Annotated in this window: 55 protein-coding genes, 2 tRNA genes, 1 pseudogene and 1 riboswitch (2 of these 59 cut by a window edge); of the genes and pseudogenes, 14 read left to right on the top strand and 44 right to left on the bottom strand. The window is 68.0% G+C overall.

All coding sequences use genetic code 11. The annotated features are described in order from the left end of the window. Positions 1-8: the beginning of a hypothetical protein gene (locus BLT43_RS19195; RefSeq protein WP_165612629.1), read on the bottom strand. It extends 169 nt beyond the left edge of the window; the window shows 8 of its 177 coding nt (coding positions 1-8); it begins with the start codon at positions 6-8; its stop codon lies beyond the left edge, outside the window. 41 nt (positions 9-49) lie between these two features. Next, entirely contained in the window at positions 50-334 is a 285-nt protein-coding gene (locus BLT43_RS14760; protein ID WP_090114054.1) for a hypothetical protein, read from the bottom strand. 232 nt (positions 335-566) lie between these two features. Here BLT43_RS14760 and BLT43_RS14755 point away from each other — a divergent pair, with 232 nt between their 5' ends. Further along, entirely contained in the window at positions 567-1,022 is a 456-nt protein-coding gene (locus BLT43_RS14755; RefSeq protein WP_090114053.1) for a hypothetical protein, read from the top strand. 1,281 nt (positions 1,023-2,303) lie between these two features. Here BLT43_RS14755 and BLT43_RS14750 read toward each other — a convergent pair. From BLT43_RS14750 to BLT43_RS19190, 4 genes are all read right to left on the bottom strand, one after another. Next, positions 2,304-2,864: a c-type cytochrome gene (locus tag BLT43_RS14750; RefSeq protein ID WP_207497580.1), complete on the bottom strand. Its 561-nt coding sequence runs from the start codon at positions 2,862-2,864 to the stop codon at positions 2,304-2,306. Then, positions 2,861-3,955 carry a hypothetical protein gene (locus tag BLT43_RS14745; protein ID WP_090114052.1) on the bottom strand — a complete coding sequence of 365 codons (1,095 nt, stop codon included), beginning with the start codon at positions 3,953-3,955 and terminating at the stop codon, positions 2,861-2,863. Before BLT43_RS14745 ends, BLT43_RS14750 begins: the two co-directional genes overlap by 4 nt. A 134-nt stretch (positions 3,956-4,089) precedes the next feature. Then, the gene (locus BLT43_RS14740) at positions 4,090-5,409 is read right to left on the bottom strand and encodes a GAF domain-containing protein (RefSeq protein ID WP_090114051.1); all 1,320 of its coding nucleotides are present in this window, start codon (positions 5,407-5,409) and stop codon (positions 4,090-4,092) included. Next, positions 5,406-5,939 carry a hypothetical protein gene (locus tag BLT43_RS19190; protein ID WP_090114050.1) on the bottom strand — a complete coding sequence of 178 codons (534 nt, stop codon included), beginning with the start codon at positions 5,937-5,939 and terminating at the stop codon, positions 5,406-5,408. The genes BLT43_RS14740 and BLT43_RS19190 overlap by 4 nt, the downstream gene beginning before the upstream one ends. Before the next feature lie 277 nt (positions 5,940-6,216). Here BLT43_RS19190 and BLT43_RS14730 point away from each other — a divergent pair, with 277 nt between their 5' ends. From BLT43_RS14730 to BLT43_RS14720, 3 genes are all read left to right on the top strand, one after another. Beyond that, a complete protein-coding gene (locus tag BLT43_RS14730; RefSeq protein ID WP_090114048.1) occupies positions 6,217-7,593 on the top strand; it encodes a sulfotransferase domain-containing protein in 1,377 nt (458 codons plus the stop codon). Between the two features lie 13 nt (positions 7,594-7,606). Continuing rightward, positions 7,607-7,831: a hypothetical protein gene (locus BLT43_RS14725; protein WP_090114046.1), complete on the top strand. Its 225-nt coding sequence runs from the start codon at positions 7,607-7,609 to the stop codon at positions 7,829-7,831. 876 nt (positions 7,832-8,707) lie between these two features. After that, on the top strand, positions 8,708-9,673 hold the full coding sequence (locus BLT43_RS14720) for a hypothetical protein (RefSeq protein ID WP_131802662.1): 966 nt from the start codon (positions 8,708-8,710) through the stop codon (positions 9,671-9,673). Positions 9,674-10,481: 808 nt separating this feature from the next. On the opposite strand, the gene BLT43_RS14715 is transcribed toward BLT43_RS14720, so the two are convergent. The 3 genes from BLT43_RS14715 to BLT43_RS14700 all read right to left on the bottom strand — a co-directional run bounded on the left by BLT43_RS14715 (position 10,482) and on the right by BLT43_RS14700 (position 16,158). Then, positions 10,482-11,294, bottom strand: coding sequence for a hypothetical protein (locus tag BLT43_RS14715; RefSeq protein WP_131802661.1), 813 nt, complete (start codon positions 11,292-11,294; stop codon positions 10,482-10,484). A 521-nt stretch (positions 11,295-11,815) separates the two neighbouring features. Further along, positions 11,816-12,853 (bottom strand): hypothetical protein, encoded by a 1,038-nt coding sequence (locus BLT43_RS14710; RefSeq protein WP_090114041.1) that lies wholly within the window; start codon positions 12,851-12,853, stop codon positions 11,816-11,818. Positions 12,854-13,392: 539 nt separating this feature from the next. Beyond that, on the bottom strand, positions 13,393-16,158 hold the full coding sequence (locus BLT43_RS14700; protein WP_165612628.1) for a DUF4214 domain-containing protein: 2,766 nt from the start codon (positions 16,156-16,158) through the stop codon (positions 13,393-13,395). 768 nt (positions 16,159-16,926) lie between these two features. Between BLT43_RS14700 and BLT43_RS14695 the strand changes: the two are divergent. Both BLT43_RS14695 and BLT43_RS14690 read left to right on the top strand, forming a co-directional pair. After that, positions 16,927-17,895, top strand: a pseudogene (locus tag BLT43_RS14695) (IS5 family transposase). Between the two features lie 393 nt (positions 17,896-18,288). Next, the gene (locus BLT43_RS14690; RefSeq protein ID WP_090114035.1) at positions 18,289-18,666 is read left to right on the top strand and encodes a hypothetical protein; all 378 of its coding nucleotides are present in this window, start codon (positions 18,289-18,291) and stop codon (positions 18,664-18,666) included. A gap of 47 nt (positions 18,667-18,713) precedes the next feature. Here the strand turns inward: BLT43_RS14690 and BLT43_RS14685 are convergent, their stop codons facing one another. The 6 genes from BLT43_RS14685 to infA all read right to left on the bottom strand — a co-directional run bounded on the left by BLT43_RS14685 (position 18,714) and on the right by infA (position 21,638). Further along, positions 18,714-19,046, bottom strand: coding sequence for a hypothetical protein (locus tag BLT43_RS14685; protein WP_090114033.1), 333 nt, complete (start codon positions 19,044-19,046; stop codon positions 18,714-18,716). Between the two features lie 362 nt (positions 19,047-19,408). Then, a tRNA-Phe gene (locus BLT43_RS14680) sits at positions 19,409-19,483 on the bottom strand. Between the two features lie 98 nt (positions 19,484-19,581). Beyond that, positions 19,582-19,776: a DNA gyrase inhibitor YacG gene (locus BLT43_RS14675; protein WP_090114031.1), complete on the bottom strand. Its 195-nt coding sequence runs from the start codon at positions 19,774-19,776 to the stop codon at positions 19,582-19,584. Further along, the gene (locus BLT43_RS14670; protein ID WP_090114029.1) at positions 19,776-20,810 is read right to left on the bottom strand and encodes a ribonuclease E/G; all 1,035 of its coding nucleotides are present in this window, start codon (positions 20,808-20,810) and stop codon (positions 19,776-19,778) included. Before BLT43_RS14670 ends, BLT43_RS14675 begins: the two co-directional genes overlap by 1 nt. Continuing rightward, a complete protein-coding gene (locus BLT43_RS14665; RefSeq protein ID WP_090114027.1) occupies positions 20,807-21,412 on the bottom strand; it encodes a Maf family protein in 606 nt (201 codons plus the stop codon). The genes BLT43_RS14670 and BLT43_RS14665 overlap by 4 nt, the downstream gene beginning before the upstream one ends. A 7-nt stretch (positions 21,413-21,419) precedes the next feature. Further along, entirely contained in the window at positions 21,420-21,638 is a 219-nt protein-coding gene (infA, locus tag BLT43_RS14660) for a translation initiation factor IF-1 (RefSeq protein WP_018300988.1), read from the bottom strand. Positions 21,639-21,899: 261 nt separating this feature from the next. On the opposite strand from infA, the gene BLT43_RS14655 reads away from it, so the two are divergent. Then, complete coding sequence (locus tag BLT43_RS14655; RefSeq protein ID WP_131802660.1) at positions 21,900-23,480, top strand: PRC-barrel domain-containing protein; 1,581 nt, start codon at positions 21,900-21,902, stop codon at positions 23,478-23,480. Positions 23,481-23,537: 57 nt separating this feature from the next. Here the strand turns inward: BLT43_RS14655 and BLT43_RS14650 are convergent, their stop codons facing one another. Genes BLT43_RS14650 through BLT43_RS19185 form a run of 7 tightly spaced genes read right to left on the bottom strand, consistent with a single transcriptional unit; the run spans position 23,538 to position 28,231 of the window. Then, positions 23,538-24,008 (bottom strand): arsenate-mycothiol transferase ArsC, encoded by a 471-nt coding sequence (locus tag BLT43_RS14650; protein WP_090114023.1) that lies wholly within the window; start codon positions 24,006-24,008, stop codon positions 23,538-23,540. Between the two features lie 2 nt (positions 24,009-24,010). Beyond that, a complete protein-coding gene (locus BLT43_RS14645) occupies positions 24,011-24,487 on the bottom strand; it encodes a UPF0262 family protein (RefSeq protein ID WP_090114020.1) in 477 nt (158 codons plus the stop codon). Next, on the bottom strand, positions 24,484-25,794 hold the full coding sequence (gene hisD, locus BLT43_RS14640; protein ID WP_090114018.1) for a histidinol dehydrogenase: 1,311 nt from the start codon (positions 25,792-25,794) through the stop codon (positions 24,484-24,486). Before hisD ends, BLT43_RS14645 begins: the two co-directional genes overlap by 4 nt. Positions 25,795-25,840: 46 nt before the next feature. Next, positions 25,841-26,338, bottom strand: coding sequence for a GNAT family N-acetyltransferase (locus tag BLT43_RS14635; RefSeq protein ID WP_090114016.1), 498 nt, complete (start codon positions 26,336-26,338; stop codon positions 25,841-25,843). Further along, entirely contained in the window at positions 26,335-26,808 is a 474-nt protein-coding gene (locus tag BLT43_RS14630; protein ID WP_090114014.1) for a DUF2948 family protein, read from the bottom strand. Before BLT43_RS14630 ends, BLT43_RS14635 begins: the two co-directional genes overlap by 4 nt. Next, on the bottom strand, positions 26,805-28,070 hold the full coding sequence (murA, locus tag BLT43_RS14625; protein ID WP_090114012.1) for a UDP-N-acetylglucosamine 1-carboxyvinyltransferase: 1,266 nt from the start codon (positions 28,068-28,070) through the stop codon (positions 26,805-26,807). The genes BLT43_RS14630 and murA overlap by 4 nt, the downstream gene beginning before the upstream one ends. 5 nt (positions 28,071-28,075) lie before the next feature. Beyond that, positions 28,076-28,231, bottom strand: a complete 156-nt coding sequence (locus BLT43_RS19185; protein ID WP_165612627.1) for a hypothetical protein — start codon at positions 28,229-28,231, stop codon at positions 28,076-28,078. Positions 28,232-28,394: 163 nt separating this feature from the next. Here BLT43_RS19185 and BLT43_RS14620 point away from each other — a divergent pair. Continuing rightward, a tRNA-Thr gene (locus tag BLT43_RS14620) sits at positions 28,395-28,469 on the top strand. 200 nt (positions 28,470-28,669) lie between these two features. Here the strand turns inward: BLT43_RS14620 and BLT43_RS14615 are convergent. The 3 genes from BLT43_RS14615 to BLT43_RS14605 all read right to left on the bottom strand — a co-directional run bounded on the left by BLT43_RS14615 (position 28,670) and on the right by BLT43_RS14605 (position 33,809). Continuing rightward, positions 28,670-30,577: an acyl-CoA synthetase gene (locus BLT43_RS14615; protein WP_090114010.1), complete on the bottom strand. Its 1,908-nt coding sequence runs from the start codon at positions 30,575-30,577 to the stop codon at positions 28,670-28,672. A gap of 193 nt (positions 30,578-30,770) precedes the next feature. Beyond that, complete coding sequence (locus tag BLT43_RS14610) at positions 30,771-32,570, bottom strand: ABC transporter transmembrane domain-containing protein (protein WP_090114008.1); 1,800 nt, start codon at positions 32,568-32,570, stop codon at positions 30,771-30,773. Between the two features lie 84 nt (positions 32,571-32,654). Continuing rightward, the gene (locus tag BLT43_RS14605; protein ID WP_242652306.1) at positions 32,655-33,809 is read right to left on the bottom strand and encodes an MFS transporter; all 1,155 of its coding nucleotides are present in this window, start codon (positions 33,807-33,809) and stop codon (positions 32,655-32,657) included. A gap of 182 nt (positions 33,810-33,991) precedes the next feature. On the opposite strand from BLT43_RS14605, the gene BLT43_RS14600 reads away from it, so the two are divergent. From BLT43_RS14600 to BLT43_RS14585, 4 genes are all read left to right on the top strand, one after another. Continuing rightward, on the top strand, positions 33,992-34,645 hold the full coding sequence (locus BLT43_RS14600) for a 50S ribosomal protein L25/general stress protein Ctc (protein ID WP_090114006.1): 654 nt from the start codon (positions 33,992-33,994) through the stop codon (positions 34,643-34,645). Between the two features lie 101 nt (positions 34,646-34,746). After that, positions 34,747-35,481 carry an aminoacyl-tRNA hydrolase gene (gene pth / locus BLT43_RS14595; RefSeq protein ID WP_090114004.1) on the top strand — a complete coding sequence of 245 codons (735 nt, stop codon included), beginning with the start codon at positions 34,747-34,749 and terminating at the stop codon, positions 35,479-35,481. Then, positions 35,478-36,557, top strand: coding sequence for a DUF2332 domain-containing protein (locus BLT43_RS14590; protein ID WP_090114002.1), 1,080 nt, complete (start codon positions 35,478-35,480; stop codon positions 36,555-36,557). Before pth ends, BLT43_RS14590 begins: the two co-directional genes overlap by 4 nt. Positions 36,558-36,568: 11 nt before the next feature. Beyond that, entirely contained in the window at positions 36,569-36,943 is a 375-nt protein-coding gene (locus BLT43_RS14585) for a DUF2237 family protein (protein WP_090114000.1), read from the top strand. A gap of 60 nt (positions 36,944-37,003) precedes the next feature. Here BLT43_RS14585 and BLT43_RS14580 read toward each other — a convergent pair whose 3' ends face one another. The 8 genes from BLT43_RS14580 to rpsA form a co-directional block, all read right to left on the bottom strand. After that, the gene (locus BLT43_RS14580) at positions 37,004-37,630 is read right to left on the bottom strand and encodes a DUF7282 domain-containing protein (RefSeq protein WP_131802659.1); all 627 of its coding nucleotides are present in this window, start codon (positions 37,628-37,630) and stop codon (positions 37,004-37,006) included. A gap of 168 nt (positions 37,631-37,798) precedes the next feature. Beyond that, on the bottom strand, positions 37,799-38,206 hold the full coding sequence (locus BLT43_RS19180; RefSeq protein ID WP_090113996.1) for a hypothetical protein: 408 nt from the start codon (positions 38,204-38,206) through the stop codon (positions 37,799-37,801). A gap of 99 nt (positions 38,207-38,305) precedes the next feature. Then, positions 38,306-39,532: a tryptophan synthase subunit beta gene (gene trpB / locus BLT43_RS14570; RefSeq protein ID WP_090113994.1), complete on the bottom strand. Its 1,227-nt coding sequence runs from the start codon at positions 39,530-39,532 to the stop codon at positions 38,306-38,308. Between the two features lie 71 nt (positions 39,533-39,603). Continuing rightward, complete coding sequence (locus BLT43_RS14565) at positions 39,604-39,942, bottom strand: tryptophan synthase subunit beta (protein WP_090113991.1); 339 nt, start codon at positions 39,940-39,942, stop codon at positions 39,604-39,606. A 46-nt stretch (positions 39,943-39,988) separates the two neighbouring features. Next, entirely contained in the window at positions 39,989-40,627 is a 639-nt protein-coding gene (locus tag BLT43_RS14560) for a phosphoribosylanthranilate isomerase (RefSeq protein ID WP_090113989.1), read from the bottom strand. A 3-nt stretch (positions 40,628-40,630) separates the two neighbouring features. Next, complete coding sequence (locus BLT43_RS14555; protein WP_090113987.1) at positions 40,631-40,996, bottom strand: lipopolysaccharide assembly protein LapA domain-containing protein; 366 nt, start codon at positions 40,994-40,996, stop codon at positions 40,631-40,633. A 9-nt stretch (positions 40,997-41,005) separates the two neighbouring features. After that, complete coding sequence (gene ihfB, locus BLT43_RS14550) at positions 41,006-41,287, bottom strand: integration host factor subunit beta (protein ID WP_090113985.1); 282 nt, start codon at positions 41,285-41,287, stop codon at positions 41,006-41,008. Positions 41,288-41,507: 220 nt separating this feature from the next. After that, the gene (gene rpsA, locus BLT43_RS14545; RefSeq protein WP_090113983.1) at positions 41,508-43,187 is read right to left on the bottom strand and encodes a 30S ribosomal protein S1; all 1,680 of its coding nucleotides are present in this window, start codon (positions 43,185-43,187) and stop codon (positions 41,508-41,510) included. 292 nt (positions 43,188-43,479) lie between these two features. On the opposite strand from rpsA, the gene BLT43_RS14540 reads away from it, so the two are divergent. After that, on the top strand, positions 43,480-44,175 hold the full coding sequence (locus BLT43_RS14540; RefSeq protein ID WP_090113980.1) for a phosphatase PAP2 family protein: 696 nt from the start codon (positions 43,480-43,482) through the stop codon (positions 44,173-44,175). Here the strand turns inward: BLT43_RS14540 and BLT43_RS14535 are convergent. From BLT43_RS14535 to miaB, 11 genes are all read right to left on the bottom strand, one after another. After that, positions 44,165-44,779, bottom strand: coding sequence for a (d)CMP kinase (locus tag BLT43_RS14535; RefSeq protein ID WP_090113978.1), 615 nt, complete (start codon positions 44,777-44,779; stop codon positions 44,165-44,167). The genes BLT43_RS14540 and BLT43_RS14535 overlap by 11 nt on opposite strands. Next, positions 44,776-46,122, bottom strand: coding sequence for a 3-phosphoshikimate 1-carboxyvinyltransferase (gene aroA, locus BLT43_RS14530; protein ID WP_090113976.1), 1,347 nt, complete (start codon positions 46,120-46,122; stop codon positions 44,776-44,778). Before aroA ends, BLT43_RS14535 begins: the two co-directional genes overlap by 4 nt. 106 nt (positions 46,123-46,228) lie before the next feature. Further along, positions 46,229-46,933: a tRNA (guanosine(46)-N7)-methyltransferase TrmB gene (trmB, locus tag BLT43_RS14525; protein ID WP_090113974.1), complete on the bottom strand. Its 705-nt coding sequence runs from the start codon at positions 46,931-46,933 to the stop codon at positions 46,229-46,231. A gap of 120 nt (positions 46,934-47,053) precedes the next feature. Next, positions 47,054-48,235, bottom strand: coding sequence for a methionine adenosyltransferase (gene metK / locus BLT43_RS14520; protein WP_090113972.1), 1,182 nt, complete (start codon positions 48,233-48,235; stop codon positions 47,054-47,056). A gap of 8 nt (positions 48,236-48,243) precedes the next feature. Next, a riboswitch (SAM-SAH riboswitch) is annotated at positions 48,244-48,292 on the bottom strand. A gap of 13 nt (positions 48,293-48,305) precedes the next feature. Further along, positions 48,306-49,829, bottom strand: a complete 1,524-nt coding sequence (gene lnt, locus BLT43_RS14515) for an apolipoprotein N-acyltransferase (RefSeq protein WP_423222129.1) — start codon at positions 49,827-49,829, stop codon at positions 48,306-48,308. A 5-nt stretch (positions 49,830-49,834) separates the two neighbouring features. Then, the gene (locus tag BLT43_RS14510; RefSeq protein ID WP_090113969.1) at positions 49,835-50,773 is read right to left on the bottom strand and encodes a hemolysin family protein; all 939 of its coding nucleotides are present in this window, start codon (positions 50,771-50,773) and stop codon (positions 49,835-49,837) included. Then, positions 50,757-51,326, bottom strand: a complete 570-nt coding sequence (ybeY, locus tag BLT43_RS14505; protein WP_090113967.1) for an rRNA maturation RNase YbeY — start codon at positions 51,324-51,326, stop codon at positions 50,757-50,759. The genes BLT43_RS14510 and ybeY overlap by 17 nt, the downstream gene beginning before the upstream one ends. Continuing rightward, the gene (locus BLT43_RS14500) at positions 51,313-52,353 is read right to left on the bottom strand and encodes a PhoH family protein (RefSeq protein WP_423222130.1); all 1,041 of its coding nucleotides are present in this window, start codon (positions 52,351-52,353) and stop codon (positions 51,313-51,315) included. The genes ybeY and BLT43_RS14500 overlap by 14 nt, the downstream gene beginning before the upstream one ends. A gap of 149 nt (positions 52,354-52,502) precedes the next feature. Next, a complete protein-coding gene (locus tag BLT43_RS14495) occupies positions 52,503-52,802 on the bottom strand; it encodes a hypothetical protein (RefSeq protein WP_090113963.1) in 300 nt (99 codons plus the stop codon). An 11-nt stretch (positions 52,803-52,813) separates the two neighbouring features. After that, complete coding sequence (locus BLT43_RS14490; RefSeq protein WP_090113961.1) at positions 52,814-53,356, bottom strand: OmpA family protein; 543 nt, start codon at positions 53,354-53,356, stop codon at positions 52,814-52,816. A 263-nt stretch (positions 53,357-53,619) separates the two neighbouring features. Continuing rightward, positions 53,620-54,936: a tRNA (N6-isopentenyl adenosine(37)-C2)-methylthiotransferase MiaB gene (miaB, locus tag BLT43_RS14485; RefSeq protein WP_090113959.1), complete on the bottom strand. Its 1,317-nt coding sequence runs from the start codon at positions 54,934-54,936 to the stop codon at positions 53,620-53,622. 108 nt (positions 54,937-55,044) lie between these two features. Here miaB and BLT43_RS14480 point away from each other — a divergent pair, with 108 nt between their 5' ends. Next, positions 55,045-55,340, top strand: partial view of a hypothetical protein gene (locus BLT43_RS14480; protein ID WP_090113958.1) — the start only. Its footprint extends 559 nt past the window's final position; only the first 296 of its 855 coding nucleotides appear in the window; the start codon lies at positions 55,045-55,047; the stop codon falls past the right edge of the window.

Genomic DNA, 55,340 nt, shown 5'->3' with positions numbered 1-55,340 from the left:
GCGAACACAGAGCCCCCGCCTGCATCACTCACCTCGCGCTGAAGCCCGTCTAGCAACTCGTGGGGACCGCCGGATCGTATGACCAGAGGCGGCGCATGGCGATCGAGAAGAGCCAGCACTTCCTCCCCTTGCGACAATCCTGACGTGCGGCGAAGACTGCCCGAATAGTCGCTGGGATCACGACAGTGAGGTCCAGTTCCACGAGCAGATGCAAGTGTCGGGCGATCCACAGGCTGTGGATGGGCACCGCGTCTAGCACCACCAGCGTGCTACGGCTGCCTTCTCCCCTCTCTATCGCTGCAAGCAAAGCATTCCTCGTGGCGGTCTCGTCCATGACAAGCTCCTCCCATCGAGTTCTCGCTATGCTCGGACCATAGCACAACCATGGCAGGCACGGGAGAGAAGCGACGATCTCGCAAAAGACTGGGCGAAGTGTAGGAAGCGCTCATACCGCCCAAAGGTGAAACTACTGTCCCTGGGGCACCAAATGCACGGTCGCGGCGCCACTGACTAACAAGAGGCATCCCGGCGGCGCCGAAGGCCGCGCAACCAATCGGAGACGCCCCATGACTAAGAGCCCCACCGCAGAATTCCTCAAGCTCGCCCTCGCCAACGGTGACCTGACCCAGCGTAAGATCGCGCAGAAGGCCGGACTACCTAAGCCAAACGTGCTCTCGATGATGAAGACTGGCGAGACCAAGGTCCCGCTAAATCGCATCCCGGCGCGGGCCGAAACCTGTGAGGTCGATGCCGCCACCTTCATCCGCATCGCCATGACCGAATATCACCCTGACATCTGGCGGGTATTGCGGGAGGAGCTTGGAGGGAACCTGACTGAGAGCGAGGTAGAGCTGGTCGAAAGCTGGCGCCACCTGACGGAGCGAACCAGCGGCCCCCGTCCCTTCCACGAGCAGAAGCGGTCGCTTGCGACCATCATCGTGCAGCTGTCGCGGTTGGCCGAACACTTCAGCGCCGAAGAAGAGAAGGAGCAGGACCTTGACCGGCTCTTGGAGGACATCTGAAGCTGAGAGAACAAATAGGTATCAAGGAACAAACAAGCATGAGCTTGAACCACGATACTTGTTCTGAGCTCGCCTTCGGCGAGCGGCGCCCTTCGGGCGCGCGCCGACTTCGTCGGCGGGTTTCACTGTTTGCCAATTAGTTGTTTATTGGTTGTCCACGGCCTCGACGAGGCCTTTGGAACTGCTCTATCCCCCGCCAACTCCAGTAACGCTCGGACAAGAGCTGATCGACGTTCTATATCGACCCTGAAGCTGGCGGGGGATGTTCTGTAGTGCCTTCGTCACTGGCAGCCATAAGAGCCAAGCACCTCAGACCAATTGGTGCAGCGGGCGGCGTCCATGCTCCCGCATTAGCTCCGACATCCTGGCCCCTTCGGGCCAAACGCGGTTGTAGTCTTTCGACTACGCCCCGAGCCACGGCTTATGTGCCGACCGTAGCCCGGGAGGAGGTTGAGCGGCGCTCAGAGCCTCCATCCTTTACGAGCTGTTGCGCATGTCGCGCCGGGGCTCACCCCGTCGGCTTCGGCTGCCTCATAGTGCCGGTCATGTTCCCGGTATCACCGTTAATCGATATAGGGCCGATATGCTCACGCTGCTGGCCGCAGCGCGTCACCAAGTGTCACGCCCAGATATGGGAGGTCCAGCGCGAGCGATCAACAGGCTGATCGCCAAAAAGGTGAGGCCGAAAATGACTGCAACCTAGCACGTTCCGCCTGAAGGCGATTAATGCCTGCACCACGCGAAGTCCTAGAAGATCCGCACTCTCTAAGAGGCCATGCCTCTAGCTAAAAACTCCTTAGAGCTGGCATCCTTGGAACCCCAGCTGTCCGGACCGGCAAGACGCGCACCGTTAGCCTTCACCGACTCCTCCTTGCGGCGCGAAAACCCAGACTAACAAGCTAGTGGTTAATAGGGGTCCTGGCTGTCACGCCACTCACTAGCGCGCTCGCCAAGACCCTCCCCAAGCCTACACACACACGTCCGGTTCGGGTGACCAAAGGGAAATCATGGCCTCGTTTCTCTAGCAACCTGTCTATATGACTGATGCCGGGTCCCCCGCGCGTAAGAAACGAACACTCTAACCGCTGCCGCATGCCCCGCTGCGTTCTACTCAACGGCCCGCTCCAGTCGATCACGGCCAATAACTACTTCACGGATCGCAGCGTGCACACTCACTGAAACTTCGGGACATCATCGATGGTCGGGTTGGAGGATGCCCCGACAAGGAACAGGCCCGGCGCTCGCGCACCGGGCTGTTGTCGGACCCGGGAACCCACTGCCCTACTGGACAGGGGCCAAGGGCTCGGGCACGGCGTTGCGGATCGAGGGTACTTGCTTGAGATAGGCGTAGATGGCGCCCAGATCCTCGTCCGTCATGTTGCGATAGGCCGGCCAGGGCATCGGCGGCAGGATCGGCCGTCCCTGCCCCTTGTGCCGTCCATTGCGGATCGTGTCGACGAACTGCGCCTCGCTCATGTCGCGCAGCACCCCGGTTTCCGGGTCGGGGGTCAGGTTGGCGGTGAAGCTGACACCCCACGGCCCGGCATAGGCGGTGTTGGTCGGGTTACCGGCCCAGACCCAGGCCTCGGACAGCTCGGGCTGCGCGTCGACCTGCAGATCCGCCGGATGCCCCGACAGCGCGCGGCTCATGTCAGGCTCGGGCCCGTTCGCCCCCAAAGCCCAGGGGGTGTGGCAGTCATGGCAGCCCGAGGTGTTCACGAGGTACTCGCCGCGGGCCACCGGGTCGACCTGCTGAGCCACGAGGCCGTTGCTAGTGAGCGCCACAAGCAGGATGAAGCTGAGCCCGAGAAACATTGTGGCGACGGCTTTGAGGAACATCATCTGAGGTCTCCTTCGATGTGCGGCGCGGGGTCCTCCGCGCGGGGTTGGTTGGCGATCCATCGCGCTAGCAGCGCGAGGGCCTCCTCGTCGACGAGAGCGGTGCCGAGCGGCGGCATCTGCAGCAGCCGGTCGCGCGAGCCCGCCCGGTGCAGCAGCGCGCTGGCCTCGGGCGCACCGGGCGCGATGCGCAGCCCGACGCCCTCGGGCAGCCCGGCGGGCGGGTCCTTCAGCGTCACGCCGAATGCGGTGGCGCGCACGGCGGGGGTCGCGTCGTCCAAGCCATGGGCGAGGTCGAAGCCAAGATCGGCGAGCGCGCCGCGATCGTCGTGGCAATGTCCGCAATTTGCGTGCAGATAACCCAGCGCCGCGCGCTCGACCGGGTCCGCGGCCGGGATGCGCGGCGCGAGGCCCGCCGGAACGCCCTCGACCAGCCCGCGCTCCACCAGCGCCGCGAGGTCCACCGCGCCCGCGGGCAACGGCTCGGCATGCGGCGCCGCCGGGTCGCGGTCCGGCGAGAGCTGCAGCGCCGAGAAGCCAAGGACCGGGGCCGGCCCGCTGCCGTGGCAGACCCGGCAGTCCGAGCGGCCCGGGATCGCATGCGCGCGCCCGCCCTGAAGCGGCCAGGCCCCGGCCCGGCCGCGCTCGGGGGCGAGCGGCGCGTCCTGCCCGTCGGCGCTCCATTCATAGGCCGCGAAGACCCAGCGCCCCTCGCCGAGATGCTCCATATAGCGGGTCTCGACCGGCTGGCCGTCGAAGGCGAACTCCTTCCAGAACCGCGTGCCCGCTGGAAACAGCCAGCGGTCGGGGTCGGAGGCGTTGATCCGCGTGCCCGGCGGCAGCGAGATCCAGCGCCGCTTCGCCGCGCCGTCGGTCCAAAGCGGGTATTGCGGCGAGAAGGCCAGATGCGCCGGGTCGACGCTGCGCGTCGCGGGGTCGGCATAGAGCCCGGTCGCGAACAGGTCGGGCGGCACGGCCTCGCCGAAGGAGGGCCGGACCGGCTCGGCCAGCGCGGCGAGCATGGCCGAGAGGGCCAGCGCCGCGCCCAGCGTCGCGCCGCCGCGGCGGGATCCTGCGAGGAATGGAGCGGACATCGGTGCGGGTCTCCGTTCGGCCCGCGCGACGGCTGCGGGCGGTCTCGACCCGAGATACGCCGAAACCCGCATCCGCTCATCGGAAGTGATTGCTCCGGAAATCTGAAATGTTTCTTAACGCTGCCCGACCCCGCTCAGAACTCTTCTAGGGCCAGCGTGCCGGCGACGTCGAAGCGGAAGCGGCCCCGGCCCGACCGCTGGATCTGAATGCAGCCGCCGCGCTCGGCGAGACGCCTCTGCAGCAGCAACAGTCGCGATTCCAGGTTGTCGAAATGCGCCGGCAGTTTCAGCGCGGCGTCGAGCCGCAGCTCGCGGTTGGAGAACTCGGTCCGCCCGGTCGTGGCGTGCTCGGTCGCCAGCTTCCAGAAGATCGCCCCGGCCACGCCCTTGATGAGGTAGGCCCCGTCGACGAAGACCGTGTCATCGAAGCGGTAATGGCGCAGCCGCAGCGGCCCCGTGCATTCCGTGATCTCCGTCGGGCACGGCGCGGCCGCCTCCTGCGCATCATGCCGTTCCAGCAGCAGCCGCATGCCAAGGCTCTGCGCCACCAGTTGTAGCGCGTCCTCGTCGTCATAGCCGAACCGGTTGCGCTGCGGCGACTCAGCGAAGAGCACGCCGACCGTCTCGCCCATCGGCCTGAGAGGCAGCGCGATCTGGCTGAGCGGGGCCTCGAGGCCCGGATAGGGGATCGACGCGAGCGGCACCGCATCCTCGTCAAGCCCAGCGGCCGAGCGCACCGCCTCACCATAGCTGTATTCGGCGGCGAGATGGCCGATGCGGATCGGCACGCCCTCCGCGGCGGCGACCCCGATCACGCCCTGCCCGAGAACGACCTCGAAGCCGATCCCGGTCGTCGGGTAGCCATGCGATGCGACAGTGAAGAGCCGCCCGGCGGAAGGGTCGAGCATCAGCACCATGGAATGGCCGATCCCCATCTGCCGCTCGAGCGCCTTGAGGAACCGGTCGAGCAGCGGCCCGGCCTCGTCCGCCGTCGCGAGCTCCGCCGCGGCCCGCCGCGCGGCGCTGAGCGGATTGCAGGGCCGCACCACCTCGAGCCGGCGCGACGGCAGGGGCTCGATGGCGCGGACCTCGTAGATGTCCGAGCCGAGCAGCCGGAAGACCGCTTCCATGCGGCTGTGCGAGGCGATCCCGGCGAGCTTGGCGCGCATCGCCTCGAACAGCGGGCCGCTGGTCCGGGTCTCCTCGTAGTCGAGGTCGAGCCGGTACTGGGCATTGCTGTCGGGATCGATGACGATCACCGAGGCGGCCCTGGTCGCGAGCACGTTGCGGCGGGTCTTGTTGAAGAACTGGTAGGACAGCGCGACATGGCCGGGATCGACGTAGTGGACCTGTGAGATCTCGGAGACGTTTGGCGTTCCCTCACCGTCGGCGGTGGCGAGGAAGGCGGGAACCACCCCTTCGAGGCAGTTGCGGATCTGGTCGAGCGTGGTCACCGCGCGGCCTCCTCCAGCCGCTCGCCGGCCTTCGGGCCGGGGGTCTGGGTGAAGGCCGCGCAGGGTACGAACTCCACCGCCACCGCCTCGGTCGGGTCGAAGCTGCAATAGGCCGTGGCGAAGGCCTCGCCGTATTCGGCGTCGATCAGTTGGTCGCGAAAGGCGCGGAGCTGGCGCGTGGCGACGCGCAGGTCCTCGGGCTGCGCCGCGAGCAGCACTGCGCCGTCGCCCTTGATCTGGATCGAGCGATGCGTCGGCACCTCGGAAACGGTCAGGGCGATCCGGCTGTCGCGCATTAGCCCGAGTAGCAGTTCCGAGTTCGAGGGCCGCGACAGCAGCACTCGGACCCGCTCCGGCCCGATCACCGTGCAGCCCAGCGCCACGCCGGCGAGCGGGCGGTCCAACAGGCCGGTCACGCCGAGAATGATGCTTGCGCCGTGCTGGCAGAAGGCTTCGACCAAGGCCTGCGCCTCGGGCAGCAGTCCGGGTTCGGCGGCGATGGGGTCTGCGGGGGCTCCGGCGCTCGGCATGACGCGACTCGCGGCAAGACCTCTGGGGGGCAAGACGGTCGCGCAAATCTTACCGGAATCATAACCGCACTGCGAGCCTGCATTTGGCCCTCGGGCGGCCCTCCGAGCATCCGCTTCTGAGCAATCTTTCAAGGTTCTCCGAGCCACCACTGAACTGCCGTGAGCCCGGGTCCGGGCGTAGGACTGAGGCTACTGGTCGGGCGTCGTCCGCCGGTTCCGCTCCCTGCCCCCGCGCCCCGGCTGCCCGGTTGCGCGGGACCTGCCGAAAGGACCGAAGATGGCCGCTCGCTTCGCCTGGCCCCGCAAGACCCGCGACATCCGCAATCACCATTTCGACTCGACCGTCTGGGACGAGTTCACGTTCCGCGAGGGCGATATCGTCATCGCCTCCTACGCCAAGTCGGGCACCACATGGACGCAGCAGATCGTCGGCCAGCTGGTGTTCGGCGGCGACCCCGCGATCCGGGTCGCCGATCTGTCGCCCTGGCTCGACCTGCGCGTGCCCGAGAAGTCGGCCAAGCTCGGCCTGCTGGCGGCACAGACGCATCGCCGCTTCGTCAAGACCCACCTGCCGGTGGACGCGCTCGTCGTCTCGCCCAAGGCTAAATACATCTACATCGCGCGCGACGGCCGCGACGTGGCCTGGTCGCTGCACAACCATCACAGCCGCGCCAACGCGTTGTGGTACCAGCTGCTTAACGACACGCCGGGCCGGTTCGGCCCGCCGATCGGCCTGCCCCGCCCCGATCCGCGCGCCTATTTCCTCGACTGGCTCGACGGTGACGGTCACCCCTTCTGGCCTTACTGGGAGAACATCCGCAGCTGGTGGGCGATCCGCGACCTGCCGAACGTGCTGCTGCTGCACTACGCCGATCTAAAGGCGGACCTGCCCGGCGAGGTCGACCGGATCGCCCGGTTCCTCGACATCCGGGTCGACGACGTGACGATGCAGCGCGTACTGGAGCATTCGAGCTTCGCCTGGATGAAGAGCCATGCCGACCGCGCCGCGCCGCTCAGCGGCATCTGCTGGGACGGCGGGGCCGGCGACTTCATTCACAAGGGCACCAACGGTCGCTGGCACGACGCACTGATCGCCGAGGACTGCGCCCGCTACGAGCGGCGCGCGCTGACCGAACTCGGCCGGAGCTGCGCCCGCTGGCTCGCCCAGGGCGCGCACGGGCTGAACGCCCGCACCGCCCGATCCTCACACCACGAGGGACCACCGGCCATGGCAGGTCACGACGGGATCGAGACGCCCGGTGATGCACTGCCGCGCCTGGCAGGCCTGACACGGAGACCACGATTTGCGGCCCCCCCCTTCGACCGCCGCCCCGCTGCGCGAAACGGCGACGGCTTTGATGGGCAGGGAAATTCACCCGGTGCCCGGGCGGGTGACCGGAGAATGCCCACCCGCTTCGGGACCCCGGCCATGGATGTCCCAGATCAACGGAGCATAACTATGAATTCTCGACGCATCCGCCTTTCACACCTTCGTATCTCGATGGTCGCCCGGTCCGAACGCATCGCGGACCTGCCACCGGAACCGCTCGATCACCCCGCGCTGAAGGATCTAGGACCCCGGGAGCTGGCGGATCTGCCGCTGCCCCGGCCCATCTCGACGGGGCGCGACCACGACTTACCCCCAACCGTTTGAGGAGAGCGTAGCCATGATACTTTTCGCCAAGACCATATCACCCGCTCGGCTCGCATTTGCCCATGTCTTGCAACGGTCGAAATCTCCGATCATGGATCTGCTCCGCATCACGACCGACAGCCACGCGAGGCAAGGCGTCGACGACCTCCCCGGCAGGATTCAGGCTGATATCGGCATGATTTCCAACGCGGGGCCGACAATCCATATCGACCGGCACGGCACTCTCGTCCGGTACTGAAAGGACGGCTTCGCGCTTGGCAAGAGGCGCGAAGCCGCCATTCTTGGAAACACCGGCGATCGAGACAACCGGAGGGGCAGCCCAGCAGAGTTGCCATGCGGCGTTGCGTTCGCCTCTGGTCGATCACCAGGCGCGGCGAGAAATCGAATGAGGCGCGCCGCCACGGTGGAGACGCGACATGTCACGGCGTTCGTATCGAAGAGACAGGCCCTGTTCGGCCGCTCGCCTCGCACAAGACGGGGCGGACGTTTTGGAACGGACAATGTCCGATTCCTTGGCTTAACTCAGCTGCTCATGGCCTGCCGGTTCCGCGCACAAACCGCATTGGGAACTGCAAAGGTGTTAACGCGCTGCCAGCCACATGCACCTCATTCGCCCTGGGGTTGCGCGACAGTCAGGGCATGAAGTCCTAGAAAAATCAAGGGCCTCACATGAGGCCACCCCTACGTGAAAGCGTGCGGAAACGCACAACCTTGTAACCGTCATGAACCGGGGATGTAGCCCCGGACCCGCGCTACTGCGCCGAGAGCACGCCCTGCACGTCACCAGCGCCGCGGAGTCACGTGCCAGCACACCAGTGGCATCGGCCTTATCTTGTCTTTCTGAGCGCCCGCATTACAAGATCTAGGCGCCCACGTAATAAGCGCCACACATGATGGACAGATCGAAGCGGAGTAGCCTGACAAGAGCCCGCCTTTAAGCGCTTGCCATGACGTATAGCAATCCTGTTAAAACCGCCTGAGTTGTATCAGCTCGTGGCCTAGAAGGGGCCTTATGCACTTTTAGGGGACCGCAATATGTGGCGCCCAGCTTTGACCCCGTGATTTGAACGATCTCGAGGGCACGAATGATAGGAAGGCTCCGAAGATAAAAAAAATGCGCCAAAATTACTCCATCGCCCTTATCGCGCTCACCGCACTGGCGGCCTGCGGCGGCAGCTCGGGTCAACCCAACACTTTGCCCGACACGCCCGGTGCTCCCGACGTGCCCAACAACACCTCGATTCCGGGCATGAGCGACCCGCACTATGAGACCACGGTCGGCATGAGCTACAACCAGAGCACCGAGGTCTCGAGCCTCGCCGTGATCTCGGATCGGGATGGCCCGGAACAGCGTACCGGCAGCATCGCTCTGGTTCCGGCCGGCTCTCGCGATCATGGCTACATGTACGACGTCGATGTCGCCGAGCTGGCCGTGGATCCCAAGGACGACTCCTTCATTGACCGTGCCGAGGCCTATCTCCACGCTGCCATCGGGGAAGAGTTCGTCGCGGAAGGCATTACCATCGTCGGTGAAGCCATTCTCGGCGACGGGAAACGGATGCTGATCGCCGAGCACGAGTTCATGGGGCGGCGTTTCTACATCCCCGCCGACGGATCGCCCATGCGGATGGGTGCCTTCTCGACCAGCTACGACGATGACGACATGGTCGCGCATGCCGTATTCGGCATCGAGACCGAGATGGCCGACGTCGCCCGGCAGACCGGCACGGCCAGCTTCAGCGGACTGTCGGAAGCCTCTGTGCTCGGCGGCTCGGTCGAGAGCAACTATCGCGGCACCTCGCAGGGCACGATCGACTTCGAGACCGGCTCCTTCTCGGTGAGTGCCAGCTTGCGCAGCGACGCCGACAACGAGATCAGCGTTACCTCGAACGGCATGATGTCCGATGGCGGCGAGATGGAAGGCCTGATGATCGCAAACGGCCTGCTGGCTGATGGCGGCCGGGTCGATGGAGCATTCGAGGGCCAGCTCTTCGGTTCGAATGCCGACGACATCGGCGGCACCTTCTCCGGCGGCACGGGCTCGACCAACATCGCCGGCCAAATGATTATGTCGCGCTAAGATGTCTTAGCTAGCAGCTGGGTCAGTCGGCACAACTGGCCCAGCAAATAAAGGCGGCACTCCAACTACTACGTAGGAGATGCGAGTAAAAACCGAAAACCAGCTGGTCAAGGAGCTGGACGGCTCGATATTTCTAAGCACCGTTGCCGCCCAACTTAATAAAAGCCCCACCCCTGCTTTAGATCATTGCATGTTCGATCGCTGCAACGGGGTCAATGCAATAGGCGTTGATGATGTGACCGCCCCCCGACGGCATCGGTGCGCAAAGGTGGGTTTGCAACAATCCACATAGGGGGACGACCATGTCGGAAATTGCTACAATCGGTCAGGCTCTGGCGAAGAACAAACTGGGACAAACACTGCGCCTGCATCTGATCGCTCCCCACACCTTCGACTAAAGTGCGGCGCGCGAGACCACCGTCCCGTCTTGGTGATCCCGCCCCTACGCACGTTGCGTGCTGTCGGAATGCCCGGCGGGTGTGAACTCTAGCGCGGGACTTGAGCGCACATAGTGAGCTAGCTGATCGAGGTGGTAGGCATCACTCTATTCGCTTACGACGTGGCCGCGCTTCGGGCCGGGGTGCTCGTGTCATGGCAGGCCGTCTGAAGCGCCAGAAAGGCTCACAGACACCCTTGGCCACGAGTCCACTGTCTGCATCCTTCTTTGGAAGAAGAATGGATACTGGCCTTGCTTTCAACGCATTCTGTTTTGGAGACATTGATGATCTGACACACCCAGACTTGCGCAAGAGCGGCTCCTTAGCGGGCGAGACTCTCATCCCGCCCACCTGATCTTGTCAGGTCAGCGCTAACGCCCGAGCAGCATCTGACCAACGATGCTGGCCGACCCCATTTCATCGTCGATGTTGCCCGAGAAGGTGCCCCCGACATGGGTCGCCTCGGGGCCGTACACCTGGCCGTCGAAGACCCCTTCGAACTGTTCGCCGTCACGGCGGGCGTTGATAAAGGCCGCCTCCGTGTCGATCAGCTCACCATCGGCAGTCACCGTGCCCCACGCCTGCACGCCGAACGACTCCCGGCTCTCCGGGTTTTGCCTCAGCGTCGCGGCAAGGCCGAAGTCCCCGTTGACGAAATCCACATGACCGCCGGAAGCGCCGCGATAGGTACCCGAGCGACCGGGACCTCCATCGGCATCGGTCGCCACGACGGAAGCTTCGGCCCACCCCTGGAAACGGAAGCCGTCCTTCACGTTCGCGATCTCTTCGGCCAGTGTTTCGCGGCCGAATATCGCATGGGTCACGAAATTCTCGTCGTGGTTCGAACTCAGGGCGCCGACGAAAACATCGGAGCCCTCGGGAGGCAGATACAGGCGCCGCCCCATGGACTCGTTCTCGACGATCAGGATGCGGTTGCCGTATTGATCCTGATCTTCCACCACCGTGGTGGATCCATTCTTGAAGAACTCGTCGCCAACCGGCACCTGGATGTAATCCGTGTCATCGGAGCCGTCCCAGGACACGGCGAGTTCGACCGTATCAGTCGCGTATTTCGCGCCATCCCGGTCGGACCCAGTCACTAGGGAAACGCTTCCCACGCGCTGGCTCGCGCCATTGGCATCAATTGCCGATACGCTAGTGACCTGAGCAGGCTGGTCAGCCACCAGACCCAGAGATTCCTGATAGTGCGCAGACCGCAGATCTGGGATCGGCTCATAAGCAGGTTCAGGAGTAGGGTCGACTAGAGACGTGTCCGGCAGGGTGTTTGAACCTCCGCCACTACAGGCGGCAAGGGTCGTCGTAGCCAAAGCAATAAGAACCGCGACCGGGCTAGATCTTCGCATGAAAGTATCTTTCTAACTTTATTTGTATTGCGCAATACCTCAGGGAGGTCAAAATTGCAGTAGCACTAGAACCGCTCGCGGCTTCCCGCTCAAGAGAAAACCTAGAAAACGAATGCATCCTTACGCTTGGTAATGCACGAAAAATCAAACCGACTGCCCAGTTATTTCCCTCAGGAGCTTTCCACGGCGCCACTGTGTAAATATATTGAAAATAGGGGGCCGATCGATTTTACCAGAATCGCAAGCGCCACCCGCAATTCTATATTTAATTTATAGCTTGAAATTTATAAATACATCTGCCAGTCAATTTAAGGAAATAATAGTAATCATTTTTCTTCCTTCTAAAATTTGAAACTAGGGAAAATTAAGCCAATCGAGAAGCTTTCATCATCGTAAAGATCGGCCGTCGAAGCGGTATACTCGTAATCCAGGCTGACGGAGAAGAGATCGGTCAGTTCGGTGGAGAGCGACAGCGTGGTCACGTGATCCTCGCGGTCCTCGCCGAAGAACTGACCGCCCGCCATGTAGCGATGCGAAAGGCCCACCGTGGTGAGGCGATCAAAAGCCGGCCGCGTCAGCGAGACGGAGCCATCGGCCAGCGTGGTGTGCTCGCCCTCGATCTCTTCACCTAGGCGGAAGGACAGGCCGAGAGCGCCCACTTCCTCGATCGCGCTGATCAGCGCCACGCCGGCGGTAAGCTTGTCGTAGTCCTCTCGGAACGCCTGCTGGGCCTCGAGCTTGATCTCGTGCTCCGCGAAGGAGGAGGAGAACATCTGGCTGTAGCCCAGCGAAGCATAGGCTTCCTCCAGCTTCGAGCCCTGATCGAGAACCCGCACGCCGAGGCAGCTGTCGATCCAGTTCCACTGCGAGACATGCGAGGCCAGGCAGTTGTTGGCGCCGGCGTATTTCTTGTCGAGGTCGTGCTCGAAGGAATACTGGTAGGCCAGCTGGCCGCCGAAGGAGAGAACGTGGCCCTTGGCGACGCTGTAGTCGGCGCCAGCTATGAGTTGACCACCGAGAAGAAAGCCCTCCTTCGCCCGGTCGTTCTCGTCGATGATAAACTCCAGACCGCCAAGCGTGATGCTCTCGGCAGGGATGCCGCTGTTAATGTTGCGATCGTGCTCGACAAGCGGCTTGGCGGCTACGAAGCCCCGGATGCGCTGGGCGCCCTGCCCCTTCTTATGCAGTAGGCCATCGCTGCGCATGAAGGAGCCGACGAACTTTTCGCTACCGCGCGGCCGCGCCTGCAGGACGGAGTAGACGGCCAGCCGATTGGAGCCGGAAACCATGGCGCTTTCCCAGCGATGCTTAAGCGCGTCCGCCGCAAGGGCGGAGGGAGCAGCAGCGGCTAGGGCGGCGATTAGGAGGGCGTTCTTCATGTTATGCTTCCTTGTCAGGCGGGGCGAGAAATGCCGCCCCGCCGATCGTTTTGAGTGGTCAGTCGCGCTCGGCGATGAAGATGCCCCTCAGCAGGGTCGACTGGTTCTGGCTGTCGATCAGCTCCACCTCGAGGGCTCCGCTGGCCGCTTGCCTCGTCGAAGTGCCACGCCGACGGGCGCCCGGCCGCGAAGATGTCGGGGTTCGAACCTGGCCGAAACCGGCTCGGCCGCCGCAAACGGCCTCCCGGCCTTCAGCATCCTGACCGCGATGCTAGTCGAGACGCTCAGGCAGACCCGGCTGGGCCAGCGCATTTCGGCTTCGCCGACCCCATCGCGAACTCTGGAGCGGTGAGCATCGCGGCTCCGGGCCGGAGCTCTGTTCAGGAGGTTGGCTGTGATAACGGGCTGATCACCAGCAACCAGCGCAGGCGGGATGCGCCCACCTTGCGCCATAGGCAGGCGACCCGTCCGAACGATCGTCCGTCCAGTTTCTCGAATTTTGGTCAGGGCAATTCCCCCGGAATTGCCCTGACCACGTCTCACACCAGGATGTTCAAATCTTCAAAGAGACCAATCTCCGTCCGCATGAACGTGATCGAGACGTCGTCATGGCTGAACACGGTATCCTGCCCGGTGCTCTGCATGTTGGCCACGGCCTCGGACGCATCACTGTAGCCGAAACCGGTGAAGGACAGCGTATCCCATGCGTCGAGCTGCAGCACACGGTCGCGCCCAGCATCCGCCGCCCCGAAGATGAAAGTATCGGCCCCCAGCCCGCCATAGATCAGGTCGTCTCCGGCGCCCCCGCGGAACGTGTCCCCTTCGACCGCTGCCATATAAGAGCGGAACTCGTCCTCCGTGCCGATGACGAACTCACGGCTCTGCGAGAAGCCGCGCACGACCGCTTCGCGGGTCATTCCATCGTCCAGGCGGGTGGTCCAGTTCTCGAGGCCGGCCGCATCGGCGCTGCGGCCAAGGACGTTGTTGTAGAGCAGGCTGACGAACTCGGCATTGCCGAGATCACCATAGGTGTTCTGGAACTCCCGGGAGTTCACGAAGCCACCGGTCACGGCGAGGAAATCGGTCCCGGCCCCGAGGCGCCCGGCCCAATTTTCAAGACCAGCGAAGTCGGGCTCCCTTCCCAGCGTCGCCCGGTAGAGCCGATAGACGTCATCAGCATGAGGAGCAGCAACACCGCTGTCGGAATAGGCGAAGGCGCCGGCATTGGTCTGGATCTTGAACTCGGCGCTTTCCGAGAAGCCCAGCACGACGCGTTCGCGGCTCATGCCGTCCTCCAGCCGGGCCGTCCAGTTGTTCAAACCCGTCTGGTCGGGCGCCCGATCGAGCACATTGTTATAAAGCAGCGACACGAAGCCCTGGTCGTCGAGCGAACCATAGGTGTTCTGGAACTCGCGGCTGCGCACGAAGCCCGAGACGATCTCGCTCAGCTGCATCTCGCCCGAGGCCAGCCGATCGGTCCAGTTCTCGAAGCCCGCCGTGTCTGGAGCCCGCCCGAGAGTCGCCTCGTAGAGGCGGTAGATCCGCGCATCGTCCTGCGTCGAGACATCCCGCACGGACCCGCCGATCAGAAGGTCATCGCCCTCCTCGCCGAACAGGCGGTCCGCACCATCGTTGCCGATCAGGATGTCGTCGCCAGCCCGGCCGAACACCGCACTGACATCCGCGCCGCCGGTCAGCAGGTCTGCTGCCCCGGTCCCCAAGATCCTTTCCACGCTCTCGTTCTCTTCGGGCGTGTTCAGCGCGGAGACTAGGAACGAGGGATCGTTCGTCAGGGCGAAGTCCAGAACCGCGTTGTCGAAGCTGGCGGTTCCAGGAACCAAGCCAGCGTTCCGTGCCGCCTGCTCGGATGCGGCGCGCACCTCGGCATCGAGCATGTCCAGCGTGACCAGTTCGCCAGGGTAGTCCTCGAGGTAGAATCCCGAAGGGCTTTCACCGTCGTCGTAGGCAAAGAGGGATTCGCTTTCGTCGGCAACCCGCCAATCTGTTCGATACTGGCCATAAAGGTCTTCGAAGGCGAAAGGCCGCGCGAGCGGGGTTCCATCGGCCAGAGCAACATCGTTGGTCTGGTTGCCGTCACCATCCCCGAGCAGTCCCTCCAGCCGGCCGAGCAGCGACGTATTAAGCCGGATATCGATATCGACGCGGCCGTCGAACACCGTCACGCGCAGCTGGCTGTCGCCATTTCCGACCTCGCCATCTTCTCCGGCGTAGACGGCGATATAGGTGTCGCCTTCGCGGTAGACCCGATCATTTCCGACCTGCACAAAGGAGAAGTCGCTCACTTCGACCGGCACGCCATCGATCGAAAGCGGGACCGGATCCGTGCCGTCAATCATCACGGATCTTCCGCTCAGATTGGTCGCTACGGCCGCGTTCACGCTGGCATTCTCGCCCACCGGGGTCATGCGTGCCTGAATGGCGAAATCCCCGCCATCGGCATCTCGCAGCAGGATATACTCACCGGCCGCATGGAAGTCGTAGTTCACGCCATCCAAGGTAGAGAGGTGCGGGTCGCCGGTGGTCCATGCTCCGGTCACGTCATCGGAGAGCAGCGGCACGATGGATTCGACGATTCCGCCATTGCGGACAGGAAACTTCCAACGGCCCGTCAGGCCGGTGTTTCCCTCGGTTTCGTCGAGCGCCAGGATCGCATCCTGATTGCCGGAGGCGGGCAGTTCAAAAAACGTGCCGTCCGCGCCGGTCCCGGCGGTATACCCGGCGCGAGCCACTTCGCCCCCCAGCCCGTCGATCCCGCCGCTTGCCTCACCGGTCGTCCAGTTGATGTCTTCGTAGCGGAACTCGATATCGAAATCGCCGTTGCCCTGATCGGTCAGGATCAACTGGAACGCGTTCAACTTGTCCGTGCGCATCTCATAGTAGCCGACATCGTCCCAGGTGACGATGAACTGATCCGTGACTTCGTTGAAGTCGTAGTAGACTAAGTTGGACCCGGTGGAATTGCCGCCCGCCGTCGCACCGACGGCGTCACCGCGCGTATCAACGTCCCCGAAGAACGGTGTGATCTCGGGGTTGTTGCTGATGCCGGTGATCACGTCGGGCGTGAAGGCGGCGCGTGGCGCATCGAAGGTGATGCTGCCGTTGTTGTTGATCCATACGCCCCGGTAGACGTTCCCGAAGAAATTGATGCCGTCCTCGAAGATGGGGCTCAGGTCGATTTGAGAAGTGGACAGGTCATCATTGGCGGGAAGTATGTTTTCGCCAAACCCGGCGTCGCCGCCTAGTCCGGAAAGAAGCGAGATTGCCCCCGGCTGCACTGTTGACATAATATCGCCCCAACCTTCCCTAGGTGCTGTTATACTTTTCGGCAATAGCATTTATCTCTACAAAACACGCAAGGGTAGATTCGATTTTCTTCTCAAAACCGCCTATTCAAGTGGTATTTTTGCGCAAGAGTAGCCAGATGCACGTGTCCCTGCCTCACCACGCGACATGGGCACCGGTTCTCTTTTAGAGAGTCCAGTAGCTCTTGGGTTGTTTCCGAGGCCATGCGGCTCGCAGTGTCGCCCCCTCCTCCGCCATGAACCCGACCAGCAGTGTGTTCCCGTGCCGGAGTATGGGCGGCAGTGATTGCAACCTTGCCGGCCAGCCCGGATCTGCCCTCGGATCTCAGCCAGCGACGAGAACAGCGCAGATCCCAGACACTCGGTCTTAGGTAGCAAATGCGCCAACTTGCCGGATGGGTCGAGCCGGCGGAGTTCGCTGCAATGATGGTATGGCCGAGTTCCTGATCATACAGACGCTGACGCAGAAACGCGCCGATATCCGCTGGTAGATCAAGGCCTACAAGACGCAGATCGCGCATGCGAAGCACGACCTCGCACATGTGAACGCTATGACCGAGCTGTGCGGCGCCGCAGCGCCAGCGGGCGCACCATATCGTGAGCCACGGGTTCCTCAAGAATGGTGACCTGAGACCCTGTTCCTCCCTCCAGTTTGAGGTAGAGTCTGTCCAACTTTGGAGACAGACGACTCTGTCGCGCTAACGGACTGACGGGATTCATCTCCGAAATCCAGCATGGTAGCGGGCACGCATGAGCCGCAGACCCAAGCCGCCGAGCTACAAGACCAGGAACTGGTCTGATTATAACGCGGCGCTGAAGAAGCGTGGCTCCCTGACGATCTGGTTCGATCCCGACATGGTCTGGACGCCGCCCCCGAATGGCAAGAGGGGTCGCCATCAGAGCTATAGCGACGCCGCCATTCAGGTCTGCCTGACGATGAAATCGCTGTTCGGCCTGGCGCTCCGCCAGACAAGGGCTTCGTCGAGAGCCTTTTGCAGATGATCGGCCTGGACTGGTTGGTGCCGGACCTCAGCACCTCGTGCCGACGCCAGAAGACGTTGGCCGTGGATATCCCCTGTCGCGGCTCACCAGGCCCGCTGCATTTTCTGATCGACAATGAGGCATTGTCCGCCATCGGTCCGAGGACGATGCCGAATGGGATCAAGGCCGAGGGGAAGGCGAATGGCACGCACGAAAGCACGGCGGGCCAAAGCGACGCCTGTGGCGCAAGATCCTCCTCGGGATCGACGAAGACGCGCTGGAGGTTCGGGCTGTCGAGATCACGGACAGCCGGACCGGTAATGCCCCCATGCTTCCTGAACTGCTGAACCAGATCCCCAGCAACCAGGACATCGACTCGATCACGACAGACGGCGCCTACGATATGCGCAAGTGCCATGACGCCGTCGCTGATCGGAGGGCGCATGTGGTCATCCCGCCGCGCAAAACGCGAAGCCTTGGAAGCCCGTCACCGCTGGGGCGATCGCCCGCAACGAAGCCCTCAGAGCTTCAAAGTATCTGGGCCGGTCCCTGTGGCGCCATTGGAGTGGGTATCACCACCGGAGCCGCATCGAGACGAAGATGCACTGTGTGAAGCTGCTGGGCCAAAGCTTCATGGCTTGGGACTTCGACCGTCAGGTCGCCGAGATCCAGATCCGCATCGCCGTGCTCAACGGCTTCACCGCGCTCGGCATACCTGTGACAGCGGCCGTAGGATAAATCCGTCTGGGGAAAGGCGCACGTCGGCCATCACCCGTTCTGCGCAACAGAGCCGATCCAACACGTGAATTCAGGCCTCTTCGTCGACTTCGACAAAGTCCGACGGCAGCACACCCGAGGCGTGAACCCTTACCAGCGCCGCCAACCACTGGCAGCAAAAGGACATCCACAGCTTGACAAGAATTTTCAGCGATACAATTGGCGCGCATGACCATGCGTAAACCAGTTGCGACATTGGCCTGATCTGAGGGCGCGTCTGGCAGAGTTACTCCTCCCTTGGCTCTCCGAAGATGCGTTCTCCCCTCCGATCGAGCTTTCTGTGCCCGCCTGCGATCCGTGCCCGCTTGACCCCACGACTGGCCACTGTCCGACCAGCCCGAATGGAGCACTGCCATGCCCAACGGCCTCCTATTAGACCACTGCATCGACCCTGCCGGCGAGGTGAACGCCAAGATCCTTGCGCGTGCGCTCGGCGTGGACGTCTTCGACCTCATGCGCACCGCGCCGACCCAAAGGCACCTGAAAGACCTCCACTGCATCCTGTGTGTCATCCGGCCTTGGACCCGCTCGGCCACCGACACATGGTCCTGGTATCACAGCAAGCGGCTCGCACGGTTCGGTGGCCGCACGCCGGCAATCTTGGTGAATGAGGACCGCTGCGCGGAACTGAAAGACTTCCTCGAAGCCGGTGAAGCTCTCACGAATGCCTGGCCGCCCGCGCTGGAAATCCGTTTCCTGCCGAAGGATGTCAGGCCGGCGGCGAACGGCTAAATGGGCCAGAGCGACGGCGGTAGTGACCGTTCTCCGGCGTCTAGCTGTTAGGCGCCTGTCAAGGCTGGATCAGTTTCCCCACGAAGCCGCCGAACGGTCTCACGCAGCCTTTGCAGAATGCGCGACAGGGCGAGGGCATCGAAGTTGCCGCTATCCCGCAATGCCGCGAGATCCGCGTGAGCCAAAGCCATCTGTGTCAGAGCCAGCGAGCTCGAGACCTTCTGGCTGCAAGCGGAAATAGTGCGCGTCGCGGCATCGAGCGCATGGCGCACGCGCAGAATGTCGGCCTGTCGACGCAGCAGTGAAAGCACCACGTCCACGTCGGCGATGCTGCGCGAAATGGTGAGGCTGTCGTGCTGGGAAATAGTCTTGGTTGTCATGATATCTTTGGCTTTCGGTTCGGAGGGGTCTATCGAGGCCCGCACTCCTAGAATCTGGTTAGTGACCCACCTTCCGTCACGGCGTCAAAGCGACGGCGCAGGAAACGGGTAACGGAACGAGTGCGCAATCGGGCCGTCCGTCGAGGCGACCAGTGGCGTCACACGGACCTCGGGAATTGCACGCGAGGTCGCGACAGTGGGGTGGCATCCGGCGCCCCGGCGGGAGCGCGAGATGTCGCGGTGGGGGTATCACAATGCGGCTGGCTTCGGGCAGCGCGCCTCCCGTTGGAGACGCGCCGAGCGTGTCGAGGAGCAGAGCCCTGACCGGTATCGAAACCCAGCATCTGGTGAGACCGAGATAATGGTGCCCGGGGGCGGAATCGAACCACCGACACGAGGATTTTCAATCCACTGCTCTACCCCTGAGCTACCCGGGCACGGGGATGGAAGCGTCGGCTCCCATCGGGTGTGGGCCTTCTAGGCGAGCCGTGCGGGGGTGTCCAGAGGGTTTCGCGAAGAAAACCCGAGGTCACCCTCAGTGCGGTTTACCCTCGTCCCGATCGGCCTGCCGCGCGGCCTCTTCGGCCGCCTGCTCGGCATCCTCCGGGTCGTGCGAGGGCACGGCGTAGGCGCCGCCCAGCCACTTGCCGAGGTCGATGTCGGCGCAGCGCTTCGAGCAGAAGGGGCGGTAGGTCTCGACGCCCGGCTTGCCGCAGATCGGGCAGGCCATCACAGCCGCCCCAGCAGGTGCATGAGCTCCGGGCGCTCGCGCTTGCGCTGCAGTTCGAACAGGCCCATCGTGGTCCAGCCGACGAGCGAGGTCTCGACCGGGTCGGCGCGGAAGGCCGCCTTCAGCGACTGTTCCAGCTGCTTGCGATGCGCCTTCGACATCGGCGCGAAATCCACCACGACCTGGCCCCCGAGGCCGCGCAGCCGCAAGGCGCGCGGCAGGATGCGGGCCGCGGCGAGGTTGGCCTTCAGGGCCGCCGCCGGCGTGGTGTCGCCGCCGGTGTTGACGTCGACCGCGACCAGCGCCCGGGTCGGCTCGACGAAGATAGTGCCGTCGCCCGTGGCGATGCGCGGGGATCTGAGCGCCTCGAGCCCGTCGAGCACGCCTTCGCGTTCGAACCCGCCGGGCTCGGTCACCACGTCGCCCGCGCGCCATTCGCGCCAGGCCAGCACATGCGGCCCGTCGCCCTCGGTCAGCGCCTCGGGCTCGCGGCCCTCGGCGTCGCCGATCACCGCCTCGGCGAGATCGCGCATGGCGGCGATGTCCTCGACGATCTCGTCCTCCTCCGCGCCGGCGCAGGCCGAGCGCAGGATCAGCCCCAGATCGCCGCCCGCGCCCTCCATGCCCTCCTCGGCGAGGATCCGCAGCCGGGCGCGCTCTTCTTCCTCGGCGATCTGGCGCGAGATGTTGAGCCCCGGCGCCTGCGGCGTGACGATGGCGTAGCGGCTCTTGAACAACACCCGGTCGGTCAGCGGCACCGCCTTGCCGTCCTCGGCCACGCCGGTGACCTGCACCAGGATCGCCTGGCCCGGGCGGAGGCCCTTGCCGTGGCGCAGGAAGCCCGAGCCGCCGGGCAGGCGCACCATCATGCCGCCCTGCCCCTTCAGCGGCCGGTCGCAGATCGCGCGGTAGATCGCGCCGGGACGCGGCGCGTCGCCCTCGTCGATCAGGATGTCATCGAGCTGGCCGTCGACCATCAGAGCAGCGGCCTCGCGCCCCTCGAGATGGTCGAGAACGATGCGGCGTCCCTTCATGCGGTGGCTCCGTGAACGGGGTATCCGGCGGCGGTGAGAAGACCGGCGGCCTCGGCCAGCGGCAGGCCGACCACGCCGGTGAACGATCCGTTGATCCAGGGGATGAAGGCCCCGGCCGGCCCCTGGATGGCATAGCCGCCGGCCTTGCCCTGCCAGTCGCCGGTGGCGAGATAGGCGTTGACCTCGGGGTTCGACAGCCGCTTCATCTTCACCGCGGTCTCGACCTCGCGCGTCCAGAGCCGCTCGCCCCGGCGCACCGCGACGGCGGTGATGACGGTGTGGCGACGCCCCGACAGCAGGTGCAGGAAGGAAGCCGCCTGGGCGGCATCCACGGGCTTGCCCATGATGCGGCGCCCCAGCGCGACGGTGGTGTCGGCGCAGAGCAGCACCTCGCCCTCGTCGAGCGTGACGGCGCGCGCCTTCTGCTCGGCGATGCGCCGGGCATAGGCGCGCGGCAGCTCGCCGTGGCGCGGCGTCTCGTCGATGTCGGGGGGGCGCACGTCCTGCGGCACGAGGCCGATCTGGGCGAGCAGCTCGCGCCGGCGCGGCGAAGCCGAGCCGAGCACCAGTCTCAGCCCGGCATCGGGCGGCTGCGCGCTCATCTCGCGGTCAGCGGAAGCGATAGTTGATCCGACCCTTGGTCAGATCGTAGGGGGTCATCTCGACCTGCACCCGGTCGCCGGCGAGGACGCGAATCCGGTTCTTGCGAAGCTTGCCTGCCGTGTGCGCGATGATCTCATGGCCGTTTTCCAGCTCGACCCTGAACGTCGCGTTCGGCAGGAGTTCCTTCACGACGCCGGGAAATTCGAGCAGTTCTTCCTTGGCCATGGTCACTCCAGTCGGTGGGGCCCGCGCGATCGCGGGCTGATGCCGGCTAGATGCGCTCTCCGGGCCAGATTTTCAAGGGCAAAGACAGTTTTGGGCGCGCGGCTGCGCGCCTCTTCGCGCGCCAGCCGCGCCTTTCATGGGCGAAGCCGTCCTCCCTGCGCGATTCAAGATTTCGTGCAGGTTGTACGGAACGGGGACGTGCGTGCGCCGTTGTGCCGCCGAAGCGAAGCATACACGGGAGACGATCTCATGAAAATGCGGATGACACGGCTGCTCGTCACCACCGCCCTGACGCTGCCGATGGCCGGGATGGCCGCGGCGCAGGACGCGGACGCCACCTGTTCCGACCTCGAACTGCTGCTGCAGGAGCAGATGGCCGAAGGCGTGCCGACCGAATCCGGCATGACCGAAGACCAGATCAACGAGCTGATCGCGGCCGAGAACGATGCCGAATGCGCTGTGGTCTATGTCGAGCTCGAGCAGCTTGTCGCCGTCGACGTCGAGCGGGAGGCCGTCGAATCCGAGGACGAGGCCGAGCTGGCCGAGACCGAGACCGCCACGGTCCGCCTCGAGGACGAGGTGGTGATCGAGGGCATGGTCTATCTCGACCAGCAGGCGCCGCAGGTGAACGTCGAGAGCGGCCAGACCGACGTGATGGTGTCGAACGCCACGCCCGACGTGACCGTGCAGGAAGGCCAGGCCGACATCCTGATCCGCCAGGCCCCGGCGACCATCACCATGGACATGCCGCAGCCGACCATCCGCATCGAGCAGCCGGCCCCCGAGATCATCATCACCATGCCCGAGCCGGGCGTCGACGTGGCCAACGCCCAGCCCTCGGTCGAGGTGCGCCAGGCTGATCCGATCGTTTCCGTGACCCAGCCGCGCCCGCGCGTCGAGCTCGAGCTTCAGCGCGCCCCCGAGGGCTCCGAGGGCGGCGTGCAGGTGACCGACCGCGCCACCGGCGAGACCTACGAGGCCGGCGCCGAGCCGGGCGAGGCCCGCTCGGTCGAGAACGCCGAGGTGCAGCTGTCGACCACCGAGCCGACCGTGACCTACGAGGAAGAGCGCGACGCCCAGAGCGCCAACGTGCAGGTGCAGCGCGCCGAGCCGAACATCCGCTTCGAGAGCGCCGAGCCGGTGATCGAGTTCACCCAGGCCGGCGAGCCGATGATCGAGATGGTCCAGACCGGCGAGCCCGTGGTCACCTTCAACGAGGCCGAGCCCGCCGCGGCGATGGACGAGGCCGAAGCCGAGATGGAGACCGAGGAGCCGCTCGAGGCCGAAGCGACCGAAGAGGCCGCCGAAGCCGAAGCCGCCGCCGAGGACATGGCCGCCGAAGCCGAGGCCGAGGTGACCGAGGAAGCTGCCGAGGCCGAGGCGATGGTCGAAGGCGCCGCCGAGGAGGCCGAGGCCGAGATGACCGAGGAGGCCGCCGAAGCCGAGGCCGCCGCCGAGGGCATGGCCGCCGAGGTCGAGGGCGAGATGGCCGAGGCCGAGACCATGGAGACCGAAATGGTCGAGAGCGCTGGCCCCGCGGTCGAGCGTGAGGGCTTCGCGATGGTCCCGGCCAACGAGATCACCGTCAGCGATCTCGAGGGCAGCACGGTCTACGGCGTCAATGACGAGCGGATCGGCGACATCGGCGACATCATGGTTGATGCCGACGGCCAGATCGAGAACGTGATCGTCGAGGTCGGCGGCTTCCTCGGCATCGGCGAGAAGCCGGTCTCGATCGCCTTCGACCAGATGACCATGCTGCGCTCCGAGGCGGGCGAGGTGCGCGTCTTCATCGAAGCGACCGAGGAGCAGCTCGAATCGATGGAAGAGGTCGAGCAGTAATCTTCGCGGATTGCGACGACATTTTGGAAGGCCGCCCCACGGGGCGGCCTTTTCGCGTCAGCCGCGCGGCGGGCCCCAGCGCGCGATCAGCCGCTCCACGATCATGTCGCGGGTCTGGCGGTAGCTCCTGAGCCGCTCCTCGCGCCCCTCGCCCAGCCCCGTGGGGTCGAGCACCGGCCAGTACTCCACGTCGAGATGGTAATGCGTGGTCAGGTCGAGCGCGCGGCGCTGGCTGGCCGGCGACAGCGCCAGCACGAGGTCGAAGGAGCTGAGATCGTCGCCCCATTGCTCCATCTCGTCGAAGCTGCGCGAGCGGTGGCGGTGCAGCTCGACGCCGATCTCGGCGCAGACCGCGATGGCGAAGCCGTCGATCTCGAGGTCGTTCTTCACGCCGACCGACTGGATGTAGCAGTCGGTGCCGTAGAACTTCTTCATGATGCCCTCGGCCATGGGCGAGCGCACAGCGTTGTGGTCGCAGCAGAAGAGCACCGATTGCGGGAGAGGCTGCAATGCGGCGGCCGGCTCCATCATCAGACCCCGAAATGCAACACGCAGATCAGGGTGAAGAGCCGTCGCGCGGTGTCGGTGTCGAGCTCGGCCTTGCCCTCCAGCCGCTCCTGCAGAACCCGCGCGCCCTCGTTGTGGATGCCGCGCCGCGCCATGTCGATGGTCTCGATCTGGCTCGGCGGCAGCGTCTTCACCGCGTCGTAGTAGCTTTCGCAGATCTGGAAGTAATCCTTCACCACCTGCCGGAACGGCCCGAGCGAAAGATGGAACTCGGCCGCCGCCTCGCCGGTCTCGGTCGCGACGTCGAAGACCAGCCGCTTCTCGCGGATCGCGAGGCCGAGATTGTAGGGCCCCGGCACCGCGCGCCCGTCGCGCTCGGGCAGCGCGAAGCTGTTCTCCTCCAGCAGGTCGAAGATCGCCACCCGCCGCTCCTGCTCGATCTCGGGCGTCGGCGGCGGCAGCCCGTCATCGTCGAGCCGGATATGCGCGATGCGGGTCACCCGGCGGTCCGGTTCAGCCGGTCGAGCCGGGCCTTCAGCGACAGCGCGTGCGCCTCGAGGCTCTCGGCGCGGGCGATGCGCTCGCCGGCCGGGCCGATCGCGGCCAGAGCGTCGGGCGTCATCTTCGACAATGTCGTGCGCTTGAGGAAATCCATCACCGAGAGGCCAGACGAGAACCGCGCCGACCGCGCCGTAGGCAGGACGTGGTTCGGCCCCGAAATGTAGTCACCGATCGCCTCGGGCGTCCAGTGCCCGAGGAAGATCGCCCCGGCATGGGTGATCTTCGCGGCCAGCGCCTCGGGGCCGGCGACGCAGAGCTCGAGATGCTCGGCGGCGATCCGGTCGGCCAATGCCGCCGCCTCGTCGAGGTCGCGCACCACCACCACCGCGCCGAAGTCGCGCCAGCTCGCGCCGGCGATGGCGCGGCGCTCCAGCGTCTCGAGCCGCCGCTCGACCGCCTCGGCCACCTTGTCGCCGAAGCCCGCATCGTCGGTGATCAGGATCGACTGCGCGCTCTCGTCGTGCTCGGCCTGGCTCAGCAGGTCGAGCGCCACCCAGTCGGGGTCGTTGTCGGCATCGGCGATGACGAGGATCTCCGACGGCCCGGCGATCATGTCGATGCCGACGCGGCCGAAGACCCGGCGCTTGGCGGCGGCGACATAGGCGTTGCCGGGGCCGGTGATCTTGTCAACGGCGGCGATGCTCTCGGTGCCGTAGGCCAGCGCCGCGATCGCCTGCGCGCCGCCGATGCGGTAGATCTCGTCCACCCCGGCGATGCGGCAGGCCATCAGCACCAGCGGGTTGGCGACGCCGTCGGGCGTCGGCACCACCACCGCGAGCCGCTCGACCCCGGCGACCTTGGCCGGAACCGCGTTCATCAACACCGAGGACGGGTAGGAGGCGAGCCCGCCGGGTACGTAGAGCCCCGCCGCCGCCACGGCCGTCCAGCGCCAGCCCAGCATCGCGCCGGTCTCGTCGGTCCAGCTGTCGTCGCGCGGCATCTGCCGGGCGTGGTAGGCGCGGATGCGCTCGGCGGCGAGTTCCAGAGCGGCGCGGTCCTCGTCCGAGACCTTGGCGCACTCCGCCTCGATCTCCTCGGGCGTGAAGCGCAGCCGCTCGGGGGTGAGCTGCAGCCGGTCGAAGCGGGCGGTGTAATCCGTCAGCGCGAGGTCGCCGCGGGCTCGAACGTCGGCGATGATCGCCGCCACGGTGTCGTCCACGTCGGGGCTGTCCTCGCGCTTCATGGTCAGAAGCGCGGAGAAGCGGGCCTCGAAATCGGGATCGGCGGTGTTCAGGCGGTGCGGCATGGCGGTCTCCTTCGGCTCTGGGGCATAGCCCTGCCCGCCCCCCTGCTCAACCGTCCAGTTGCCGCAGGTAGAACAGGTCATCGACCCAGGCCCCGTCGATCCGCGCGGCACGGGGCAGCCGGCCGTAGCGGGCGAAGCCGTGGCGTTCGTAGAAGCTGATCGCGCGGGCATTGTCGGCGGCGACGAAAAGCTCGATCTGGCGGCGCCCGTCGCGTAGGGCCCGCGCCACCACCCCCTCCATCAGCCGGTCGGCCGCGCCGCTGCCGTGATGGTCAGAACTCAGATAGACGGCCTTCAGCTCGGCCCGGTGGGCCACCGCCGCGACCGGCAGGACCGGGTCGAGCCCCGCCGTGCCGATGAGCCGCGCGCCCTCGAACAGACCGAGGATCAGCCGCGTCTCGAGCGCGTCGCGCACCGCCGCGTCCGGGCGGGCCAGCTCCTCCGCCAGTGTCGTGAGAAAAGCCCGCGGGAAGGCGCGCAGCCCCTCCGCGCGAATCCGCCGCCACTCGGCCAGATCTGCGGGGCCGAGCGGCCGGACGATCATTCCGGGTGCTTGGGCGCCTTGCCCGAGGGCGCGCTGTAGGGCCGGGTCACGTCGCGCAGGATCACCTCCAGCGCCTCGACCTCGACCGCGATCTCGCCGTCGCCGGCGAGGATCATCCGCACCGTGCCGGCCGCGTCCTCGCCCGGCTCGAAAACCATCGCCAGGAGCGACAACACCGTGTCGGCGTCGCGCTCGCCCAGCCCCTGGCTGCGCACGGCTGTGACGTTCTCGATGCAGAGCACCGCCTGCACGCGTTCGGCCTCGCGCGTGGTGGCCGGGTCCTCCCAGCGGAAGCGGTTGACCAGCATGCCGAAGCGCCGGTCGCTCTTCTTCCAGGCCATCTCGGAGGCGGGCAGGACCGAATCCTGCACCAGCGCCGAGATCACCTGCAGATCCTCGCCGTCGAGCGCCCTGAGCCGGAGCGGCCGGGCCGCCCCCTCTTCGAAGGTCGCGTCGCGCGTCTCGGTCATGCCTTCACCCTCTCGATCTTCGCGCCCACGGCGCCGAGCTTGTCCTCGACATTCTCGTATCCGCGATCGAGATGATAGACCCGGTTCACCACCGTCTCGCCCTCGGCGGCGAGCCCGGCGAGGATCAGCGAGACCGAGGCCCGCAGGTCGGTCGCCATCACCGGCGCGCCCTTCAGCTTGTCGACGCCGGTGACCGTGGCGTGGCCGCCATGCACCTCGATCTTCGCGCCCATGCGCATCAGCTCGGGGGCGTGCATGAAGCGGTTCTCGAAGATCTTCTCCTCGAGCCGGCTGGTGCCTTCGGCGGTGCAGAGCATCGCCATCATCTGCGCCTGCAGGTCGGTCGGGAAGCCCGGGAAGGGTTCGGTCACCACGTCCACCGCGCGCGGCCGGTCGCCGCGCAGCTTCACCTTCAGCCCCTTGTCGGTCTCGCTCACGTCGATGCCGGCGGCGTCGAGCTTCTCGCAGAAGGCGCCGATCAGGCCGATCTCGCCGCCGAGGCACTCGACCTCGCCGCCGGTGAAGGCCGGGGCCAGCATGTAGGTCCCGAGCTCGATCCGGTCGGTGACCACGCGATGCGTCGCACCGCCGAGCCGGTCGACACCCTGCACCTCGATGGTCGAGGTCCCCTCGCCCTCGATCTGCGCGCCCATCGCGCGCAGGCAGCGGGCGAGATCGACGATCTCGGGCTCGCGCGCGGCGTTCTCGATCCGGGTCGAGCCCTTGGCCAGCGTCGCGGCCATCAGCACGTTCTCGGTGGCGCCCACCGAGGCGAAGCGCAGCGGCACCCGGCCGCCCCTGAGGCCGCCGCGCGCCACCGCGTGCAGGTAGCCGTCCTTCAGCTCGATCTCGGCACCGAGCGCCGAGAGCGCCTCGATGTGGATGTCCATCGGCCGCGCCCCGATCGAGCAGCCGCCGGGCAGCGACACCACCGCCTCGCCGGCGCGCGCCAGCAGCGGCCCGAGCACGAGGTTCGAGGCGCGCATCTTGCGGACGATCTCGTAATCGGCATGGGTCGAGGCCAGCTCGTGCGTCGACATCGCGATCACCTTGCCGCCCTGCATCGACGACACCTCGGCACCCAGCGATTCGAGCAGCCGGGTCATGGTGTGGATGTCCGACAGCCGCGGCGCGTTGGTCAGCGTCAGCGGCTCTTCCGACAGAAGCGTCGCCGGCATCAGCGCCAGGCACGCGTTCTTCGCACCCGCGATCGGGATCTGCCCGCGCAGCTCTGCGCCGCCGCGCACGATGATCGAATCCATGCCTGCTACTCTTTCTCTTGCTCGGTGTGATCCGCGCCCTCGCCCTTGGCGGAGCGCGCCTGCGCCTGCGCCTTGCGGCGGGCGATGTTGGCCTTGAGCGCCGCCTTGAGGCGGTCCTTGCGATCGGCCGCGCGGGGCGGCTCCTGGCGGGGTGTCTTCATGGGTTTCGCAGATAGCGCCAAGCCCGCATTGCGTCCAGTTCCCGCCCCCTGCCGGGCCGGCGAAACCCCGCCGCGCCGGGCCGTCCGGCCACCGTCGCGTCAAGCGGCGAAAAAAGCGGTTGCGCTCGCCAGCCAGACAAGTAAAAGCCCGCCCAGACGAGATGCTGCAGTAGCTCAGTGGTAGAGCACACCCTTGGTAAGGGTGAGGTCGAGAGTTCAATCCTCTCCTGCAGCACCATCCCCCCCCAGCCAGACATCCGCAGGCCCGCCCCGATCGGGGTCGATGCTTCGGCGCGTTCCGTCCCACCTTTCGGACCCGCGATCCGCGGGATCGTCGCCCCTTCGACCCATCGAGCCGCCATGCACCCCCGGGTCCTGAACGGCATCGGGGCGGACATTCCTGCCCGCCCCGATCCGATTCCGTGCGTTCCGCCGCCTTCAGACGGTCTCGGCGTCGCCGATCCAGTCCCAGGGCCGGGTGAAGGCGCCCAGCGCCTTCGCGACCTGCGCCTCCTCGGCCGTGCCGGTGCGGCGGATCTTGGCGACCAGGCCGCGGCGGTTGTCCTCGACCACCTCGGCCACCTCGGCCTCGACCCCGGCGGCGGCCAGCGCCTCGTCGTAGATCCGCTTGATCGCCAGCTTGCGCAGCGCCGGCTTGAAGATCTTGCCCACGGCGGTCTTCGGCAGTTCCGGCAGGATCTCGAGGTGACGCGGCCGCGCCGCCTTCTCGGGCACGTGCTCGCGCGCGTAGTCGAGCAGCTCGGCCTCGGTCACCTCGGCGCCCTCGCAGAGCTCGACATAGACGCAAGGGATCTCGCCCGCATGGGCGTCGGGCTGGCCGATCGCGCCGGCGAAGGCGATGGCGGGATGCGCGGCCAGCGCCTCCTCGATCTCGGCGGGGTCGATGTTGTGGCCGCCGCGGATGATCAGGTCCTTGGCCCGCCCGGTGATCCAGAGATAGCCGTCCGGGTCGATGCGGCCGAGATCGCCTGTGCGCAGGAACTGGTGCTCATGCGCCGGGCCCGGCCAGTAGAGGCCGCGGTTCTTGTCGGCCTCGGTGTAGGTGTCGCCGCGCGACACGCCGGGGTTGGAGACGCAGATCTCGCCCACCGTGTCGGGCGCGCAGTCCTGACCGGTGCCGGGGTCGATGATCCGGATCTCGGTATAGGGGAAGGGCACGCCGACCGAGCCCACCTTCTTCTGGCCCTGCGGCGGGTTGATCGCCACGAGGCAGGTCGCCTCGGTCAGGCCGTAGCCCTCGCAGATGGTGACGCCCGCCGCCTGCTCGAAGCGCTTGTAGAGCTCCACCGGCAGCGGCGCCGAGCCCGAGAAGGCCATGTTGAGCGACGAGATGTCGGCATCGACCGGGCGCTGCATCAGTGCCGAGATCGCGGTCGGCACGGTGATGACGAAGGTCACCTTCCAGCGTTCGACCAGCTTCCAGAAATTGTCGAACACGCCGTCGCCGCGATAGCCGGCGGGCGTCGGCATCACCACCTGCGCGCCCGAGGCGAGCGAGGCGCCCATGATGACGATGGCGGCGAAGACGTGGAACATCGGCAGCGGGCAGATGATCACGTCGCGCTCGGTGAACAGAAGCTTCTGCCCGAGCCAGCCGTTGTAGACGATGCCCGAGTAACGGTGCTGCGCCACCTTCGGCATGCCGGTGGTGCCGCCGGTGTGGAAATAGGCGGCGACCCGGTCGCCGGGGCTGTCGGCGAAGGCCAGCGTCGTGGGGCGCTTGGCGATCTCGCGGTTGAAGTCGAGCACGCGCGCCTTGTGCCTGACCTCGACCTTGGGCCGGACCAGCGGCACGATGAACTTCTTCAGCCCCGTCAGGTAGCGGTGCAGGTCGACCTCGAGCACGGTCTTGACGTTGGGCGCCAGCGCCACCGCCTCGGCCGCCTTCTGCGCCACGTCGGTCTTCGGGAAGGCCTTGAGCGTGATCAGCACCTTGGCGTTGGTCTCGCGCAGGATCGCGGCGATCTGGCCCGCGTCGAGCAGCGGGTTGATCGGGTTGACGATGCCGGCGATCTGGCCGCCGAGATAGCTCAGGATCACCTCAGAGCAGTTCGGCAGCATGTAGGCCACGACGTCGGTCTCGCCGACGCCGAGTTCCCGCAGGAGGTTCGCGGTCTGAGCCGACTTGGCGTGCAGGTCGCGCCAGCTCAGCGTCTCGGCCGGGGCCTTGGGGTCCGAGAAGAGCTGGAAGCTCAGCGCCGGGCGGTCCGGAAAGGCCTTCGCCGTGCGCTCCAGCAGCGCATGCGTGGTGGCGGGCTGCCCCTGCGCCTCCCAGCTGGCCTCGGCCTCGATCGCCATGCGATCCGCGTTGCCGGCAAAGCTCATGCCGTCTCCTCCCTCGTGTGGTCCCTGTGGTGCCTTGCGGCACGCTGTTCGTTGTTCGCGCCGCGTGGCGCGGTTCTCCTCGGCCCGCCTCGCGGCAAGCTTTACCCGCCCGTCAGCTTCGAGCCGTTGGCCCCTTCACGCAAGCATGACGCAACGAAAGACCGAACTTGGCAAGCCCGCTGCAGCGCGCGGGCTACTCGGCGGCCGCGGCGGGCAAGCCTTCGGTGAACTGCAGCCGCGCCAGCCGGGCGTAGAGGCCGCCCTCGGCCACGAGGTCGTCATGCGAGCCCTGCGCCACGATCCGCCCGTTCTCGAAGACGAGGATGCGGTCGGCCTTCTTCACCGTGGCGAGGCGGTGCGCGACGATCAGGGTGGTGCGGCCGCGCGCCAGCTCGTCCACGGCCCGCTGCACCAGACGCTCGCTCTCGGCGTCGAGCGCGCTGGTGGCCTCGTCGAGCAGGAGCACCGGCGCGTCGCGCAGGATCGCGCGGGCGATGGCGATGCGCTGCTTCTGCCCGCCCGAGAGCATCACGCCGCGCTCGCCGACCTGGCTGTCATAGCCCTGCGGCAGTGCCGTCAGGAACTCGTGCGCCGCCGCGGCGCGGGCCGCGGCCTCGACCTCGGCGTCGCTGGCGTCGGGGCGGCCGAAGCGGATGTTCTCGCGCGCCGTGTCGGCGAAGATCACCGGGTCCTGCGGCACCAGCGCGATCTGGCGGCGGAACTCGCGCCGCTGCATGTCGCGCAGGTCGACGCCGTCGAGCGCGATGCGCCCCGTCTCCGGATCCCAGAAGCGCAGGATCAGCTGGATCATCGTGGTCTTGCCGGCGCCCGAGGGGCCGACCAGAGCCACCGTCTCGCCGGGGCGGACGGTGACGCTCACATGGTCGAGCGCCGAGGTGTCGGGCCGCGAGGGATAGGAGAAGGACACGTCGTCGAACACGATCTCGCCGCTGGCGCGGGGCGCGGGACGCGGCGTGCCGGGGTCGCGCACGCTGTCCTCGGCGTTCAGCAGCTCGACCAGACGCTCGGTCGCGCCGGCTGCACGCTGCAGCTCGCCCCAGATCTCGGTCAGCGCGCCCACCGCGCCCGCCACCATCACGGCATAGATCACGAACTGCACCAGCGCGCCGATCGTCATCTCGCCCGCATGCACGTCGCGCGCGCCGATCCACAGCACGCCGACGATGCCCGCGAAGATCAGGAAGATCACGATCGCGGTCATCAGCGCGCGGGTGGCGATGCGCGAGCGGGCGGCGTCGAAGCTCTTCTCCGTCACGTCGTCGAAGCGTGCGCGGCTGGCCGCCTCGTGGCTGTAGGCCTGCACGGTCTGCACCGAGAGCAGCGCCTCGGACGCGTTGCCCGACGAGGCGGCGATCCAGTCCTGGTTCTGGCGCGACAGCCCGCGCAGACGCCGACCCAGCACCACGATCGGCACGATGATCGCCGGCACGATCAGGAGCACGAGCCCGGTCAGCTTGGCCGAGGTCAGCAAGAGCAGCGCCAGCCCGCCCGCCAGGATCAGCATGTTCCTGAGCGCGACCGAGGCCGAGGAGCCGATCACGCTCAGGATCAGCGTCGTGTCGGTGGTGATCCGGCTCAGCACCTCGCCGGTCATGATGCGTTCGTAGAAGGCCGGGCTCATGCCGATCATCCGCGCGAAGACCGCCTTGCGGATGTCGGTCACGACGCGCTCGCCGAGCCGGGTCACGAGGTAGTAGCGCGCCGCCGTCCCCAGCGCGAGCAGCGCCGCCATGACCAGCGCCACACCGAAATAGCGGTCGAGCAGCAGCCCGGCATCGACCTCGAAATTGTCGACCACGCGGCGCACCGCGATCGGCAGCACGAGGCTGACGCAGGCGGTCAGCACCAGCGCGACGACGGCCGCCGCCATGATGCCCTTGTAGGGCAGAAGGAACGGCCAGAGCGCGCGCAGCGCGCCGATGTCGCGCGAGGCCGCGCGGTCGTCCTCACCGGATTTGGGGGCCCTTGCCATGGCGCGCCTCGTCACTTGTTGCACCCGGCTGTCTAGACCCGGCACCCCATGATCACAAGCGAGGCCGGCTGCGGCGCTTCGGCCTCAGGCCGGGGCGGCCACCGCGGCGGCACGGCGGCGCAGCGCCGCCACCGGGACCAGCACCACGAGCAGCAGCCCGCCGACACAGGCGAAGGCGGCGCGCAGGCCGAACAGCTCGGACAGCCCGCCCATCAGCACCGGCGCGACGAAGAAGGCGCCGAAGCCGATCACCGCCACCTTGGCGATGGCCTGCGCGCGCTGGTGCGGCGCGACCATCTTGCCGGCCAGCGCCAGCCCCATCGGCCCGATCACCGAGATGCCGAGACCCATCGTCGCGAAGCCCAGATAGGCGACCACCGGCACCGGCGCCGCCGCCGCGATCGCCGCGCCGGTGGCCGAGACCAGCACCGCGACGCGGATCACCGCCGTTTCGCTCAGCTTCTCGGCCAGCGCCTGGCCGCCGAAGCGGCCGAGCGTCATGGTCGCGCCCAGCAGCGCCGGCCCCAGCGCGCCCTGCGCCGCGCCGCCGCCCAGCGTGCGCTCGATATGCAGCGCCGACCAGCTCTCGACCGTGGCCTCCGACAGGAAGGCGATCAGCACCACCACCCCGCACAGCACCACCGGCCAGAGCGGCAGCCGCAGCGCCGGGCCCTCCGGCGCGGGCGCGGCGACCTCGGCCATCCGCAGGAGCGGCAGCGCCAGCACCACGAGGCCCGCCACCGCGGCCAGCACCGTCTCGGGCGCAAACCCCGCCTCGCGGGTGAAACCGGAGGCCAGCGCCGCGAGGCCGTAGGCCAGCGAGAACAGCCCGTGATTGGCGTTCATCAGCGAGCGGCCGTGCCGCGCCTCGATCTGGCTCACCCGCGCGTTCATCACCACGTCGAGGATGCCCGAGGCCATGCCGACCACCACCATGCCCGCGGCGAAGGCCAGCGGCGTGGCCGCGAGCCCCGGCCCGACCCAGCTCACCGCCAGCAGGAGCGCCGCCACCGGCATGGCGCGCGGCCCCAGCGCCCGGTCGAAGCGCGGCGCGATCCACATCGTCGTCAACAGGCCCAGCGACGAGCTGAGCAGCAGCAGGCCGAAGGTGCCGTCATCCACCGCCAGCCGGTCCTTCAGGACCGGGACATGCGCCGCGAAGACGCCCCAGAACAGCCCCATGACGACGAAGGCCACACCGGGGGCGCGGGTGAGGCGAAGCGCGGAGAGGATCGACATGCCCCGCGCAGTGGCACGCGCGTGACGCGACGTCCAGTCCCGGCGTTCGCCTCACCCGCGCCCGACGCGGTTTTCCGCCGCCCGGGGCCTTCCCTTTTGCGGGATTCGCCGCTAAGGGCACAGGCTCTGAATCGGGCCATACACCCTTGGAGGATGGCCCAGGAACCTGAAAGGAATTTCCAATGGCTAAAGAGATCCCGGATCTCGTCGCCACGGCGCGCGCGGGGACAGGCAAGGGGGCCGCCCGTCAAGCTCGCCGTGAGAACCTCGTGCCCGGCATCGTCTATGGCGGCGGCGTCGATCCGCTGCCGATCAACCTGCCGTACAACGAGCTGGTGAAGAAGCTGAAGGCCGGCCGCTTCCTGTCGACCCTGTTCAACCTCAAGGTCGAGGGCCAGGACGACGTGCGCGTGATCTGCCGCGGCGTGCAGCGCGACGTGGTCAAGGACCTGCCGACGCATGTGGACCTGCTGCGTCTGCGCCGCACCACCCGCATCAACCTCTTCATCCATGTCGAGTTCGAGAACCACAAGGCCGCGCCCGGCATCAAGAAGGGCGGCGTGCTGACCGTGGTCCGCCCCGAGGTCGAGCTGAACGTTCTGGCCGGCGAGATCCCCGAGCAGATCGTGGTCGACCTGACCGGCAAGGAAATCGGCGACGTCATCCACATCAACGACGTCACCCTGCCCTCGGGCGCCAAGCCGACCATTGAGCGCAACTTCGTGATCGCCAACATCTCGGCGCCCTCGAAGCTGGCCGCGGCCGAGCAGGAGGCCGATGAAGAAGAGGCCCCCGCCGCCGACGAGGTCGAGGCGACCGAGCAGACCGCCGAGTGATCCTCGCGATCTGACGCCAAAGCAGACGGGGCCCTTCGGGGCCCCGTTTCGCGTTTCGGGGGCACTGGTCCGCCCGCGGCGCGCGCGCTAGTCTCCGCGCCATGAAACTCTTCGTCGGACTTGGAAACCCGGGCGCGAAATATGCCCAGAACCGCCACAACATCGGCTTCATGGCCGTCGACCGGATCGCGTCGGATCACGGCTTCACGCCGTGGCGCGCGAAGTTCCAGGGCGAGATCGCCGAGGGCCGGCTGGGCTCCGAGAAGGTGCTGCTTCTGAAGCCCATGACCTTCATGAACCTCTCGGGCCAGTCGGTCGGGGAGGCGATGCGCTTCCACAAGATCGACAGCACCGACGTCACGGTCTTCCACGACGAGATCGACCTCGCGCCGGGCCGGCTCAAGACCAAGGCCGGCGGCGGCCATGCCGGCCATAACGGGCTGCGCTCGATCCACCAGCATCTCGGCCCGCATTACGACCGGGTGCGCATGGGCGTGGGCCATCCCGGCCACAAGGACAAGGTGTCGGGCTACGTGCTCAAGGACTTTGCCAAGGCCGACGAGGGCTGGCTTGACGACATGCTGCGCGGCGTCTCGGACGGCGCGGCGGCGCTGGCCGCGGGCGACGCGGCGCGCTTTCTCAATGCCGTGGCGCTGCGGCTGAACCCGCCGCGCTCGGGCGGCGGCAGCAAGGGCCCGGCCGCCGCGCCCGACGCTCCTGCCCCCGCCTCCGCGCCCGCCACTGCCGCGAAACCGGCACCGAAGCCGGCACCGAAGCCGGAGCCCGAGATCGACGACCGCTCGCCGCTGCAGAAGCTGGCGGACCGCTTCAGATGAGCCGGATGCGCGCGGCCCTCGCCGACCAGTCGCGGCACTGCGCGGCGCTGGGCTCGCCATTCATGGGCCGTCTGATGGCGCTCTTGTCGGAGGCCTGGCCCCTGCCCGGCGCGGTGGCCGAGCGGCTCGAGGCCTGGCCCGGCGAGGTCGGCGCCCGCGCCGCCGCGCTGCCGCTGCGCTTCGCGGGCGGGCTGCACGCGCTGGTGCTGCAGGGCCGCGACGACGCGCTCGCCGCCGCCTACCCGCCGCACGCGGACTCCGACGCGGCGCTGCTCGACGCCGTGGCAGGGGCGGCGCGACGCCACGAGGCCTTCCTGCTCGACTGGATCCAGAGCCCGCCCCAGACCAACGAGGTGCGCCGTGCCGCAGCGCTGATCGCCGGGGCGCATCTGCTGGCCGACCGGTTCCCGCTGCCGATCCGGCTGTCGGAGCTGGGCGCGAGCGGCGGGCTCAATCTCGGCTTTGACGGCTTCGCGATGGAGGTGGCGGGCCGCCGCTACGGCCCGGCGGATGCGGGCGTGGTGCTGCGGCCCGACTGGGACGGCCCCCTGCCCCCGGCCGCCGATGTCGCGGTGGCCGAGCGGCGCGGCGCGGACCTCGCGCCGCTGGAGCCGGCCCGGCCCGAGGACGCGCTGCGGCTCACCGCCTATCTCTGGCCCGACCAGGCCGACCGGCTGGAGCGCACCCGCGCCGCGATGGCCCTGCGCGCCCCCGGCATCGTCGACCGCGCCGACGCGATCGACTGGCTCGAGGACCGCCTCGCCGCGCCCCGGCCCGGCCATCTGCACATCCTGTTCCATTCCATCGCCTGGCAGTACTTCCCGCCCGAGACGCAGGCGCGCGGCCGCCGGCTGATCGAGGCGGCCGGCGCCCGCGCCAGCGAGGACGCGCCGCTGGCATGGCTGTCGATGGAAAGCGATGGCGGCGATCCCGGCGCGCGGATCGGGCTCAGGCTCTGGCCGGGCGATCTCGAGCTGACGCTGGGCCGGATCGACTTTCACGGGCGCTGGGTGCGCTGGACCGGGCCCGAGCGGCTGGACGGTGCGGCGGCGGCGTCTATCCTGTCGGCCGAATGAAGGAGGGCGCCATGGAAATGGATGCGAAGCGCAACGTGCTCGGCGGCGATCTCGAGACCTGCTCGACCGATCCCCTCACCGGTTTCTTCCGGGACGGCCACTGCAACACCTGCGCCGAGGATGCCGGCAGCCACACGGTCTGCGCGGTGATGACCGCCGAGTTTCTCGCCTACTCGAAATACGTGGGCAATGATCTGAGCACGCCCCGGCCCGAGTTCGGCTTTCCCGGCCTGAAGCCCGGCGACCGGTGGTGCCTCTGCGCCGGCCGCTTCCTGCAGGCGCATGACGAGGGCTGCGCGCCGCGCGTGCATCTTGCCGCGACGCATGAACGGGCGCTCGAGATCGTGCCGCTCGAGGTGCTCGAGGCGCATGGCGCCACCGCCTGACACGAAAGGGCCGGCCGGACTCTCGTCCGGCCGGCCCCTTTAACGGGCGATGGCGCAGGATCAGTTCTGCGCGTCGTCGTCGTCGCCCGCGCTGCCCTCGTCGTCCTCTTCGTTGCCGAAGCCGGTCTCGTCGATGGTGTTCGGGTCGATCGCTTCCTCACCGTCGTCGCGGTAGTCCGGGTCCTCCGGGTCGTCCGACTCGGCCCGGTCCTCGGGCGACGCGATCATGGCCGCGGCGCTGTCCTCCATGACCATCAGCTCGGCGGGCACCGCGAAGGCCACGGTGACCGGCGCGCCGTTGACGACCACGGGCGTGTCGACCTCGGTCATGCCGTCGCCGAAGTCGTAGGTGCCGTTGCCGTTGGTCTCGGCATGCAGCATCCCGACCAGCTCGGTGCCGGCCTCGAGCGCCATCGGCAGCGTGACCATCACGTCCATGTTCTCGCCCGCCATGACCGGCGCGTGCGCGATCGACTCCGGCACCACCGGGGCGCCGTTCTCGACGGCGTGGACGACGATGTAGCCGTCCTGGCGGGTGCGGATCATCGGGAAGGTGATCATGGTCTGGCCGTCGGCGGTGGCCATCATCATGCTCTCGCCCGCGGCGATCTCCATATCGTCCTGGGCGAAGGCCGCGCCGGCGACGAGCGCGGCGGCGGCGGTTGCGGTGGCAAGGGACTTGATCATCCAGATCTCCAATATCGGTTCGATGCCCCAACACCACGCACGCCAGGAGTGTTCGTGCGGCATCGTACACTTTGCCGTGATGTCACTGACGACAAAAGAAAACGCCGGCCAGGCTGAGCCTGGCCGGCGCTGCGGCCATGTCTGGCCACCACATCTTGAACGCGAGGATCAGTTCTGCGCGTCGTCGTCGTCGCCGGCGCCGCCGGAGTCGTCTTCCTCGTTGCCGGTCCCGGTCTCGTCGATGGTGTTCGGATCGACGGCTTCCTCGCCGTCATCACGGTAGTCCGGGTCCTCGGAGTCGTCCGACTCGGCGCGGTCCTCGGGCGAATCCACGTCGTCGCCCATGTCGGCGCTCATGCGGATCTCGGCCACGCTGAGCATGCCGTCGCCGTCGGTGTCGTCCATGATGAGGATCGCGGCGCCTTCTTCGCCGAAGGCCGCGACCAGCTCGTCATTGGTGAGCATCATGTCGCCGTCGGTGTCGACCTCGGCGAAGGGGATGGCCTGCGCCAGGGCGGTCGAAGCCGACAGGACGAAGGCGGTCGTGGCGGCGGCGGTCGAAAGTTTCTTCAGCATTTCGGTCCTCGCGTTTTGAGTTCGCCGCTCAACGTGTCATTCGACAAACCCGTTCAGCATGGCTCGATCACAAGAACGTGAAGACGACCGCCGCGGCCCTCACTTGGTGATGTCGACCCCGAGATGCTGCGCCACGGTGAAGATGTCCTTGTCGCCGCGGCCGCACATGTTCATCACCAGCAGGTGGTCCTTCGGCAGCTCCGGCGCGATCTTCATGACATGCGCCAGCGCGTGGCTGGGCTCCAGCGCCGGGATGATCCCCTCGAGCGCGCAGGACAGCTTGAACGCTTCCAGCGCCTCGTCATCGGTGATCGCGACGTAGCTCGCCCGCTTCGCCTCGTGCAGCCAGGCATGCTCGGGGCCGATGCCCGGATAGTCGAGCCCGGCCGAGATCGAGTGGCCCTCGAGGATCTGCCCGTCATCATCCTGCAGCAGGTAGGTCTTGTTGCCGTGCAGCACGCCGGGCCGGCCGCCCGCGAGCGAGGCGCAATGCTCCATCTTCTCGGACACGCCCTTGCCGCCGGCCTCGACGCCGATGATGTTCACCTCCTTGTCGTCGAGGAAGGGGTAGAACAGGCCCATCGCGTTCGAGCCGCCGCCGATCGCGGCGATCAGCGTGTCGGGCAGGCGCCCCTCGGCGGCCTGCATCTGCTCGCGCACCTCCTTGCCGATGATCGACTGGAAGTCGCGCACCATCGCCGGGTAGGGATGCGGGCCGGCCACGGTGCCGATGCAGTAGAAGGTGTCGCGCACATTGGTGACCCAGTCGCGCAGCGCGTCGTTCATCGCGTCCTTGAGCGTGCCGCGTCCCGAGGTCACCGGCACCACCTCGGCGCCCAGCAGCCGCATCCGGAACACGTTGGGCTTCTGCCGCTCGACGTCGTGCGCGCCCATGTAGACCACGCATTTCAGGCCGAACTTGGCGCAGACGGTCGCGGTGGCGACACCGTGCTGGCCGGCGCCGGTCTCGGCGATGATCCGGGTCTTGCCCATGCGCCGCGCCAGCAGGATCTGGCCCAGCACGTTGTTGATCTTGTGCGCGCCGGTGTGGTTCAGCTCGTCGCGCTTCATGTAGATCTTGGCGCCGCCCAGATGCTCGGTCAGCCGCTCGGCGAAGTAGAGCGGGCTAGGCCGGCCGACGTAATGCGCCCACAGGTCGTCCATCTCGGCCCAGAAGGACGGGTCGGTCTTGGCCTTCTCGTACTCGGCCTCGAGAGAGAGGATCAGCGGCATCAACGTCTCGGAGACGAAGCGCCCGCCGAAGCTGCCGAAGCGGCCATTCTCGTCGGGGCCGGTCATGAAGCTGTTGAAGAGGTCGTTCGCCATCGCCGGGTCTCCTGAGCTTGCCGGCTCCGACCTACCCCCGCCCGCAGGCCGCGGCAAGGGCGGCGCGGCTCTCAGTCGCGGCCGCGGCGCCGACCGCGCCAGCGCCGCGACACCTCGCCGGTCCAGCGGCGGCTGCGGATCAGCGTGGCGTTGACCCCGGGGCGCAGGATCGGCAGGTCGAAGGCCAGCAGCACGAGGCCGATCGGCAGCATCCACAGGCCGAAGATCGGCAGGATCGAGGCGATGCCGCCGCAGATCAGGAACAGGCCGACCGGGATGCGGATCCAGCGGGCCTGGTCGCGCAGCAGGCGCTCCGTCAGGCCCTGCAGGCGCGGCGAGGCCGGCGTGACCGCCCGCATCTGCCGGCGCAACCGGGCCTTCTCGCGGTCGTGATCGAGGGAACTGCTCATGGGCGGCATGTAGGGCGAAGGACGGGCGGGCGCAATCGCCCCGGCGTCAACGGCCCGCGGCCTCCATGAAAGCGGCAATCCGGCGCGCATCCTTGACCCCGGGCGCGCTCTCGACGCCAGAGCTGACATCGACCTGCCGCGCCCCGGTGCGCGCCAGCGCCTCGGGCAGCGTCTCGGGCGTCAGCCCACCGGCCAGCATCCAGGGCCGCGACCAGCGCCGCCCGGCGATCAGCCGCCAGTCGAAGGCTAGGCCGTTGCCGCCCGGCAGATCCGCCCCCGGCGCCGGCTTGGCGTCGACCAGGAGCTGGTCGGCCACCTCGGCATAGAGATCGAGCTTCGGCAGATCCGCCTCGGAGCCGACCCCCACCGCCTTCATCACCGGCAGGCCGTAGCGAGCGCGCACTTGGGCGACACGCTCGGCGCTCTCGCGGCCATGCAGCTGCAGCATGTCGAGCGGCACCGCCTCGACCAACGCGTCGAGCGCGGCGTCGTCGGCATCGACCGTCAGCGCCACCTTGGCGACGCCGGGCGGCACCTCGACGGCGAGGGCGGCGGCCTGCTCGGGGCTCACCGCGCGCGGCGAGCGCGGGAAGAAGACGAAGCCCACGTAGCGCGCGCCCGCCGTGACGGCGGCGCGCAGCGATTCGGGCTCGGACAGCCCGCAGATCTTGACAGCGGCGGGCACGGCTCAGCCGCGTGCGGGCTGGGCCGGGGCGTCGAGCAGCGCCAGCACCTCGTCGTCGCCCTCGTGCTTCTCGTGGCGCAGCCGGTCGACCTCGCGCTCGAGACGCTCGGCGTCACGCGCGCGGCGCCGCGCGGCGGCGCGGTACTTGTGCTCGCGCAGCCATTCCCACAGGAAGCCGATCATCAGGCCGAGCGCCACGCCGATCAGGATCACCGCGTAGAGCGGCATGTCGATGTCCGGCGACACGCCGAACAGCCCGCTCAGCCCTTCGGGCAGGACGCGCAGGGTGACCATGCCGCGGTTGGCGAGGCCAAGGATGACGAGGCACAGGGCGACGAGGCCCCAGAAGGCGGTGCGAAGGATTCTCATGCTCGATATCTATTTCCCGTTCAGCCTGTCGCGCAACAGCTTCCCGGTCTTGAAGAAAGGCACGTGCTTCTCCTCGACCTCGACCGACTCGCCGGTGCGGGGGTTGCGGCCGGTGCGCTGATCGCGCTTCTTGACGGAAAAGGCACCGAAACCCCGCAATTCCACGCGTTTTCCGTCGGCCATGGCCTGTGTGATCCGGTCGAAGATGGTGTTCACGATCTTTTCGACATCGCGCTGGTAGAGATGCGGATTCTCGTCCGCGATCTTCTGGATCAGTTCCGAACGAATCATGCAGGGCCTCCTGAACGCCGCCCCTTCGGGCGGCCCGCGCATGGGCATTTCACGCCCCCGTGACCCCAAGACTATAGGCCGAGATCGGGTTCCGTTAAATAGTACAATCAAATCAACGCCGATTTTCCAGCTTGCCCGCACAACGCGAAAACCCCGCCGCCCTTTCGGGCGACGGGGTCGGGTAGGCTTGGAGGCGGGCCGCGGCGCGGCCCGCCGGACCTCAGCGGTCGCCCTTGAGCGCGGCGCCCAGGATGTCGCCCAGCGAGGCGCCGGAGTCGGAGGAGCCGTACTGCTCGACCGCTTCCTTCTCCTCGGCGATCTCACGCGCCTTGATCGACAGGCCCAGCTTGCGGGTCTTGCTGTCGACGTTGGTGACGCGGACGTCGACCTTGTCGCCGACGCCGAAGCGCTCGGGGCGCTGCTCGGCGCGGTCGCGCGACAGGTCGGAGCGACGGATGAAGGACTTCATGCCCTCATAGGTCACCTCGATGCCGCCATCCTCGATCTTGGTCACCTCGACGGTGATGATCGAGCCGCGCTTCACGCCGCCGATGGCTTCCGCGAACGGGTCGCCGTCCATGGCCTTGATCGAGAGCGAGATGCGCTCCTTCTCGACGTCCACCTCGGTGACCTTGGCCTTGACCACGTCGCCCTTGCGGTAGTCGCCGATCACGTCCTCGCCCCGGCCTTCCCAGGTCAGGTCGGAGAGGTGCACCATGCCGTCGATGTCGCCCGGCAGGCCGACGAACAGGCCGAACTCGGTGATGTTCTTCACCTCGCCCTCGACCTCGGTGCCCTCGGGGTGGGTCTCGGCGAAGACTTCCCACGGGTTGCGCTGGGTCTGCTTCAGGCCGAGCGAGACGCGGCGCTTGGCGCTGTCGATCTCGAGCACCATCACGTCCACCTCCTGCGAGGTCGACACGATCTTGCCGGGGTGCACGTTCTTCTTGGTCCAGCTCATCTCCGAGACGTGGACCAGGCCCTCGACGCCCGGCTCCAGCTCCACGAAGGCGCCGTAGTCGGTGATGTTGGTCACGCGGCCGGTGTGGACGCTCTCGATCGGGAACTTCGCCTCGACGGTGTCCCACGGATCGTCCTGCAGCTGCTTCATGCCGAGGCTGATGCGGTGGGTTTCCTTGTTGATCTTGATGACCTGGACCTTGACGGTCTCGCCGATCGACAGGATCTCCGAGGGGTGGTTCACGCGGCGCCACGCCATGTCGGTGACGTGCAGCAGGCCGTCGACGCCGCCGAGGTCAACGAAGGCACCGTATTCGGTGATGTTCTTGACCACGCCGTCGACCGTCTGGCCTTCGTGCAGGTTGGCGATGACTTCCGCGCGCTGCTCGGCGCGGCTTTCCTCGAGGATGGCGCGGCGCGAGACCACGATGTTGCCGCGGCGGCGGTCCATCTTGAGGATCTGGAACGGCTGCTTGAGACCCATGAGCGGGCCGGCGTCGCGCACCGGGCGGACATCGACCTGGGAGCCGGGCAGGAAGGCCACGGCGCCGCCGAGATCGACGGTGAAGCCACCCTTGACGCGGCCGAAGATCGCGCCTTCGACGCGCTGCTCGTCGGCATAGGCCTTCTCGAGACGGTCCCACGCCTCTTCACGGCGGGCCATCTCGCGCGAGATGACGGCTTCGCCGCGGGCGTTCTCGACCTGGCGGAGGAAGACCTCGACCTCGTCGCCGGGCTGCAGCTCGGCCTGCTCGCCGGGGTTGGCGAATTCCTTGAGATCGACGCGGCCTTCCATCTTGTAGCCGACGTCGATGATGGCCTGACCCGCCTCGATGGCGAGCACGCGGCCCTTGACGACGCTGCCCTCGGACGGCGTGTCGATTTCGAAGCTTTCGTTCAGGAGGGCTTCGAATTCCTCCATGGATGCCTTAGCGCACATGCAGTTCCAGATCCTTTTCGGGTTCTATTCGGGCCAGACGGTTGTCTCCGCCGGTCTTTTCCAAATGGGCACCGGCCTTGTCCGGCCCGCAAACGCGACAGGGGGACGGAATGCTCCGCCCCCGGGGATCGTGTCCTGCGGTCCATCGGGCGCTCCCTCGCGACACCCGGCCGATGCGCGCTCTATACGCCTCGGTGCCCCGCGCATCAACCCCCGCCCACTGGCGCCGCGATCCCTCCCCGCTTAGGACAGATTCCGCCGCCAGTTGTCCGGGGGCAAACGGGGGAGCGGCATGGACGAGGCGATACTGAAGGCGTTGAACGTGGTCGTGGGCCATCCGGGGCAGATCGACACGGCGCTGATCCTGATCGCCTCGAACCCGCTCTTCAAGGGCGTGCCCGTGATGATGCTGGTCTGGGCGCTGTGGACCCGCCCTGCCCCGCACCGCGCGCAGCTGCGCGCCCGGCTGGCCGCGGCGCTCGTGGCCGGGGTGCTGGCCATCGCGCTGGGTCGCGCGCTGTCGATGCTGCTGCCCTACCGGCCCCGGCCGATCCACGACCCGGATCTCGCCCTGCGCGTCGCCGACACGCTCGGCGCGCATACGCTGAACGGCTGGAGCAGCATGCCCAGCGACCACGCGGTGCTGTTCTTCGCGCTCGCCGCCGGCATCGCCATGGCGCACCGGCTGGCGGGCCTCGTGGCCGGCCTGCATGCGCTGGTCGTGGTCAGCCTGCCGCGCATCGCGCTCGGCTTCCACTGGCCGAGCGACATCCTGGTCGGCGCCTTCGCGGGCGGGCTGCTGGCGGTAGCGCTGGTGCCGATGCTGGCGCGGCTCGCCGGCGCGCTCGACCTCGAGCGGCGGCTCGAGACGCAAGGCTGGGTGCTCTACCCGATCCTGTTCCTCGTCACGCACCAGCTCGGCACGATGTTCGCCGAGGCGCGCTGGCTCGCCACCGTGGTGGCGGCGATGGCCGGCGTCACGATCTAGCGCCGGCCGCCGCGACCCGCGCCACCGCCGCGGCGATCGCGGCCTCGACCGTGAGGTCGGAGGTGTCGATCACATGCGCGTCCTCGGCCGGGCGCAGCGGCGCGGCGGCGCGGCTTTCGTCGCGCGCGTCGCGGGCGCGCACATCGGCCAGCACCGCCGCCATGTCGGTCGCGTGACCGGACTCCAGCAGCTCGGCCAGCCGCCGCCCGGCGCGGGCCTCGGCGCTCGCGGTGACGAAGAGCTTCACCTCGGCGGCCGGGCAGATCACCGTGCCGATGTCGCGCCCGTCGAGCACCGCGCCGCCCTCGCGCCGCGCGAAGCCGCGCTGGAAGTCCAGCAGCGCCGCCCGCACCTCGGGGATGACGGCGACCTCGCTCGCGGCCTGCGCCACCTCGGGGCTGCGCAGCCCCGGCTGCTCGAGCGCGTCGGGCGTCAGGTCGCGCGCCGCCGCGACGGGCTCGGCGCCCTTCAGCACCAGCGCACCCACCGCGCGGTAGAGCAGCCCGGTGTCGAGATGGGCGAAGCCGAAATGCGCGGCCACGGCGCGGCCGATGGTGCCCTTGCCGGCGGCGGCGGGGCCATCGATGGCGACGGTGAAGATCATGCCCGGCCCAGCTTCGCGCCGAGCCCGGTCATCAGCGGCTCGAACACCGGGAAGGAGGTGGCGATCGGCCCGCCGTCATCGACCCGCATCGGGGCGTTGGTGGCCAGCCCCATCACCAGGAACGACATGGCGATGCGGTGGTCGAGCCGGCTCTCGACCGTGACGCCGCCCGGCACCCGGCCGAAGCCGCGGCCCTCGACGATCCACCAGCCCTCGCCCTCCTCGACCGCGACGCCGGCGGCGCGCAGGCCCTGTGCCATGGCGTCGATCCGGTCGCTTTCCTTGACGCGCAGCTCCTTGACGCCGCGCATCACGGTCCGGCCTTCGGCGAAGGCCGCGACCACCGAGAGCACCGGGTATTCGTCGATCATCGAGGCCGCGCGCTCGGGCGGCACCTCGATGCCCTTGAGGTTGGGCGAGAAGCGCGCGCGCAGGTCGGCGACCGGCTCGCCGCCCTCCTCGCGCGGGTTCTCGTAGGTCAGGTCCGCGTCCATCTCGCGCAGCGTCTCGAACAGGCCCGCGCGGGTCGGGTTGAGGCCGATATTCGGCACCAGCACGTCCGAGCCCTCGGAGATCAGCGCCGCGCAGACCGGGAAGGCCGCCGAGGACGGGTCGCGCGGCACGACGATGTGCTGCGGCTTCAGCTCGGGCTGGCCGGTGAGCGTGATCACCCGGCCCTCATCGGTCTGCTCGACCGTCAGCTCGGCGCCGAAGCCCTGCAGCATCCGCTCGGTGTGGTCGCGGGTGGCCTCCCGCTCGATCACCACCGTCCGGCCCGGCGCGTTGAGACCGGCCAGCAGCACCGCCGACTTCACCTGCGCGGACGGCACCGGCACCGTGTAGCGCACCGGCATCGGCTCGCGCGCGCCGGTGACGGTCATCGGCAGACGCCCGCCCTCGCGGCCCTCGGCCTGCGTGCCGAACAGCGCCAGCGGGTCGGTGACACGGCCCATCGGGCGCGAGCAGAGCGAGGCGTCGCCGGTGAAGGTGGCGGTGATCGCGGTGGTGGCCATCGCCCCCATGATCAGCCGCACGCCGGTGCCGGAATTGCCGCAGTCGATCACGCCCGCGGGCTCGGAGAAGCCGCCGACGCCGACGCCATGCACCGACCAGCGCCCGCCGCCGTGGTCCGTCACCTCGGCGCCGAAGGCCTGCATGGCCTTGGCCGTGTCGAGCACGTCCTGCCCCTCGAGCAGCCCCTCGATCACCGTCTCGCCGACCGCCATCGCGCCGAGGATCAGGCTGCGATGGCTGATCGACTTGTCGCCGGGCACATGCGCCTCGCCCGAAAGCGGGCCTCCACGCTCAGAGATCATCGGGATCGGATCGCCATGGCCGGACATCGGGGCACCTCGTCGTTTGCTCGCCCGTTCCTAGACCGCCGCAGGGTCATGGTCCACGCCCCTGCCTACTTTACTCCCGAAATACTCCCGCCGGAGGCACCCGTCCTCACGGCCGGCGGAAGGTCAGGTAATGCGGGCGCCGCCCCTCGCGCAGCGCCTTCTGCTCGTAGCGGGTCGAGGGCCAGTCGGCCCAAGGCCGGTCGTCGGGGTGGTCGACCCGCTCGAACCCGGCCGCCGGCACCTCCTCGAGCGTCTGGCGCACGTAATCCTCGATGTCGGTCGCCACCCGGAACTCGGCGCCCGGTTTCAGCACCCGCATCAGCGGCTCGAGATGCTCCTGCGTCACGAAGCGGCGGCGGTGGTGGCGCGCCTTGGGCCAGGGGTCGGGGTAGTTCAGGAACGCCTTTTCGATGCTGGCGTCGGGCAGCACGTCGAACAGGTCGCGCACGTCGCCCGGATGCACCGAGACGTTCTCGACGCCGGCGTCGCGGATCTTGCCCAGCAGCATCGCCACGCCGTTGATGAAGGGCTCGGCGCCGATGATCGCGATGTCGGGATAGCTCTTGGCCATGTGCACGAGATGCTCGCCGCCGCCGAAGCCGACCTCGAGCCAGACCGGCTTGCCGCCGAAGCGCGCGTCGAGGTCGAGCTTTTCGCGCTCGGGGTTCACGTCCCAGCCGACAGGGCCGGGCGAGAGCGCGCCCAAATCCTCGTCGAGATGCTCCTTCTGCCGGGGGCGGAGCGTCTTGCCGTGAATGCGGCCATAGAAGTTGCGCCAGGGGGCGCCGGTGGGGTGCGAGCCTTTGGTCATGGCGCGCGGATTAGCCCGGCCGGGGCGGTGGCGCAACAGGGCCGAAGGGCAGTCGGGCCGCCCAAAGGTCGCCGTGAGTATTTGAAGAGTGAAGTGGCAGGGGCGCCGGGCCCCTGCCCGTCAGAGCCCGCGCGTCAGCGCGTCGGCCAGATCGGTGCGCTCCCAGGAGAAGCCGCCATCCTCCTCCGGCGTGCGGCCGAAATGGCCGTAGGCGGCGGTGCGCTGGTAGATCGGGCGGTTCAGCCCCAGATGAGTGCGGATGCCGCGCGGCGTGAGATCCATCGCCTGCGCGATGGCGTGCTCGATCCGGGCGGCCTCGATCTCGCCGGTGCCGTGGGTGTCGCAGTAGATCGACAGCGGCCGGGCCACGCCGATCGCGTAGGACAGCTGGATCGTGCAACGGTCGGCGAGACCGGCGGCGACGACGTTCTTGGCGAGGTAGCGCGCGGCATAGGCGGCCGAGCGGTCGACCTTGGTCGGATCCTTGCCCGAGAAGGCGCCGCCGCCATGCGGGGCCGCGCCGCCATAGGTGTCGACGATGATCTTGCGGCCGGTCAGGCCGGCATCGCCGTCGGGGCCGCCGATCACGAACTTGCCCGTGGGGTTCACCCACCACTCGGTGGCGTCGGTGATCCACTCGGCCGGCAGCACCTCACGAATATAGGGCTCGACGATGGCGCGGATGTCGGCGCTCGACTGCCCCTCGTCGGAGTGCTGGGTCGAAAGCACGATCGAGGTCGCCTCGACCGGCATGCCGTCTTCGTAGCGCAGGCTGATCTGGCTCTTGGCGTCGGGGCGCAGCGTCGGTTCGGCGCCGGACTTGCGCGCCTCGGCCAGCCGCTTCAGCACCCGGTGCGCGTAGTGGATCGGCGCGGGCATCAGTTCGGGCGTCTCGCGGCAGGCATAGCCGAACATGATGCCCTGGTCGCCGGCGCCCTCTTCCTTGCCCTCGGCCGCGTCGACGCCCTGCGCGATATGCGCGGACTGCGCGTGCAGCAGGTTGGTGACCTCGACGCCGTTGTGGTGGAAGGCGTCCTGCTCGTAGCCGATGTCGCGGATGCAGTCGCGCACGATGTCCTCGACGCCGCCCAGAACGGCCTGGAGGCGGCCCTTGTCCCGCAGGCCGATCTCGCCGCCGACGATGACGCGGTTGGTGGTGGCGAAGGTCTCGCAAGCCACGCGCGCCTCGGGCTCCTCGGCGAGCAGCGCGTCGAGCACGGCGTCGGAGATCCGGTCGCAGACCTTGTCGGGATGGCCTTCGGAGACGGATTCCGAGGTGAAGATGTAGTTCTTGCGGGACATGGGAAAGGCGCTCCATTGGATTTCGCCCGACACGCCAGGAAGCCGTTGTGCCGGGAGGGATCCGATCCGGCTACGCCGGGACCCGGGCGCGGTCAAGCCGAATGTCCCGGCGAAGCGATCCCAGTGCCGCGAGCAGCGCCAGCACGACGAGCATCGGCGCGTCGCCGGTCCGCGCATAGGCCGGCGCCGGGCCGCGCGGCGGCAGCGCGGCGTCGACCGCGCCGGCCTCGTTCAGCCCAATTTGCGCGGTGACGCGCCCGGCCGCGTCGATCATCGCCGAGACGCCGGTATTGGCGACCCGCGCCATCGGCATGCGCTGCTCGATCGCCCTGAGCCGGGCCTGCGCGAGATGCTGGTAGGGGCCGGACAGGTCGCCGAACCAGCCGTCATTGGTGACCAGCAGCATCAGCCGGGGCCGGAGCGCGCCGGTGGCCGCGGCCGCGTTGATCTCGCGTGCGAAGATCCCCTCGTAGCAGATCAGCGGCAGCGCGAGGCCGATGCCCGGCACGGCCACCGGGTGCAGACCCGGACCGGCGGTGTAGCCGCCGCCCTCGCTCGCCGCGAGGCCGTGGATGCCGAAGCGGGCGGCGAGATCGCCGAAGGGGACGTATTCGCCGAAGGGCACGAGGTGGCTCTTGTCGTAGAGCGAGGCGACGCGGCCCTGCGGGTCGAGCACCACGGCCGAGTTGAAGTAGCGCGTGCCCTCGCGCCGCTGGATGCCCAGCGCCAGCGGCGCGCCGCGCGCCGCCTGCGCGCCCTGCGCCAGGGCGACCTGCGACTCCTCAAGAAGCCAGGGCAAGGCGGTCTCGGGCCAGACCACGAGGTCGGGCGGCGCGCCGGCCGCCGTGTAGTCGATCAGCCGCTCGTAGAAGACCCGGGCCCAGTCCGGGTCCCACTTCAGCGCCTGCGTGGCGTTGGGCTGCACCAGCCGCACCACCGGGGCGCCGGCCTGCGGGCCGGGTGCCGGGCCGGGGTCGAGCGCGAACCAGGCGCCGATACAGGCCAGCGCCGGCACCCCGATGACCGAGCGGGCACCGATCGCATGGGCGGCCATCGGCAGGCCCAGCACGCCGAGCGTCAGAAGCGGCGCGCCGCCGAGCGCCGCGAGTTGTGCGAAGGGCGTGTCGATCAGCACATGGCCCGGCAGCGCCCAGGGAAACCCGGTGAAGACCACGCCGCGCAGCATCTCGACCCCGGCCCACAAGGCCAGCAGCAGCGGCCAGCCACGCCTGTGCGCCAGAGCCCAGGCCGCGCCCCAGAAGAGCGCGAGGCCCCCCGCCATCAGCACCAGCGCAAAGGGCGCCATCCAGCCGTGGCGGGCCACGTCGACGAGGAAGGGCTCGACGATCCAGCTCAGCCCGAGGCCGAACCAGCCCGCGCCCAGCGCCCAGCCGGTCAGGAAGGCGCCGCCGCGTGTCGTGGCGAATGGCCTGAGCACGGAGGCCAGCAGCAGTGCCGCCAGCGTCAGCGGCCACAGCCCCCAGGGGGCGAGGCCGAGCGCGGCCAGCGCGCCGGCCAGCGCCGCGACCGCGCCGCGCGGGGCCGGACGCGCGGCCATGCGGCGGGCGGTGGCCCGCGCTCCGGCCCATCGCATCGCGGTCAGGCTTCCCGGACCGTTTCCCGGGCCGAAAGGCTTCCGGGCAGGCGGATCCGCAGCCGCTTGATCCGGCGCGGATCGGCGTCGATCACCTCGAACTCGACGCCGGCCGGATGCGGCACCACCTCGCCGCGGGCGGGCACGTGACCCGCCAGCATCGAGACCAGCCCGCCGAGGCTGTCGACCTCTTCCTCGTCGATCTCCTCATGCGCGGTCAGGTCCATGCCCACCGCCGCCTCGAAGCTCTCGAGCGGTGTACGCGCCAGCGCCAGCCAGACGCCGGGCTTCTCGCGGATGAAGCTCTGCGCCTCGTCGACGTCGTGCTCGTCCTCGATCTCGCCGACCACGGTCTCGATCAGGTCCTCGATGGTCACGAGGCCGTCGGTGCCGCCGTACTCGTCGATCACCAGCGCCATGTGGATCCGCTCGGTCTGCATCTTCTGCAGCAGCACGCCGAGCGGCATCGAGGGCGGCACGAACAGCAAGGGCCGCAGCATCTCGCGCAGGCTGAAATCGGGCCGCTCGGGCACGAAGCAGTATTTCAGCGCGAAATCCTTGAGGTTGACCAGGCCGATCGGCGTGTCGAGCGTGCCGTCGAAGACCGGGATCCGGGTCAGGCCGCTTTCGCGGAACACCTCGATCAGCTCGTCCATCGGGATTGTCACCGGCACGGCCGTGATGTCCGCCTTGGGAATCATCACGTCCTCGACCCGCATCCGCCGCAGGTTCAGCATCCCCGGCACCGGCAGGACCGGCGCGAAGCTGCGCGGCGCGTCGAGCTGCGCGATCTCGGCCTCCGGGGGGCTGAGGACCCCGATGATGCGGCTGAAGAATCCGCGTCCGCCACCGCCATCGGCGGTGACGCTACTTTGCCCCTCGGGGCCCTCATCGCCGCCCTCGCGGGGCTGGCCCACGGCGGTGGTCTCAATCGCGTCGCCCATCTTCTCCTTCCGGCACAGTTGTCAGGTCCCCGGCATATGGGTCCGCGATCCCCATCTTGCCAAGTATCTCCGTCTCGAGCCTTTCCATGAGCGCCGCATCGCCGTCGCGCTCGTGGTCGAAGCCCAGCAGATGCAGGGTGCCATGCACCAGCAGATGCGTCACGTGGTCCTGCATCCGCCGCCCCGCCTCGACCGCCTCGCGCGCGCAGGTCTCGTAGGCGATCGCCACGTCGCCCAGCTCGGTCGGGCCGAACCGGTCGTGCTCGGGCGGTGCGGGCCAGGCCCCGTCCCGCGCCGCGCCGCGCTCGTCCGAGGGCCAGCTCAGCACGTTGGTCGGCTTGGGCTTGCCGCGGAAATCGGCGTTGAGCTCGGCGATCCGGGTGTCGGAGCAGCCCAGCAGGCTGATCTCGAAGCCCTCTGGCCCGAGGTCGAGCCTTTGCAGCGCCGCCGCGCAGGCGGCCTCGGCCAGCGCCTCGAGCCCGGCCGCTTCCCAGCGGTGATCCTCGATCAGGCAGTCGACCAGCGGCGGCCGCACCGGCTTACGCGGTGCCATCGGCTTCGTAGGCATCGATGATCGCGGCGACCAGCGGGTGGCGCACGACGTCCTTCGAGGTGAAATAGCTGAAGCTGATCTTCGGGATGTCCTTCAGGATGCGCTCTGCGTCGTGCAGGCCCGAGGCCACGCCGCGCGGCAGGTCGACCTGGCTGCGGTCGCCGGTGACCACCATGCGCGAGCCCTCGCCCAGACGGGTGAGGAACATCTTCATCTGCATGGTCGTGGCGTTCTGCGCCTCGTCGAGCACCACGAAGGCGCGGGCGAGCGTGCGGCCGCGCATGAAGGCCAGAGGCGCGATCTCGATCACCTTCTCCTCCATCATCTTCGCGGCCTGCTTGCCGGGCAGGAAGTCGTTCAGCGCGTCGTAGAGCGGCTGCATGTAGGGGTCGACCTTCTCCTTCATGTCGCCGGGCAGGTAGCCGAGCTTCTCGCCCGCCTCGACCGCCGGGCGCGACAGGATGATCTTGTCGACATGGCCCTGCAGGAACATCGACACGCCGACCGCGACGGCGAGATAGGTCTTGCCGGTGCCGGCCGGGCCGATGCCGAAGCACAGCTCGTGGTCGAACAGCGCCCGCACATAGGCCTTCTGGGCGTCGGTGCGCGGCTCGACCAGCTTGCGCCGGGTCTTGATCTCGATCCGCTCGGCGGCCGGGTCGGCCTTGAACAGGTCGATCTGCTCGGCATCGGGGTCGGGCTCGGGCGCGCCCATGCGCAGCTCGCGGTCGACATCGGCGGCCTCGACCGGCCGGCCCGCCTCGAGTCGGGCATAGAGCGCCTGCAGCACCCGCACCGCATCCTGCGAATCCGGCTCTTCGCCGATCACCGACAGGCGGTTGCCGCGGCGCAGGATCTGCACGCCCAAGCGCTCCTCGATCACCGCGAGATGGCGGTCATGCTCGCCGCACAGGTCGATCAGCAGGAAATTGTCGGGAAACTCGAGAATCGACTCGGTCGGGGTGGCGATGGACAAGCAGGACTCCTCATGCCGATGCGCGCCGGGGGTTGTGACAATGGTCGCAATTCGCGCGCCTCCGCGCAAGCGAATGCGGCGCGGGATACGGCCGAAACGCCCCGCGCGGGCTTTCGTTGCACGCCCCATCTGGGAACCAAGACCCGGAATCGGAAGGGCCGCGCTCCCGGCGCGGCCCCTGCCATCACGTCGGCGCGATCTCAGAGCGGGTCGGGAATCGGCGAGCCGTCCTTGAAGGGCCCCGCCGCGACCTCCGGCTGGGCCACGCCCGAGCAGACCGGCCGCCCGTCCGGCGTCAGCCGCTCGGACATGTAACCCTCGACGCCGTCGTCGATGATCCAGTGGTCGCAGCCGTTCGGGTCCACCCAGATCCCGGCCACCATGGTCGAGAGGCTGTGGGCGTTGATGCCGCGATCGGCCGACTTGTCCGGGCCGATCGGGGCGCAGGCCGAGACGAGGCCGCCCAGGGCGACGAGCGCGATGATCTTGTGACTGGTCATGGCGGCTCTCCTCAGCGCAGGCAGTAGATTTCGACGCGGCGGTTCTGCGCCATGCCCGCGGCGGTGGCGTTGGTCGCCTTGGGCTGGCGTTCACCGAAGCCGCGCACGTCGACCACCCGCACCCCGACGCTCTGGGCGACCTGCGCCACGGCGTTGGCGCGGTTGTTCGACAGGCGGATGTTGTACTCGTCGCTCGCCCGGCTGTCGGTGTGGCCGTAGATCAGGAAGCCGAAGGCATCGGCCTGCCGGAAGAACTGCTGCAGCCCCTCGCGGCCGGCGGCCGAGATGTGGAAGCGGTCGGTGGCGAAGAACTGGTCGGTGTTCATCACGCCGCAGATCTCCGAGCGGTGGCAGACCGGGCGGCCGTCGCGGGTGCGGTGCGGGCTCATGAAGCCTTCGGCGCCGTCATCCATCGCCCAGTGCTCGCAGCCGTCGGGGTCGATCCAGATGCCGGGCCGGTAGCGCTCGGCGTCGACCACCCGCGGATCCTGGGCCATGGCCGGGCCGGCCAGGGCGCCCAGCCCCAACGTCGCCGCCACGAGCGCGCCGATCATCCGCGCGCCCCGCTTATCGAGAAATGCCACAGTCACTGTCCTCCTGAGAACTCGTCATATCCCGCAGGGCCCTGGCCCATGCGGCGTCGAAGCACAGTGTTAACGCGCCCTTCCCTCTTGGAAAGGCTTAGGCGATTCTTTGCCGATCGCGGTCGGGACAATCGGCCACGCCTCCGGTCATTGCCCCGTTTTCAAACAACAATTCCAGTCGGAAAGTCACATTTGGGCAGGCGGCGGCCTTGCCCCTGCCGGGATTCGCGCGATCAGGCGAGGAGCGTGCCGCCGAGCGAGTTCGGCCCCGCCTCGGTGATGCGGACCTTCACGATCTCGCCGCGCAGCGCCTCGGGCGCGTCGACATGCACCGCGAAGAGATGCTCGGACTTGCCGACCATCTGCCCCGGCAGCCGGCCCGGCTTTTCCAGAAGCACCGTCGTCTCGCGCCCGACCATCGCGTCCTGCGCGGCGCGCTGCTGCTGGGTCAGCAGGCCCTGCAGCCGCTGCAGCCGGTCGTCCATCACCTCCGGCGCGACCTGCACCTTGCGCTCGGCCGCTGGCGTGCCGGGGCGCGGCGAGTACTTGAAAGAGAAGGCCGAGCCGTAGCGGACCTCGCGCACCAGATCCATCGTCGCCTCGAAATCGGCATCGGTCTCGCCGGGGAAGCCGACGATGAAATCCGAGGTCATCAGGATATCGGGGCGCGCGGCGCGGATGCGCTCGATCAGGCGGATGTACTCTTCGGCGGTGTGCTTGCGGTTCATCGCCTTGAGGATGCGGTCCGAGCCCGACTGCACCGGCAGGTGCAGGTAGGGCATCAGCTTGGCCTCGTGCCCATGCGCCGCGATCAACGCCTCGTCCATGTCGTTGGGGTGCGAGGTGGTGTAGCGGATGCGCTCCAGCCCGTCGATCTGCGCGAGCTGGCCCACCAGCGCCGCGAGGCCGCCCTCAGCGCCATGCCAGGCGTTGACGTTCTGGCCCAGCAGCGTGACCTCGCGCACGCCCGCCTCCACCAGCCCGCGCGCCTCGGCGACGATGCGCTCGGCCGGGCGGCTCACTTCGGCGCCGCGGGTGTAGGGCACGACGCAGAAGGCGCAGAACTTGTCGCAGCCCTCCTGCACGGTGAGGAAGGCGGTGGGGCCGCGCTTGGCCTTGGGCCGGCTCTTCAGCGCCGCGAACTTGTCGTCCTCGGGAAACTCGGTGTCGACGGCGCGGCCGCCCTGGCCCACCCGCGCCTCCATCTCCGGCAGGCGGTGGTAGCTCTGCGGCCCGACCACGAGATCCACGAGCGGCATCCGGTTGAGGATCTCTTCGCCCTCGGCCTGCGCCACGCAGCCCGCCACGCCGATCTTCAGGTCGGGCTTGGCCTCCTTCAGCGGCCGCAGCCGGCCGAGGTCGGAATAGACCTTCTCGGCCGCCTTCTCGCGGATGTGGCAGGTGTTGAGCAGGACCATGTCCGCCTCGTCCTGCACCTCGGTGGTGACGTAGCCCGACGCGCCCAGCGCCTCGGCCATGCGCTCGCTGTCATAGACGTTCATCTGACAGCCATAGGTCTTGATGAAGAGCTTCTTGGGCGCCTGGGTCATCCGCCATCCCCCGGTGAAAGATCAGGCCGCGGGTCTAAGCCAAAGCCCCGTCTCTTGCAATGTGGGCCCGATCCGGCAAGGTCGGCGGCAGGTCACGAGGGGGATGCGATGCGGATCACGGCGCTGCGGCGCGCGCTGGGCCAGCCGGAGGACGGGCCGACGGCCCTGATGCTGGCCGAGGACGCCGCCGAGATCGAGGGCACGCTGCGCCACCTGCTCGGGCTCGGCTTCGGCCGGGTCGTCGCGGTGCTGCCCGACGACCTCGAGGCGCCCGCGATCGGCGACCCGAGGCTGCACCTCGTCACCGCAGAGACCCGCGGCCCCGGCCGCGCCGAGGCGCTGCTCGACGCCGCGCTCGCTGCCGCGCCGCCGGGGCTGTGGCTGCATTGGTGCCACAACGCCGA

It is taken from the genome of Limimaricola pyoseonensis, assembly GCF_900102015.1.
Taxonomy (GTDB): domain Bacteria; phylum Pseudomonadota; class Alphaproteobacteria; order Rhodobacterales; family Rhodobacteraceae; genus Limimaricola; species Limimaricola pyoseonensis.
The sequence above is the reverse complement of the archived record's forward strand: the minus strand, read 5'-3'. Positions and strand labels throughout refer to the sequence as shown.

Coding starts and splice junctions, on each gene's coding strand:
- BLT43_RS14760 (WP_090114054.1), bottom strand. CDS start 334: ATGGACGAGACCGCCACGAGGAATGCTTTGCTTGCAGCGATAGAGAGG.
- BLT43_RS14755 (WP_090114053.1), top strand. CDS start 567: ATGACTAAGAGCCCCACCGCAGAATTCCTCAAGCTCGCCCTCGCCAAC.
- BLT43_RS14750 (WP_207497580.1), bottom strand. CDS start 2,864: ATGATGTTCCTCAAAGCCGTCGCCACAATGTTTCTCGGGCTCAGCTTC.
- BLT43_RS14745 (WP_090114052.1), bottom strand. CDS start 3,955: ATGTCCGCTCCATTCCTCGCAGGATCCCGCCGCGGCGGCGCGACGCTG.
- BLT43_RS19190 (WP_090114050.1), bottom strand. CDS start 5,939: ATGCCGAGCGCCGGAGCCCCCGCAGACCCCATCGCCGCCGAACCCGGA.
- BLT43_RS14730 (WP_090114048.1), top strand. CDS start 6,217: ATGGCCGCTCGCTTCGCCTGGCCCCGCAAGACCCGCGACATCCGCAAT.
- BLT43_RS14725 (WP_090114046.1), top strand. CDS start 7,607: ATGATACTTTTCGCCAAGACCATATCACCCGCTCGGCTCGCATTTGCC.
- BLT43_RS14720 (WP_131802662.1), top strand. CDS start 8,708: ATGCGCCAAAATTACTCCATCGCCCTTATCGCGCTCACCGCACTGGCG.
- BLT43_RS14710 (WP_090114041.1), bottom strand. CDS start 12,853: ATGAAGAACGCCCTCCTAATCGCCGCCCTAGCCGCTGCTGCTCCCTCC.
- BLT43_RS14700 (WP_165612628.1), bottom strand. CDS start 16,158: ATGTCAACAGTGCAGCCGGGGGCAATCTCGCTTCTTTCCGGACTAGGC.
- BLT43_RS14690 (WP_090114035.1), top strand. CDS start 18,289: ATGCCCAACGGCCTCCTATTAGACCACTGCATCGACCCTGCCGGCGAG.
- BLT43_RS14685 (WP_090114033.1), bottom strand. CDS start 19,046: ATGACAACCAAGACTATTTCCCAGCACGACAGCCTCACCATTTCGCGC.
- BLT43_RS14675 (WP_090114031.1), bottom strand. CDS start 19,776: ATGGCCTGCCCGATCTGCGGCAAGCCGGGCGTCGAGACCTACCGCCCC.
- BLT43_RS14670 (WP_090114029.1), bottom strand. CDS start 20,810: ATGAAGGGACGCCGCATCGTTCTCGACCATCTCGAGGGGCGCGAGGCC.
- BLT43_RS14665 (WP_090114027.1), bottom strand. CDS start 21,412: ATGAGCGCGCAGCCGCCCGATGCCGGGCTGAGACTGGTGCTCGGCTCG.
- infA (WP_018300988.1), bottom strand. CDS start 21,638: ATGGCCAAGGAAGAACTGCTCGAATTTCCCGGCGTCGTGAAGGAACTC.
- BLT43_RS14655 (WP_131802660.1), top strand. CDS start 21,900: ATGACACGGCTGCTCGTCACCACCGCCCTGACGCTGCCGATGGCCGGG.
- BLT43_RS14650 (WP_090114023.1), bottom strand. CDS start 24,008: ATGGAGCCGGCCGCCGCATTGCAGCCTCTCCCGCAATCGGTGCTCTTC.
- hisD (WP_090114018.1), bottom strand. CDS start 25,794: ATGCCGCACCGCCTGAACACCGCCGATCCCGATTTCGAGGCCCGCTTC.
- BLT43_RS14635 (WP_090114016.1), bottom strand. CDS start 26,338: ATGATCGTCCGGCCGCTCGGCCCCGCAGATCTGGCCGAGTGGCGGCGG.
- BLT43_RS14630 (WP_090114014.1), bottom strand. CDS start 26,808: ATGACCGAGACGCGCGACGCGACCTTCGAAGAGGGGGCGGCCCGGCCG.
- murA (WP_090114012.1), bottom strand. CDS start 28,070: ATGGATTCGATCATCGTGCGCGGCGGCGCAGAGCTGCGCGGGCAGATC.
- BLT43_RS19185 (WP_165612627.1), bottom strand. CDS start 28,231: ATGAAGACACCCCGCCAGGAGCCGCCCCGCGCGGCCGATCGCAAGGAC.
- BLT43_RS14615 (WP_090114010.1), bottom strand. CDS start 30,577: ATGAGCTTTGCCGGCAACGCGGATCGCATGGCGATCGAGGCCGAGGCC.
- BLT43_RS14610 (WP_090114008.1), bottom strand. CDS start 32,570: ATGGCAAGGGCCCCCAAATCCGGTGAGGACGACCGCGCGGCCTCGCGC.
- BLT43_RS14605 (WP_242652306.1), bottom strand. CDS start 33,809: ATGTCGATCCTCTCCGCGCTTCGCCTCACCCGCGCCCCCGGTGTGGCC.
- BLT43_RS14600 (WP_090114006.1), top strand. CDS start 33,992: ATGGCTAAAGAGATCCCGGATCTCGTCGCCACGGCGCGCGCGGGGACA.
- pth (WP_090114004.1), top strand. CDS start 34,747: ATGAAACTCTTCGTCGGACTTGGAAACCCGGGCGCGAAATATGCCCAG.
- BLT43_RS14590 (WP_090114002.1), top strand. CDS start 35,478: ATGAGCCGGATGCGCGCGGCCCTCGCCGACCAGTCGCGGCACTGCGCG.
- BLT43_RS14585 (WP_090114000.1), top strand. CDS start 36,569: ATGGAAATGGATGCGAAGCGCAACGTGCTCGGCGGCGATCTCGAGACC.
- BLT43_RS14580 (WP_131802659.1), bottom strand. CDS start 37,630: ATGATCAAGTCCCTTGCCACCGCAACCGCCGCCGCCGCGCTCGTCGCC.
- BLT43_RS19180 (WP_090113996.1), bottom strand. CDS start 38,206: ATGCTGAAGAAACTTTCGACCGCCGCCGCCACGACCGCCTTCGTCCTG.
- trpB (WP_090113994.1), bottom strand. CDS start 39,532: ATGGCGAACGACCTCTTCAACAGCTTCATGACCGGCCCCGACGAGAAT.
- BLT43_RS14565 (WP_090113991.1), bottom strand. CDS start 39,942: ATGAGCAGTTCCCTCGATCACGACCGCGAGAAGGCCCGGTTGCGCCGG.
- BLT43_RS14555 (WP_090113987.1), bottom strand. CDS start 40,996: ATGAGAATCCTTCGCACCGCCTTCTGGGGCCTCGTCGCCCTGTGCCTC.
- ihfB (WP_090113985.1), bottom strand. CDS start 41,287: ATGATTCGTTCGGAACTGATCCAGAAGATCGCGGACGAGAATCCGCAT.
- rpsA (WP_090113983.1), bottom strand. CDS start 43,187: ATGTGCGCTAAGGCATCCATGGAGGAATTCGAAGCCCTCCTGAACGAA.
- BLT43_RS14540 (WP_090113980.1), top strand. CDS start 43,480: ATGGACGAGGCGATACTGAAGGCGTTGAACGTGGTCGTGGGCCATCCG.
- BLT43_RS14535 (WP_090113978.1), bottom strand. CDS start 44,779: ATGATCTTCACCGTCGCCATCGATGGCCCCGCCGCCGCCGGCAAGGGC.
- aroA (WP_090113976.1), bottom strand. CDS start 46,122: ATGTCCGGCCATGGCGATCCGATCCCGATGATCTCTGAGCGTGGAGGC.
- trmB (WP_090113974.1), bottom strand. CDS start 46,933: ATGACCAAAGGCTCGCACCCCACCGGCGCCCCCTGGCGCAACTTCTAT.
- metK (WP_090113972.1), bottom strand. CDS start 48,235: ATGTCCCGCAAGAACTACATCTTCACCTCGGAATCCGTCTCCGAAGGC.
- lnt (WP_423222129.1), bottom strand. CDS start 49,829: ATGCGATGGGCCGGAGCGCGGGCCACCGCCCGCCGCATGGCCGCGCGT.
- BLT43_RS14510 (WP_090113969.1), bottom strand. CDS start 50,773: ATGGGCGACGCGATTGAGACCACCGCCGTGGGCCAGCCCCGCGAGGGC.
- ybeY (WP_090113967.1), bottom strand. CDS start 51,326: ATGGCACCGCGTAAGCCGGTGCGGCCGCCGCTGGTCGACTGCCTGATC.
- BLT43_RS14495 (WP_090113963.1), bottom strand. CDS start 52,802: ATGACCAGTCACAAGATCATCGCGCTCGTCGCCCTGGGCGGCCTCGTC.
- BLT43_RS14490 (WP_090113961.1), bottom strand. CDS start 53,356: ATGATCGGCGCGCTCGTGGCGGCGACGTTGGGGCTGGGCGCCCTGGCC.
- miaB (WP_090113959.1), bottom strand. CDS start 54,936: ATGACCCAGGCGCCCAAGAAGCTCTTCATCAAGACCTATGGCTGTCAG.